Origin of the sequence: uncultured Coprobacter sp. (assembly GCF_947855755.1) — a bacterium.
Classification (GTDB): Bacteria; Bacteroidota; Bacteroidia; order Bacteroidales; family Coprobacteraceae; genus Coprobacter.
This window is the reverse complement of the sequence record NZ_CANUAR010000001.1, coordinates 288,358-346,028: the sequence shown is the minus strand read 5'-3', so window position 1 is coordinate 346,028 and position 57,671 is coordinate 288,358. Positions and strand designations below refer to the sequence as shown.

Sequence of the window (57,671 nt, the reverse complement as noted above, 5' to 3'; positions counted from 1 at the left end):
GGATGATAATTACAAATCTGTTGAGACGCTTATACACCTTTTAGTTAAGGCTGCCGGGAAAAATGCGAATTTGCTTTTGAATGTCGGTCCGCAACCGGATGGAAAACTTCCGGATGCTACGGTAGAGCGATTGAAAGGGATCGGAGATTGGATGCGAATATACGGAGAGACGTTATACGGTACACGAGGAGGAATTGTGAGGGATTGGGGTGTTACGACGAAAAAGAAAGATAAATTATACGTGCATATTCTGGATTGGAAGGATAAGGTGCTTTTTCTTCCGGTTACGGATGTGGTAATAAAGAAGGCGTTTGTGTTTAAAGACAAGTCTAAATTGTCATTTATTCAGAATAAACAGGGAGTGATTTTGCAGTTACCTGAGTTGCCTTCGGAAATTGATTATATTGTAGAGCTTCAGCTGAAGGATTGATGTATTATTTTTTAGGACTTGTCTGAATTTACTTATCAGGAAATTCAGACGAACTATATAAATATGCACTTAAAAAGAGGACAAAAAAGATGACAAGTGAGCTTTTCAGGTTCTTGCTTGCCGTCAGCTGTTTCTTCAGCTGTCCGATGATCGTCTTCTACTGTTTCAAGAGCATGACGGTTTCAGAAGTCATCTTGTAAACGGGAGGATTGTGGCTATCTTAAAGTTTCGGTTTTTTTTGATATGCATATACTTTTACCGGGATTTCGGTTTTTATTCCTGATTTTAGAACAATATCTTTAGATCCGTATACGTTTTGATCTTCGGATGATAAGTATATTGTTCCTTCGAAATCCAGTGAAGAATGTAGACTTACTGTTACATAAATATCCGTATCAGTAGCCGGTTCTATGGATACGTCGAGATTTTGGTATCCCGGGTTTTCGGGATGATATTCTCATTGCGAACCTCTCTGATATATTGTGTGTATGCATTTAAGTATTCTTGCAATGCTTCGGGTATTTTTTCTGTATCGAAAGATTGCTCAAAGGAATATCCTATGATGGATGAAATTTTATCGTCACCGGCAATAATTACAAATCCGTTTTGATATCGAGGGGTGAATATATAAAATTCCGGATCGTTTTCTACCGATCGTACACGGTTGTTGGTAATTGTTTGTTGAGGGGTATAGACCAAATCTATTAAAATAGCTTCATTTTTATTTGTTGTTCGGTTTTTCTTATAGAAAGAGTTATTTTGAAAAAAATCGGATGCAATGTTTTGTGCTTGTTTTAAAGTGACAGGAGCAGAATATGAGTAAAGTATTGTAAGTGAGAAAAAGAGAAAAAAAATGAAGTGTCTCATACAAAAAAATTATTAGTTTAAAAATTCTGTTTTTGCAAAAATAAAATAGTTTTTAAAATTTATTTTGTTATTATATATAGATGAGTCATATATTATTATATAAATCTTTTTATCGATTATTTTTCAACATAATAAACCATTTTATTCTTTTTTAGTCTGTATTTAATGTGAATGTAATTCGTTGATTAAGCTGTTCCATATTATTTTGGAACAATTATTTTTATTCTGTGAAAATGTAGGATAGTGTAACATCTCATTTCTATAAAATGCAATATTTCTTTGTCAGCGGCTATTATTTTGTCTAACAATTAAATAAGAATTTATGGGTTCATCAAATCTTTCTCCGGAAACGGAGCGAATTGTCTTTCTCGATTATTTACGAGTATTTGCTATGTTTTTAGTATTTGGCGTGCATGCATCGGAAAGTGTTTATTCTGACGGTACGTTAAATTTTTTATTTAAAAATGAAACTGACAGACTTAGTGTTTCATTTATGAGTAGTTTTTCTCGTTATGGAGTCGATTTGTATGTAATGGCGTCTGCATTTCTTTTGTTACCGCTTAGAACTGACAGTAAGACCTTTTTTAGACGGCGTTTCACTCGAGTTGTCATTCCTTTTGTTTTTTGGTTATTGATGTATGCATTTTTGCCCTGTTTATGGGGGGCATGCGATGTTGCCCAATTGAAAGATTATCTCGTACAATTATGTGTAAATACAATTCCGCCAGCTAACCATTTGTGGTTTATATATATGCTTATCGGACTTTATATGTTGATGCCAATCTTGTCTCCGTGGCTTAAGCAGGTGAGTCGTAGAGGAGAAGAATGTTTTTTGCTGGTATGGTTGTTGACAACGGTGATCTCTTTTGTTCATGACCGTTTTGGCTATATGTATGGAGAGATGCCCGGGTATCCTTACGGAATGTTTTATTATTTTTCCGGATTTATCGGATTTTTGGTATTGGCCCATTATATTCGCAATTATGTAAACTGGTCGATGAAAAAAACTCTGATTATTTCTATCCCGTTATTTTTAGTCGGTTATGCTATGTGTGTGTATTCATTTTATGATCGTTCGTTTTATGTCGATTGTGTCGAAGATTTGGAGCACGGCTGGGATAATACCGGTATGGCAACGGTTATGATGGCTATCGGAGCATTTATGCTGATCAAAAAGATTACATATTCTAAAGGGTTTCTTTATAAATTGGTAAAAGATATTTCTCTTAAAAGTTATGGTATGTATTTGGTACATATGATGTTTCTTCCATTTATATATGCTTATTTGAGTTCTGTTGTATCAACTCCGTGGACTATATTTCTGTCGGTTTTAATTACTTATGTTGTAAGTTATTTAGCTGTAAAATTAATTTCATTTATTCCGAATAGTAAATATATCATTGGATAAAGAAAAAAGAGAGGGGCTCGAAGTCCTTCTCTTTTTTTCTTGTGATAATCGGCTTTACTTTTTTTAGTATAAAAAGTAGTGTTTTTTGTAATCATGAGTATAATAAATAATTCGGGTATGGATAAAAGAAAGGAGAATAAAAGAATCACGTAGTTTGCTAAAACCTGAGCACGAGTAAATTAATTACGGAAAAAATTCTTTATATTATATATGTTTTATAACAGAATTATTATCTTTGCACACAAATTAAAAAATCTATTTATTACAACATGGCGAATGTGATAAAGTTAAAAAAAGGCTTGGATATACCTTTAGAAGGAAAACCGGTCAAGGAGGTTGTTGATGCTCCGAAAAGTGAGTATTATGCTCTTATACCGGATGACTTTCACGGGGTAATTCCTAAGGTAATTGTAAAAGCCGGAGATCATGTAGATGCGGGAACACCGTTGATGTATGATAAAAATCGCCCGGAAGTGAAGTTCGTTTCTCCGGTTAGCGGAGAAGTCGTAGCAGTAAACCGGGGAGAACGACGTAAAGTGTTGGATATAACGATAAAGTCTGATAGTAAGCAGACTTATGTCGATTTTGGAAAAGTCGATTTGACGAAACTCTCAGGAGAGCAAGTGAAAGAGATTGTTCTCGATGCCGGATTATTTCCATTCATTAAACAGCGTCCTTATGATATAATCGCCAATCCGCAAGTATCTCCTCGTGATATTTTTATTTCAGCTTGGGACTCAGCTCCTTTAGCTCCTGATTTCGCTTTTGTATTGAAGGGAGAAGAGAAAAATTTTCAGGCAGGATTGGATGCGTTAAAGAAGATGACGACAGGAAAGGTTTATGTCGGTATGTCAGCTCAAAATACGGTTGATATATCTGGGGCGGAAACTGTTCTCTTTGAAGGACCGCATCCTGCCGGAAATGTCGGAGTTCAGATACAGCATATTGCGCCGATTTGTAAAGGTGAAGTTGTTTGGACACTAAGTGCTTTTGACGTACTGTTGATAGGTCGGTTTTTTAATACCGGGAAAGTCGATTTTTCTCGAATCGTTGCAGTAACAGGATCGGAGATCGTTAAGCCGATGTATGTGCGTACTGTTGCGGGGGCTCGATTAGACAGTATATTGGAAAACAACGTCAAGAAGAGTAGTTATAACCAACGTTTTATAAGTGGAAATGTTCTTACAGGAACGAAAGTCGATCCGATGGGATATTTACGGATGCCTCACAGCCAGTTGACTGTTATACCTGAAGGTGATGATTGTAATGAGTTTTTCGGATGGGCAACTCCCGGATTTGATAAGTATAGTGTAAGTCACAGTTATTTTACGTGGTTGTTGGGTCGGAAAAGAGAGTATGTTTTTGATGCTCGTTTGCATGGAGGTGAACGGGCTATTATTATGTCAGGGGAGTATGATAAAGTATTCCCTATGGATATTTTACCAGAGTTTCTGATTAAGGCAGTTATTGCTTTTGATATTGATAAAATGGAAAATCTCGGCATCTATGAAGTTGCTCCGGAAGATTTTGCATTATGTGAATTTGTTGACACATCGAAACTTGAAATTCAGAAGATTATCCGTAATGGACTCGATCAGTTGATGAAAGAGATGAATTAAGCAGACATAAACCTATTTAAATAAAACTTACATTGAAAGCTTTAAGAAATTATATCAATAGAATTAAGCCTAATTTTGAACCGGGCGGGAAGTTCTCGATGTTTCAATCTGTATTTGAAGGATTTGAAACATTCCTTTTTGTCCCGAATACTACATCAAAATCAGGTGTGCATATTCATGACAGCATTGATACGAAACGTACTATGACTGTAGTGATTATTGCTTTGCTTCCGGCTTTGTTGTTCGGAATGTATAATGTCGGTTATCAGCATTATTTGGCGATAGGAGAGTTGACCCGGACCGGATTCTGGATGACTTTCCTTTTCGGATTTTTAGCCGTACTTCCTAAGATTATCGTTTCTTATGTCGTCGGATTAGGAATCGAATTTGCTGTGGCACAAATGCGGGGACATGAAATTCAGGAAGGTTTTTTGGTTTCGGGGATTCTTATTCCTATGATTGTTCCTATCGATACTCCGTTATGGATGATTGCGGTAGCTACGGCTTTTGCAGTTATTTTTGCTAAGGAAGTGTTCGGCGGAACTGGAATGAACGTGTTTAATGTTGCCTTGATTACTCGGGCGTTCCTTTTCTTCGCTTATCCGTCTAAGATGTCCGGCGACTCTGTTTTTGTTCGTACTTCCGATACATTCGGTTTAGGAGCTGGTCAAGTTGTAGAAGGTTTTTCCGGAGCAACTCCGTTGGGGCAGGTTGCAACATATACGGCAGCCAATGGTGATCTTACTTTAGTGAATATTTTGGGAGAAAAAATTTCTACTTTAGATTCATTTTTAGGCCTTATTCCCGGTTCTATCGGGGAGACTTCTACGTTGGCTATTTTGATTGGTGCGGCAATTCTTCTTTTTACAGGAATAGCGAATTGGCGGATCATGCTTTCTGTTTTTGTAGGAGGCTTGTTTATGGGATATATTGCGAATCTTTTTGCTTCACCGACATATCCCGGTTCATTCCTTTCTCCATTGGATCAGATTTGTCTCGGCGGATTTGCTTTTGCTGCCGTGTTTATGGCTACTGATCCGGTAACGGGGGCGCGTACGACATTAGGGAAATATATATATGGGTTCTTGATCGGAGTTATTGCCATAATTATCCGTGTATATAATAATGGTTATCCTGAAGGAGCTATGTTAGCGGTATTGCTGATGAATGTTTTCGCTCCTCTGATCGATTATTTCGTTGTAGAAGCGAATATGAAAAAGAGATTGAAGAGAGCTAAAACTAACGCATAAAAAGAGAGAATCATGAACAAGCAGAGTAATGTATATACAGTAATATATGCTTCGGTGATGGTGATCGTTGTTGCCGCCGTATTAGCTTATACAGCTTTATTGCTGAAAGAACCGCAAACTAAAAATGTGGAAATCGATAAAATGAAACAGATCTTGAGTTCGGTGAATATTGCATCCGATGCGACAAATGCTCAGGAACTGTATAAAAAGTATATAGTAAACACTTATGTGATTAATGCTGCCGGAGAAAAAATCGATGGGGTAAATGCGTTTGACGTAAATACGGCTAATCAGGTGAAAAAAGCCTCATCGGATAGAGAGTTGCCGGTCTTTGTCTGTCGATTGGAAGATGGTTCTGAAAAGTATATTATTCCGATGAATGGCGCTGGATTGTGGGGACCTATCTGGGGATATGTTTCTGTCGATAAAGATGGAAATACCATTTATGGAGCTTATTTTGCACATCAGGGCGAAACTCCGGGATTGGGTGCTGAGATCGAGAAACCTATGTTTTCAGATCAGTATAAAGGTAAGCATTTATTTATTGACGGTGAATTTAAATCGATTGCTGTAGAGAAAAAAGGACAGAAACCTGTCGATGGAGCTGAATATGTAGATGCTATTTCAGGGGGAACAATTACGAGTAAAGGTGTACAAGATATGATGAAAAACAGTCTTGAACCATATCAGAATTTTTTTAAGTCATTAAAATAAGCGGAGAAATAGATATGTTATCCAAGAAAAATAAAGAAGTCCTTTTAGGTCCGCTCTCTAAAAATAATCCGGTCATAGTACAGATACTGGGTATCTGTTCGGCTTTGGCTGTGACGGCAAAATTAGAGCCGGCTTTTGTTATGGCAATTTCTGTAACGGCTGTTGTCGCTTTTGCCAATGTGATAATCTCGTTGTTACGCAATACGATTCCTAACAGTATTCGTATTATTGTTCAATTGGTTGTTGTCGCTGCGTTGGTGATCATTGTCGATCAGGTGTTAAAAGCTTATGCTTATGATGTAAGCAAGCAGCTTTCGGTGTTTGTAGGATTAATTATAACCAACTGTATATTAATGGGACGTCTTGAGGCATTTGCGTTGGGGCATGGCCCGTGGGAATCTTTTCTTGACGGAATAGGTAATGGTATCGGTTACGGACTGATTCTTGTTATTGTGGCTTTTTTCCGTGAGTTGTTAGGTTCTGGTACTCTTTGGGGCTATCAAGTCGTTCCTGACATATTCTATAAATGGGGTTATGAAAATAACGGGTTGATGATATTGCCTCCGATGGCATTGATTACGGTAGCGTGTATTATTTGGATACATCGTTCCCGGAATAAAGATTTGCAGGAGAAATAACACATAATTAAATACGGTAGAAAATGGAAAATTTGAATCTGTTTATTCGGTCTATATTTATAGACAATATGATATTCGCCTACTTTTTAGGTATGTGTTCTTATCTGGCGGTTTCTAAAAATGTGAAAACGGCGATAGGTTTGGGTATTGCGGTGACATTTGTTTTGACAATTACCCTTCCTGTGAATTATTTGCTTGAGAACTATATATTGAAATCGGGAGCTCTTTCTTGGTTAGGAGAGGAGTATAAAGATGTCGATCTGAGTTTCTTAAGCCTTATTTTGTTTATTGCCGTTATTGCCTCTATGGTACAGTTGGTAGAAATGGTAGTTGAGAAATACTCACCTTCCCTATATGCTTCGTTAGGAATATTTTTGCCACTAATTGCAGTGAATTGTGCTATTTTGGGAGGATCGTTATTTATGCAACAGCGTGAATTTCCGAATGTAGGTACGGCTACCGTGTATGGCATCGGTTCCGGTATCGGTTGGATGCTTGCAATTGTAGGTATTGCTGCAATTCGTGAAAAACTGGCATATTCGAATGTTCCGGCTCCTCTTCGGGGTATTGGTATTACTTTTATTATAACCGGACTGATGGGGATTGCTTTCATGAGTTTTCTGGGGATTAAACTTTAATTGTATTCTAAAATTATAAACGATGATCGAATTAATGATGAGTAATCTCACTATATTGGCGGCAGTCGTAATCTTTTTGATATTGACTCTTTTGCTAGTCGCAATATTATTGCTTGCCAAAGCTAAGTTGACTCCTTCCGGAGAATTGAAGATACGTATCAATGGAGAGCGGGAGGTGACTACTCCTGCCGGTTCTACGTTGTTATCTTCTTTGGCAGCGAATAAGATATTTTTACCTTCTGCTTGCGGTGGCGGCGGAAGTTGTGGTATGTGTCGCTGTCAGGTAGAAGAAGGCGGTGGCGAAATTCTCCCTACAGAAGTAGGCTTTTTTACCCGAAAACAGATTAAAGATCATTATCGTCTGGCTTGTCAGGTAAAAGTAAAGAATGATTTGGAAATAAAAATACCGCAATCTGTATTGGGTATTAAGAAATGGGAATGTGAAGTCGTTTCGAATAACAATGTGGCATCCTTTATTAAGGAGTTTGTCGTTCGTTTGCCTGAAGGAGAAACGTTAAATTTTCAACCCGGTAGTTATATTCAGATTGATGTCCCTAAATATGATATTAAGTTTACAGATATGGATATCGATGAAAAATATCGTGATGAATGGGATAAATATAAAATGTGGGGATTAGTTTGTAAAAACGATGAAGAAACTTATCGGGCTTATTCCATGGCGAATCATCCGGCAGAAGGAAATATCGTTATGCTGAATATTCGTATTGCGACACCGCCGTTTGATCGAAATACCGGAACATGGGCGGCTGGTATTAAACCGGGTATTTGTTCTTCCTATATTTTTTCACGTAAACCCGGAGATAAAGTTACCGTTTCAGGGCCTTATGGTGAATTCCATATTTTGAATACAAAAAGAGAAATGTTATATATTGGTGGAGGGGCAGGTATGGCACCGTTGCGCTCGCATTTGCTGCATCTGTTTAAAACATTGAAAACCACGGATCGTAAGATTTCATACTGGTATGGAGCTCGTTCTCGCCGAGAGATTTTCTATGAAGAAGATTTTAGAGCTATCGAACGTGATTTCCCGAATTTCTCTTTCCATATCGCTTTGTCCGATCCTCAACCTGAGGACGATTGGACGGGTTATACAGGATTCATCCATCAGGTTATTTATGATCATTATTTGAAAGATCATGATGCTCCGGAAGATATTGAATATTATATGTGTGGTCCTGGTCCTATGGCTAATGCCGTAAAGAAAATGTTATGGGATTTGGGAGTTCCCCGTGAAATGCTGATGTATGATGATTTTGGTGCATAATTGACTGTATGAAATATATTGAATACCCGAAGTTTTGCTTCGGGTATTTTTTATCACCGATTTTACAAGTTATTTTCGGGTATATGTTTCTATCGAAAAATTTAGACAGACTGTTATCTTTTCTTACATTTGTGTGCTTATTTAAAGAATTGGTAAATAAAAAAATTCATGAACCGGAAAATCTTTTTTTCTTTATTAGTCGGTGTTTCGGTAATGGCCGAGACTACATTTGCTCAGACTTTTGGCGGCATAGATGATGCAATGATGCAGGAAATAAAAACTGCTTATAAAAATACGTCTGCAGATAAGGCTATACGTAATGCTTTAAATGCTAATAGTGTACAAAAACTGGCTGTAAGTGCAAATCAATCGGATGTTGTAGATGGATATTTTTCTGATCGAGTATATTCCCGAGGTGTTACAGACCAAAAAGCTTCAGGTCGGTGTTGGTTATTTACTGGCTTGAATGTATTTCGGGCAAAAATAATAGATAAATATAAATTACCCGAATTTGAATTTTCCCAGAATTATAATTTCTTTTACGATCAGTTGGAGAAAGCAAATTTATTTCTTCAAGGAGTTATCGATACACGTCAGAAGCCGATGTCTGATCAAATGGTTGAGTGGTTATTTAAGAATCCGTTGAGCGATGGAGGACAGTTTACCGGAATATCTGATATTATCGGAAAATATGGAGTCGTTCCGAAAGAGGCTATGAATGAGACATTTGCCAGCAATAACACTTCGCAGATGGCTTTTCTATTAAAACTTAAATTACGGGAGTATGGTCTACAACTTCGAGAGTTACCTGCCCAGACAGATATGGAGGATATAAAAAGAAAAAAAATAGAGATGTTGGGTACTGTGTATCGAATGTTAGTGTTAAATCTCGGAGAACCGCCGCTTGAATTTACTTGGACAAGAAAAGACATGAATGGGAAACCTGTGGAGACTAAACAATATACACCGAAATCGTTTTATAATGAATATATAGGAAAAGATTTGACAAACGGATATGTTATGTTGATGAATGATCCGACGAGGGAGTATTATAAGTTGTATGAAATAGACTATGATCGTCATATGTATGATGGTTATAATTGGAAGTATGTAAATCTTCCCGTAGAAGATATAAAAAAAATGGCGATCGCATCTATAAAGGATAGCACGGCAATGTATTTTTCTTGTGATGTAACAAAATACCTAAATCGGGATAAAGGAACTTTAGATTTGAATAATTATGATTATGAATCATTGATGGGTACTACTTTCGGAATGAATAAAAAACAGCGTGTGCAATCTTTTGCGAGCGGCTCTTCACATGCGATGACTTTAGTTGCCGTAGATCTGGATGATTCGGGAAACCCGGTAAAATGGTTATTGGAAAATAGTTGGGGGGCAACTAATGGATATAAAGGACATTTGATAATGACTGATCGTTGGTTTGATGAGTATATGTTCCGTCTTGTTGTAGAGAAAAAATATGTTCCTAAAAAAATATTGAATATTCTGAGTCAGACTCCGGTACGTTTACCGGCTTGGGATCCGATGTTTGCTCCGGAAGAATAATAAATTGTGGATATGGATACGATTCGTTGGGGGATTATAGGTTGTGGAGATGTCTGTGAAAAGAAAAGCGGACCGGCATTTTATAAAATAGAGCATTCTGAGCTGAACGCTGTAATGAGGCGGGATGCTGTAAAGGTCAAGGATTTTGCTCGCAGGCATCATGTTCAGAAATATTATACCGATGTTCAGGATATAATTTCTGATCCGGATATAGATGCGATATATGTCGCTACGCCGCCGAATACGCATAAAGAGTATTCTATAAAAGCAATGCGTGCAGGCAAGCCTGTATATGTGGAGAAGCCGATGGCGATGAATTATGAGGAATGTTGTGAAATGATCATGGTTGCTCGTAAGACCGGACAAAAACTTTTTCCTGCGTTTTATCGTCGTGCATTACCGTATTTTGTGCAAATTAAGTCTTTATTGGAGGAACAGGTTATTGGGAAAATTCTTTTGGTTACAGCTTCTCTTGATAAGACTCCGTTAGATTCAGATCTTATCCCGGATAAGCAATCTTGGCGGTTGGATCGGCAGATTGCAGGTGAGGGTTATTTTTATGATCTTGCTCCGCATACATTCGATATTCTTGATTTCCTTTTGGGAGAAATTGTAGATGCGAAAGGTTTTTCTGCTAATCTTGCAGGTCTTTATGATGCGAAGGATACATTTTCTGCCTCTTTTTATTTTAAATCGGGAATAATAGGTTCGGGACATTGGAGCTTTGCTGTTGCCCCGAATATAGAACGAGATATAGTAGAAATCATCGGTACGAAAGGAAAAATTGTTTTTAGTATGTTTTCTTTTGCTCCTATACGGTTGGAGACAGATTTTGGTGTCAAATCTTTTGAATTTATTCTTCCGGAACATATCGAACAGCCTTTGATTCAGAAAGTCGTAGACGAATTAAGAGGAGTTGGAAACTCTCCTTCGACAGATGAAAGCGGAGCACGTACTGCCAGAGTGATGGATTGGATTTTAAAGGGAAAATGAAGTTCTGATTAAAAGAGTGGGTACTACTGTTTTTTATGGATTATTTTTGTTTGGCAATAATTATAAATACGGTTAAGAAGTTGCTGGAAGATATACGCAATTAAAATACTTGTCAACAAATATAAGATTCCGACTGGTACTTCGAGATTTTGTTCTACGATTTTTTCTTCACCGATGAGACCGAAAAAAGCTCCTCGTATAAATGAATGAATAGCAAACAGGTAAAAAGATATTTTACCCATAAATTCCCAAAATGATTTGATCGGAAAGTTTCGGAAAAGAGGAATGAATGCTAAAGGGAACAAAAGAGATGAAAATAACCAAAAATAAGCATTGACATTACTGCATAAAAATAGGATCATTAATATGACAGGAATTAATGGTTTACATGTAATAGATAGAGGATTTTTGGCGTAATAAATGCCTAAACAGAATATCGGTAACCACCCTATGCAATTGTATCGTAAACGGAATAAAATATTTTCCCAGCCGCAAAATATGGTTGTAGCTTGTATAAGCAATACAGATAAACTCACTATAAATAGAAATCGGTTACTTTTTTTATGTAATAAAAAAATGTAGATAATATATAATTGCAATATAGCGCCGAAAAACCACCATGGACCGCTAACAACAAATTCTTTACCGGGAATTAACGTTTGTGTAAATGTTATGATCGATAAATATTCTCCGATATGATCGGTCAATGTTTCCCATAAACCATTTCCGTATTTTATCATCTTGACGAACAAAGAGAGAGGAATTAATGGTATTATAACTTTCCAGAAACGTAATATTCTTTTCCAAATGAAATGTATTTTCTCTGTATTGGAAAATTCTTTAGACGAATATTTTATCGTTAATCCATATCCACTGAGAAATATAAATAAAGCGACTCCGTAATGTCCGAAAAAAGAAAAAAAGTCGGTAAAAAGGGAAGTGATGCTTATCGGGGAAAAGGAATCTATAGCGGATTTAAGGTAATAATTGGTGTTTTCGATGTTGAAAGAAAATTCATTTTCGATAGAAGCTCCGGGTAATACATGGTAAAAATTGTGCAGAACAATCAAAAGAATAGCCATTCCTTTGAATCGATTTGTATCGTTGTATGATATGGGAGAAATAAGCATTATAATGTGTTTATCGGTTAAGAATAGAAAAGCATGAAAAATTTTTTTCATGCTTTGAATTAGGAGTGACCCCGACAGGACTCAAACCTGTGACCTTCAGAACCGGAATCTGACGTTCTATTCACTAAACTACGGGGCCAAATGCGTGGCAAAAGTAAGAAATATTTGTAGCTTTGCAAAAAGTTTTCACGAAAAGTTTTTAATGCCTATGGATGTTCGTATAGAGAAAAGTTGGAAAGATCGGTTACAGAATGAGTTTGATAAACCGTACTTTGAGCAGCTTACTGATTTTGTTCGTCACGAGTATAGAACGTCAACTGTATATCCTCCTGGAAATCAAATGTTCAGAGCTTTTGACATCTGTCCTTTTGATAAGGTAAAAGTTGTTATTTTAGGGCAAGATCCTTATCATGAACCGCGTCAGGCACACGGTTTATGTTTTTCAGTGAATGATGGGATTCCGTTTCCGCCTTCTCTTCTCAATATTTTTAAAGAGATTGAGTCTGATCTTGGCATTCCTATGCCAAAAAGCGGAGATTTGACTCGTTGGGCTGATCAAGGTGTTTTGCTTTTAAATGCTACGTTAACAGTGAGAGCTCATCAAGCTGGGTCTCATCAGAATAAGGGATGGGAACAGTTTACGGATGCCGTTATTCATCGATTGGCAGAAGAGCGAGAACACCTTGTCTTTATTCTGTGGGGATCATATGCACAACGTAAAGGAGATTTTATTGATCGTTCAAAGCATTTGGTTTTAAAATCTCCTCACCCGTCTCCTTTGTCTGCACATAGAGGCTTTTTCGGTAATGGGCATTTTAGTAAAGCAAATGCATATTTAAAGGAACATGGAATAGAGCCTATTCAATGGTAATAGAAATAGAGGAGAGATGGATATAAATGTAGAAGAAAGGGTGCAGAAAGCCGTAGATCTTTTTAAAAGTGGATATAATTGTTCTCAATCGGTTTTTCTCGCTTATAATGACCTTTTTGCTATTGAAGATACTTTAGCGGCTACGTTGTTAGCTCCGTTGGGCGGAGGTATGGGACGGCTGAGGGAGGTTTGTGGAGCTGTTTCGGCGTCTTTTATGATAATGGGTCTTAAATATCCGGCAAATAATCCGAATGATAAGCCGGCAAAAATTCGTAATTATACCGCAGTTCAGGAGCTTGCTGCTGAATTTAGGAAAAAAAACGGATCTATTGTCTGTCGGGAATTGTTAGGATTAGTTCAAAAACAGGATGATCCTATACCCTCAGATCGCACGGAAGCATATTATAAGCGTCGTCCTTGTGCCGATTATGTGGCAGTTGCAGCGCGTATTGTCGGGGAAAAATTGAAGAGTGAATAGCGGATATAATAATCAAAAAAATAAATAGGTTCTAAGAGAGCTTGTCGAAATTTTCCGGTAACTTCGACTTTTTTTGAATCTCTTTTTTGTTTCCGGGTGTCGTGAAGCTCATTGTGCTCCTTATCGGAGCTGAGGGACATTCTCGAAAAAAGTTTTCAAAAAATATCTGGGCAAAATTTCGACAGGCTCTTAGTTTATTTTTATTATTATAAATGATTGCGATGCCTATGATCTTGTATCGTTTTTTGGTGCTCTTTCCATGCGTTGTATTGCTCTTCAGTTAGAATCTTTTTAAGTTTTTTTTCTCTTTTCTGAGCCTCTTTTTTCAATTTTGCGGGGTCTAATGGTTCAGGATGATGTCTCATCGGATCTTTTCCGTTAAAAGAATCTCTCATAGGAGGACGATCGGGAAATTTTTCCTGATTTCTGTCATGCATAGGGGGAGGCATTATCCTTTGTCTGCCCTTTCGTTGGGCATCGATCGATTTAGCCTCTTTCAAATTTAGTTTGAATATTTTTTTGAATTGTTTTTCCGACAGTTGTAGAAGTTTGTCCATCTGTTCTGTCTTTTTCCTGGCTGTTAATTCCGGTGATAGTTGTTCCTGTGGAAAGTCTCTTTTTTCAAATGTTTGGGCTGTGGTATCGGTTATGATATTACAGCAAAGCAATCCGAATAGTGTAAATATAATTTTGTGATTCATCTTATTTATATGTTTTGAGTTCGTCCGTGAAAATATTTCTCTTTAAGTGTTTCGACAATATAAATAGATGTAGACAGCTTTTTTATAGATAAAATGCTTGTTTTTTATATGATAAAGAAAAGCGGAGAATAAATTTTATTCTCCGCTTTTCTTTATCACTTGTTTTTAATAGAATCAAATTGTGATACCGATAATTCCTTTATCGGAACTTTCAATGAAATTGATCAAATATTTGATTTCCGGACTTTCAGGAATCAATTCCTTGATTCTGAGAAGAGCATTTTCGAGACTTGTACCGCATTGGTATATTTGACGATATGCCTTCGCAATATCGTCTACTATATTGTCCTTAAATCCTCCGGCTTTAGACATCAATACCGCGTTGATTCCATAATAAGTAATCGGATTGTGAGCAGCGACAATAAAAGGAGGTACGTCTTTGTTGGCACGGCAACCGTCCCGTAAAAGAGACCAACTACCCACATGGCATCCGTGTTTCAGAATAACACCGCTTCCCAATATTGCTTTATCATCAAGTTTACAATTTCCTGCGGTTTTAGTGCCATTTCCTAAGATACAATCATTCCCGATATAAGTATCATGGGCGATATGTACACCTTCTAATAGAAAGTTTCCATTACCGATAACAGTACTATCTCCTTTATTTGTTGCACGGTTGATAATGACTTTTTCCCGAATTGTATTGTTGTCTCCGATGATTAAAAGAGTTTCATCGCCTTTAAATTTGAAATCTTGTGGCGCGGCTCCGACGATTGCAGCTTGGTAAACGATATTGTTATTTCCCATACGAGTCCCATCCAGAATACTGGCATAAGGCATAATCGTACAATTGTCACCGATCTCTACATTTTTATCGATGTACGCAAACGGGTGAATAGTGACATTTTTCCCGATTTTTGCGCTTGAATCGATATAAGCTAATGGACTAATCATATTACATGGAATTTAGGGTTAATTTATTCTGTTCGTCCTCCACCTAATGCGTGGTATAAATTTACGACAGCTTGTATGCGTTGGAACTCATCCGATATTCCGGATAATTGGGCGCTTAACAATGATTGCTGTGCCGTAAGAACTTCTAAATAAGTAGAAGTTCCTAAAGTTAGCAATTGTTGTGTATATTCGACCGATTTTTCTAAGGAATTTATTTGTTTTTCCCGTTGGATGGTCTTCTCGTTAGCTGCTTGATATTGATAAAGGGCATTGCTGACTTCACTTCCTGCATTTAGTATAGATTGCTGGAAATTGAGAGCTGCAATCTCTTGTTGCGCTTTGGCTGTTTTCAGTTTTGCTAAGTTAGCACCTCGATAAAATAAAGGTTGAGTCAAAGTTCCAAGAGCAGACATGATCATTTTGGGGACATCGAAAATCGGCATCCCTGTGACACTATTTGTCCATCCTAACGTTCCTGTTATAGATATTTGTGGATAGAAAGCCGATCGTGCTTGATTTGTACTGTAATAAGCTCCGGCCAAAGACATTTCAGCAGCTTTTACATCTGGACGATTAGCTAATAATTGTATAGGAACTCCGGAATTAAGTACTTCGGGAAGTTTTTGTTCTTCTAATGTTCCTCTTTTGATTTTTTGCGGAGCTTCTTTAAGAACGAGAGAAAGAGAATTTTCTGTTTCTCTGATTTGTTGTTTCAAATCAGGTATTGAAGCTTTGATCATATAACTGTTGGCTTCGCTCTGTACGATTGCCGCCTCATTAACCATTCCGGCTTCTTTCATCGACCGCATGGTCTCGATACTTTTATCCCAGATGATAGAAGTTTCTTCGGTTATAGCCAATTGTTTGTCCAACATCAGTAATGTGTAGTAGCAATTTGCAATTGTTGCTATTACCTGTGTTTGTACAGCCTGTTTATAAGCTTTACTTTGTAATAAAGCCACTTTGGCACCTCGCTTTGAATTAAGAAGTTTCCCGAACAAGTCGATCTCCCAACTTGCAGATATAGGGAGCGTATAAGTCCAGCTTCTTTTAGATCCTTCTAAATGGCTGACTCCTCCTTGTGGTGCAATTGCAAGAGAAGGAGCATAAGCCAGCCGTGCCGACATAAGTCCGGCTTCGGCTGCTTTTACATTTTGTATTGCACTTTGTAGATCCGTATTTTGCTCTAAACCTAATCGGATGAGAGCTTGTAATTGGGGATCAGTGAAGACTTGTTCCCAAGGTAAATTACCCATATTCGTCGTATCCGAAGCGAGAGTATCGTTATCTGATACCGGATCTCGATACAACCCTTGCATGTCCACTTCAGGACGATCATAGGATTTATATATGTGACAGCTACTCATCATGGCTGTCAGACATACAGTATATAAAATTATTTGTTTCTTCATCTTTTTTTCTTTAATGTGAAAACCTTTATTTGGTATATTGTTCAATCTCTGCCTCGATCTCACTATTGTCCGTATCGTGCCATTCGATAGGTTTGAATTTTTCTTGTATTATTTCAAATATAACGAAAAGGGCAGGTACGATAAAGATCTGACAAATCATACCGATGAACATACCTCCTACAGCTCCTGTTCCTAACGTGCTGTTTCCGTTTGCTCCTACACCGTGAGCGAACATCATGGGAAGAAGTCCTATAACCATAGCCAAGGATGTCATAAGAATAGGACGTAAACGAGCTGCTGCTCCTTGTATGGCTGAATCGACGATGCTCATACCCGTTTTTCTACGGTCAAGGGCAAATTCGACGATAAGAATTGCGTTCTTTGCCAACAATCCGACCAACATGATTAGAGCGATTTGCAGGTAAATATTGTTTTCTACACTCATCATCCGGGCGAAAATGAAACTTCCTGCTAATCCAAATGGTATGGAAAGTATTACTGCCAACGGAAGAATATAACTTTCATACTGGGCACTTAATAACAGATATACGAAAACAAGACATAAAGCAAAGATTATCACTGTGGTATTTGCTCCGGTACTTTGTTCTTCCCTTGTTATACCTGAAAATTCGTATCCATATCCGACAGGTAATGTTTCGGCAGCTACTTCTTCTATGACCTTGATCGCATCTCCTGAGCTGACTCCGGGAACGGGTGAACCGTTTACTTTCATAGAAGTGTACATGTTGAAACGAGTGATATTGTCCGGACCATATACTTTCTTTAATGTCACAAATTGAGTAATCGGAGCCATTTCATTACCGTTGCGCACTTTGATACTGTTTAGTGTTTCCGGACTGATACGGCTTTGCGGATCAGCTTGGATCATAACACGGTATAGTTTACCGAAACGGTTGAAGTTTGAAGAATACAAACCTCCGTAATATCCTTGTAATGTAGTGAGGATATCTTTCGGACTGATACCGGCTTGCTTACATTTTGCCGCATCGATGTCGATCATGTATTGGGGGAATACCGGGCTAAATGCTGTTTGCGCTGCGGCAATTTCCGGACGTGCATTCAGCTTTGCAAGGAAATTTTGAGCAACTTCGAAGAAATCGTTCAAGTCTCCTCCGGTTTTGTCTTGTAAATTGAGCTCGAAACCGCTACTTACTCCATAACCCGGAATCATAGGAGGTGCAAAGAAAAGAATCTGGCCTTCATTAAATGTTTGGGCAGCTTTCCCATATAACATTTTAATGATATTATCCGAACTTTCTTCCGAGCTACGCTCTTTCCAATCTTTTAGTTTGACGATGATAGATCCATAAGAATTACCCTGTCCTGCAACAAAGTTATATCCCGTAATTTGAGTTCGCCCTTTTACGGCCGGGATAGCAGCGATCATGCTGTCAACTTTTTGCATCATGGCATCGGTACGTTCCATAGATGTTCCGGGAGGCATAGATACCATAGCAAAGATTGTTCCTGTATCTTCGTTGGGTACTAACCCTGTCGGGGTTGATCTCATCAAGAAAACTAATACTATAACGCTAAGAGCTACCGTTCCCATAGAAAGCCATTTATGATTTATGAAGAACGATGTCTGGCGTTTATATTTTTTGAGTACAATATCGTATGCCGTGTTGAAAGAAGTGTGAAAACGGTCTATTAAACTCATTTTCTTTTCTCCTTCTTTCTGATGAGGTTTCAGGAACAAAGCACATAATGCCGGACTAAGGGTCAACGCATTGATAGCTGAGAACCCGATGGCTATGGCCATAGTCAATCCGAATTGGCGGTAGAATGTACCGGATGTACCTCCCATAAAACTTACAGGGATAAATACGGACATCATTACCAATGTAATAGAAACGATAGCGCCTCCTAATTCACTCATGGCATCGATGGAAGCTTTACGGGATGATTTATATCCCTGATCAAGTTTCGCATGGACGCCCTCGACGACGACTATCGCATCATCGACGACTATCGCAATGGCAAGCACCATAGCACATAGTGTCAACAAGTTCAAACTAAATCCGATCAGGTACAAAGCAAAGAATGTACCGATGAGGGCTACCGGGATAGCGATAGCCGGGATCAATGTAGAACGGAAGTCTTGTAAGAATATATATACTACGAAGAATACGAGAATAAATGCTTCGATTAATGTTTTGATAACCTCTTCGATAGAGGCGAAAAGGAAGTCATTGGCATTTAATAAGACTTCGGTTTTTATTCCTGACGGGAATTGTTTTTCCGCTTGAGCAAGATATGCTTCTATATCTTTGATGATTTGGGTTGCATTCGATCCGGCTGTCTGGAATATGATCGTGGTTACACCGGTATGCCCGTTGACTTTGTTGTCGAACCCGTATGTCAATCGTCCGAGTTCAATGGTAGCAATGTCCTTTAATCGTAGAATTTCTCCGTTTTCAGTAGCTTTGATAACAATGTCTCCAAACTCTTCTTCGGTTTGTAAACGTCCCTTATATCGCATGACATATTGAAACGACTGATTTCCGTTTTCACCGAATTGACCTGGTGCAGCTTCGATGTTTTGTTCTGCTAAAGCGGCGGATACGTCGGTAGGCATCAATTTATATTGTGCCATGACATCCGGTTTCAACCAGATACGCATGGAATAGTCTGCACCCATCACCATTGCATCTCCGACACCGGGAATACGTTTTACTTCAGGTATGATATTAATATTTGCATAGTTTTCGAGAAATTTTATATCGTATCGATCATCTGCACTATAAATAGCAAATCCTAACAACATACTGGTTTGACGTTTCTGTGTCGTCACACCGATTTGGGTAACTTCTGACGGCAAGAACCCTTGAGCTTTGGTAACACGGTTTTGTACGTTTACGGCAGCCATATCCGGATCTGTTCCCTGTTTGAAATAGACCTCGATACTTGCCTCACCGTTATTAGAAGCCGTTGAGGTCATATACATCATGTTTTCTACCCCGTTTATCTGTTCTTCCAGAGGTGCGATTACACTATTCAATACAGTTTGGGCATTAGCTCCGGTATAAGTTGCTGATACACGTACGGTAGGGGGGGCGATATCCGGATACTGTGTAATAGGTAAGGATACCAACCCTAATATTCCCAAAATGACTATCAAAATGGAAATAACCGTCGAAAGCACAGGGCGGTTTATAAATCTATCTAGCTTCATATCTTTATTATACTGTTTATGAATTTATTATTTATTTTTCCCGGCAGCTTGTGTTTGTGTCATCGCTTTCAGTTTAGCTGCAGCTTCTTCGGGTGAGATCGGTTTTATTTGAGCACCGTCTTTCAGGGTACCTGCACCTTCAAGAACAATTCTGTCTCCCGCTTTCAGTCCTGACGTTACTACAAAGTTTTTCCCGTCATCTACATTTAGGATTTTTATTTCCGTATTTTTTACGGTAGAGTCATCTTGTACGATATATACAAATCGTTTATCTTGCATTTCGTATGTTGCAGCTTGTGGAACTAAAATGGCTGAATCAAGCTTTATCGGAACAAGTATATCTCCTGTATTTCCGCTACGAAGCAACTGGTCGGGATTTTGGAATGCAGCGCGCAAGTTGGAAGTTCCTGTTGATTGATCTATGATTCCGCTGATTGTAGCGATTTTTCCTTTTTTACTATACAAAGTTCCGTCGGATAATTTTAGTTGTACTTCCGGAAGATTTTGTACCAAATTGTTTGCTCCATGTTCACGTGCCAATTCGAGAATTTGTTTTTCGTTTAATGAGAAATAGGCAAACATCTCGGAGTTATCGGAAACGGTCGTTAATGGAGTTGCCGAGCTAGGACTTACCAAACTTCCTACACGTAGGGGAATTGTACCGACAACACCGTTAGACGGACTGACCACCTTAGTATATGATAAATTTTGTTTGGCATTGATTAATTGAGCTTTTGCTTGTGCCAATGCTGCTTTTTGAGTAGCCAGAGTATTGAATGCCATTTGTTTATCATAATCGCTGATAATGTTCTTTTTTGCCAGTTCCGCTTTGTTGTCTGCTGTTAGTTGGGCTGTAGCCACATTAGCTTCAGCAACTTTAACTGCTGCTTCGGCAACTTTAACTGCTTCTTCATATTGGACAGGATCTATAACGAATAGAAGTTGTCCTTTGTGAACAGTTGCACCTTCATCTACACAAAGTTGTGTAATGAATCCGCTGACATTAGGTCTGATTTCTATATCCTGACGACCCTTGATTGTTGCCGGATAGGAAGTATTCAGTTCTACTGATTCCGGTTGTAAAGTGGTGACAGGGTATTCTTTTACCATGTTAAACCCACTTTGTTGTTGTTTACCGCATGAAAAAAGTGACAAGCATATTGCTGTCGATAAAATTACTCGTTGTGATTGAATAATCATAGCTTTCCGAATTTTCATATTTGTCTTAATATTGATATATCTAATACCTATTTTTTAAAGAAGGAATAGAATGTATTGTGCCGTTACGGAATCGACTTCCCTACGTGAATTTACCAATCTTCTATACCTTAAAAATTCAAACAATCTAAATTTGGGTACAAATGTACCGTGATAAAAGGAATTGTATTTTGATATATGTCAAAAATATTTCTTTTCAGATTGTAAATCTCGTTAAATGCTGTGTTAAATTAACGATTTTGACTCTTATAAATTAACATATCGGTTAATTTATTTAAAGCGGATATTTTTCAGAACGTATTCGGCTGATCGTTTCTTGGGTGATTCCTAAGAATGAGGCGATTTGTCCTAATGTAGCTCGTTGTAATAAACGAGGGTAACGTGTCACGACCCATTCATACCTTTCACGGGCGCTTCTGCATTGTAAATTGATGATTCTTTCTTCCAGAAAATAGCTGTAATCGAGCAGAATGCGGTTTATGCGTTGTGCTGTTGTAATATCTTTTATTTTTAAAGGCTGTGAAAATAAATTGATATTTATGGTTATTACATAAGAATCTTCGAGGAACTCGATGATTTTAGGCAGTTCGGGCTTATTGATTTGCGAATTGAGGCAGAGGATCAAGTCTTGATCAAAAGCAAATGAAAAAGTAATCTCTTTTCCATCTTTAAGATAAAAAACCCTGGCGCCGCCTTGGGAGATAATATATATATGCTCTTCGATCTCTTTTACACTACTGATAATTTCTCCTTTTTTGTAGAAATTTTCCGATAATATGGATTTTAATTTCTCTCTGTCTTCTTGGGGCAAAACTGAAATCGATTCATTTAGATAATCGATATTGTTATATTTTAACTCCATGTGCCGCATTTATTGATTGTTCGCAAATATAGAGAATATAAACGGTAAAGAATGCAAGTTCTTCTTAAAAACGTCTATAATATAAAAATCTGTAAAACTTTAATTTTCGGCGATAAAGACCGGTACATGAATTTGTGTTTCAGGTTCGAACCCAAACCAATAGTTTCCCGATTTGTAAGGCAGGCGGCAAAGTTTTAGGGAATCTTTATATTTCCCTTGTAAAATATTCCATGCAGACGGGGGATTTTGATGTTTTGTCATGACTCTTTCCGCAGGAGCTTTTTTTAAGGAAAGTCCGGCAGTAATCCATGCAACAGACACGTGGATAGTATGTTCGGGATATACCTGTTTACAAAAGTCATAAAGGAGCAAACCTCTTTTCTCTATACTTAAAGGCTTATCTATTACATCGGAAGCGATAAGAAAGTTCAAAAAACTTTTTAAAAATCCGGGTTCTGATAATATCATTTGGCGTGTGATCTTTTGCCAGACAGGAGTGTTGTAGTAACCATCAAGTAGCCGGGATAATTGTCTTGCGTATTGTAATTCTTCGGTGGTTATTTCGTTTGTTTCCAATACTTCGTATGGAGGATAAGGAGAATAACGGATACCCCATTCTTTCGCTCTTTTGCGCATTTCTGTTCCGGGTAGAACTTTTAATGATTCAAGTTGAATTTCTCCAGCTCCGAAATGGGCGAGGACATGGACGTCTTCGAATATTTGTTCTAACTTGTATAGAGGAAGTCCGGCTATCAGGTCGGCATGTGTTTCCATGTTGGTTAAAGAACATAAATATCTCAGCCCTTCGAGAGAGCGTTGTAAATCTCCTGATCGTTGGCTTTGCATAAGTACGTTTTTATGCAAACTCTGTATTCCTGCTTCAAGGTGCAGACTGCCGTGAGGCATATCTGCTAATGCTGTTTTAAGTTCGTCGGTCAGTAATGCCGGATGAATTTCAAGGTGAAATCGAATTTCCGGAAATTCTCGAAAAAGATTCAGTAATTCCAGAGCACGTTTGTTGTTGTAATTGAAAGTCCTGTCCAGTACCCTGACGTTTTGTATTTTATGTTGCTGTATTATTTGCAATCTTTTTCGGATTTGTTCTACATTGATAATGCGTACAGGTTTTTCTCCTCCGCTTACGCAAAAAGCACAAGTATTGAAACAACCGCGTGTAGTTTCTAATTGAACGAACGGTTTCTCCCAATTGAAAAATTTGCTTTTTTCGGGAGGAATCAGTTTTTCAAAATTCCGTACACGAGCTATCCCCGTATCTATATATTGTTTTTGGGAATCGAGAAAACAAATCCCCTCTATCGTATTCCACTTTTCAGGGTTATCCCATATTTGTAGCCAAAGAGGAATGTTTTCTTCACCTTCACCTCGAAATACGCAGTTTACAAATGGGGTTGAAAGTAAAAAATCTTTGTTATTTCCTAAAAATTCAGGTCCTCCCAGTATGACTTTACTATCGGGTAGTAAGGCTTTTAGCCTACAAATGATATGTAATAATGGTTCTTTATTAAACAACCATGCAGTTGCTGCGATAATATCAGGCTTGCATTTGGCGGCCGTTTTTACGATCATACCTATATTCTCATTGATAGTACAAGATACGATTTCCCATTCGATGTCCGGATTTTCCTTTATCTGTGCATGAATTGCCGGTAATGCCAGAGAAGCGTGGGCATAAGAACTGTTTAAATCTATCCAGAGAATTTTCATATTACATGATAACTTTTAATAAATTGCAAAGATACAAATAGCTAAACTATTTCATTGAATAATATGTTATAGCGTTAAAGATTTTACAGACAAAAACATGGATCTGTATTCTTAAATTAATTGGTAGGTCGATGAAGTGGTTGAAAATTCCTTTGTTTGCGATTTTTATGTCCGTAATCAGCAGTTGTAATCACCAACAATCTGCTTATAAGAGTTATGAAGATTATCCGGTTTATTCGGGAGATGATTTGGGAGTAACTGTTGCAGATGGTAAAACTTGTTTTGTATTGTGGACTCCTGTAGCAGAAGCTGTCCAGATCAGGATATATGATAACGGAGAAAATGGAGATCCTGAGAGAATAATCACTATGGATAAAGATGCTGATACAGGAGTGTTTAGAGCGGTTGTCTCTGAGGAACTTTATGGCAAATATTATACTTATCAGATATTAAAAGATAAGAAATGGCTTTCTGAAACACCCGGAATTTGGGCAAAGGCTGTCGGAGTAAATGGCAACAGAGGAGCAATTATACGCATGCAAGATACAGATCCTGAAGGTTGGGATAAGGATATACGGCCACCGTTAAAAAACTTCACGGATATTATTTTATATGAGATGCATTATCGGGATTTCTCGATCGATTCGACATCCGGCATTAAAAATAAGGGTAAATTTCTTGCTCTCACCGAGCGGGGAACTGTGAATCCTGAAGGTCTGAAAACGGGAATAGATCATTTAAAAGAACTGGGTATTACACATGTCCATCTTTTACCCTCTTTCGATTTCGGTTCTATCGATGAAGCAAAGTTATATGAAAATAAATATAATTGGGGGTATGATCCTAAGAATTATAATGTACCGGAAGGATCTTATTCGACAGATCCTTATAAACCTGAAACCCGTATCCGTGAGATGAAGCAGATGATACAAGCTTTGCATAAAAATGGCATTCGGGTAATTATGGACGTAGTATATAATCATACTTACGTAACTGACGGTTCGAATTTTAACTTGACGGTACCCGGTTATTATTACCGGCATAATCCTGACGGCACTTATTCGGATGCTTCGTATTGTGGAAACGAAACGGCTTCAGAAAGAGAAATGGTGCGCCGATATATTATTCAATCTGCTCTGTATTGGGTAAAAGAGTATCATATCGATGGTTTCCGTTTTGATCTGATGGGAATTCACGATCTGGAAACGATGAACATGCTCAGGGATTCTTTAAACCGAATTGATCCTTCCATATTTGTTTACGGTGAAGGCTGGACTGCCGGACCATCTCCTTATCCTCAAGAGTTACGGGCAATGAAAACAAATGCACCTCAAATGCCGGGCATTGCCGTGTTTAATGATGATGTGCGTGATGCAGTAAAAGGTAGTTTTAAGAAAGACGAGAATCGAGGGTTTGCTACGGGAAAATCAGGGTTGGAGGAAAGTGTAAAATTCGGTATTGTTGCTGCTACTCAGCATCCCCAAATCGATTATAGCCAGATAAATTATTCTACATCGCCGTATGCTTTGCATCCGTCGCAATCTATAAATTATGTATCAAGTCATGATGATCTGTGTCTGGTCGATAAACTTATTGTTTCTGCACCGAAAAATACTTCCGAATCCGATTTGCTTCGATATGATAAATTAGCGCAGACTATTATATTTACGTCTCAAGGGATTCCGTTTATGTTTAACGGAGAAGAGGTTTTCAGAAGTAAAAAACTGGTGCATAATTCTTTTGAATCTCCTGATTCTATCAACCAAATTAATTGGGCAAATAAATCGGTATATTATGATTTGTTCGATTATTATAAAAAATTGATCGCTCTTCGAAAAAAACATTCTGCATTTCGTATGGTTACAACAACCGATATACAGTCAAATTTACATTTTGAAGAACATTTGCCGGAAAATGTTATAGCTTATCGGTTGGATGGAAAAGCTGCAGGGGATGTTTGGGACGAAATATTCGTCGCTTTTAATGGCAATAATTCTCCTCAAGAAATTTCTATTCCGGACGGAAATTGGACAATTGTTTGTTTAGATGGAAAAATCGATGAGGCCGGAATATCCTCAATCTCCGGAAATAAAATGAATTTGCCTCGTTCTTCGGCAGTTATATTAAAAAGATAAATTTTTGAATTATAGTGCATTAATTGTTTTATCTCGCCCCAAGAGATAAAATCGGATCGGAATAAAATCATATATATCATTAAAAATAATTACGGATATATTTCAATATTCGATCAGAATCTCTATATTTGTGTAGAATTTGATATAAAATGGCGGACAATCCGAAGCGAGTACTAGATACTTTGCGGGCTCATGTGCAAGAGTTGATGAGACGTTGTAATGTTCTGAAGCGCGAAAAAGAGGAATTGGAAAAACGCATTGAAGAACAGGAAAGTACAATTGCAACCTTGCAGAGGGATTTGGATGAGATGAGTATCAAATATCAGGATTTACTGACTGCAAGAGGGCTGGCTCTCGGTGAGAGTGATATTAAAGCAGCGCGGAACAGATTCGGTAAATTGGTGCGGGAAATCGATAAATGCATCTCTTTATTAAATGAATAGATGCTATGAACGATAAATTTAAAATTCACTTAGAAATAGCCGGGCGCAAATACCCTCTGAATATTAAAAGAGAAGATGAGGAGATCGTGAGGCAAGCGGCTGCATTGGTAAATAAAAAGCTGGCTACTTATAGAGAGCAGTTTGGCAAAGATAAATCGAAATCGATATATGATTTTTTAGCGATGACAGCAATCGATTTATCTCATGCATATCTAAGGCTGAGGGAGACACGGGATGTTGAGATTTTTACCGGAATTGTTCGGGAAATAGATGAGGAGTTGGATAGCTATTTGAACCAGAAGTAGATTTTATTTTTAAAGAGACATATATTCCTGCACTACAACAGGGCATTCCAGCCCTTGATGTAGTGCATTTTTTTAATAATTAAATAAGAACAAATGGAAATTATATCATTGGTAATTACGGGACTCGTTTGTTTGCTGGTGGGTGCGACAGTGGTTTTTGTAATAGGAAAGACCTTGTTGAAGACACGGGCACAATCGATTATAGAAGAAGCTGCAAAGGAAGCTGAAGTAATTAAAAAGAATAAATTGCTTGAAGTAAAAGAAAAGTTTCTACATCTGAAAGCAGATATGGAAAAACAGGCGAACGCACGTAATGCGAAATTGCAGTCTGCAGAAGCTAAAGCAAAGCAACGGGAATTGCAGCTTAATCAACAACAGCAGGAATTGCAACGAAAGAAAGCCGAGTCTGATGCAATACGTGCCAATTTGGACACACAGATAGAAATTGTAGAAAAGAAGAAAGCCGAATTAGAACGTTTACATAAAACAGAAGTAGAACGCTTAGAACATCTTTCGGGGCTTTCGGCAGAGGAAGCGAAGGAGAAGCTTATCGAATCGTTAAAAGAGGAGGCAAAGACTCAGGCGGCGTCTTATATCAATGATATTATGGATGAAGCCAAATTGACAGCAAATAAAGAGGCGAAACGGATTGTAATACAAAGTATTCAGAGGGTAGCGACTGAAACAGCGATAGAGAATTCGGTAACTGTATTCCATATAGATTCAGATGAAATAAAAGGCCGCATTATCGGTCGGGAAGGTCGTAATATTCGGGCTCTGGAGGCTGCGACAGGTGTAGAGATAATTGTAGATGATACTCCCGAAGCGATTGTGTTGTCTGCATTTGACCCTGTTCGTCGAGAGATTGCTCGTTTAGCATTGCATCAATTGGTAACGGACGGACGTATTCATCCTGCCCGTATCGAAGAAGTCGTTGCGAAAGTAAGAAAGCAAATCGAGGAAGAAATTATCGAGACAGGAAAACGCACGGCGATAGATTTAGGTATTCATGGGTTACATCCCGAATTGATCAGATTGGTGGGAAAAATGAAATATCGTTCTTCTTACGGACAAAATTTGTTGCAACACTCTCGGGAAACAGCAAATCTTTGTGCTATAATGGCTTCGGAATTGGGATTGAATCCTAAGAAGGCTAAACGTGCCGGTCTTTTGCACGACATCGGAAAAGTGCCCGATGAAGAACCGGAATTACCGCATGCTTTATTGGGTATGAAATTAGCGGAGAAATATAAAGAGAAACCCGATATTTGCAATGCCATAGGAGCTCATCATGATGAAACGGAAATGACAAGTCTGCTTGCTCCGATCGTGCAGGTTTGTGATGCTATATCGGGAGCACGTCCCGGAGCACGCCGTGAGATTGTAGAAGCATATATCAAACGTCTTAATGATTTGGAACAGTTAGCTCTTTCATATCCGGGAGTTCTGAAAACGTATGCGATACAGGCCGGGCGTGAGTTGCGTGTGATCGTCGGAGCAGATAAGATCGATGATACTGAAACGGAAAACCTGTCAACCGAAATTGCGAAGCGTATTCAAGATGAAATGACCTATCCGGGACAGGTGAAGATTACGGTTATCCGTGAAACTCGTGCGGTAAGCTTTGCCAAATAGGACGAGAGATCGGCTTATCTGCGACAAATAAATAGTTAGGGCTGCAGGCTTCACCAAAATCTATGATTCTGAGTGCAGACTGTGGCTTTTTTTGATAAAACAGATTATATGAATAACACGTCAGATAATAATAACGAAAATACCCCGATATCGAAAAAAAAATGTAGGGCGAATAAGCTTGAGTGCTATGATTGGCTGTCTGATCTGCCGGAATCTCACAGTGAGACGGAGATGGTAGAAGTGCAGTTTAAGAATACGCGTAAAGGGTATTATAAAAACTCCACACATATCCATCTTGAAAAAGGAGATATGGTGGCTGTCGAAGGGAATCCTGGGCATGATATAGGAGAAGTGACTTTAACGGGACGCCTTGTCTTGTTACAGATGAAAAAAAATGGGGTAAAATTGGATAGTCCCGATTTAAAAAGGGTTTATCGTAAAGCTAAACCGAATGATCTGGAAAAATACGAAGAGGCTAAATCCCGTGAACATGACACGATGTTGCGTGCTCGTAAGATTGCAGAAGATTTGAATTTGGATATGAAAATCGGTGATGTTGAGTATCAGGGAGATGGAAATAAGGCCATTTTTTATTACATCGCAGATGATCGTGTCGATTTCCGTCAATTGATAAAAGTGTTGGCTGAGGCTTTTCGGGTACGTATTGAGATGAAACAGATCGGTGCTCGGCAGGAAGCTGGACGCATCGGAGGAATAGGACCTTGTGGACGTCAGCTTTGTTGTTCCTCTTGGATGACTAATTTTGTATCGGTGGCGACAAGTGCAGCCCGTTATCAGGATATATCGTTAAATCCGCAAAAGTTGGCGGGACAGTGTGCCAAGCTGAAATGTTGCTTGAATTTTGAAGTCGATGCTTATGTCGAAGGGCAGAAAAAATTACCGTCTCGGGAAGTTGCTCTCGAAACAAAGGATAATACTTATTATCATTTTAAAACCGATATATTCAAACGGCAAATGACCTATTCTACAAGTAAAGAGATTGCTGCAAATTTGGTAACTGTGGATGCTTCTCGGGTTTTTGAGGTCATTGCATTGAATAAAAAAGGTATAAAACCCGATAAGTTAGAAGTTCTGGACGATCAAGAACCGGTAAAAAAAGATTTTGAGGATGTAGTGGGTCAAGATAGTTTGACTCGTTTTGACAAAAGTAAAAAACGAACGGGTAATAATGGCGGAAATGGTCAGAATCGCCGCCGAAAAAAATCGGGTTTTAAGAAGAATAACGGGAATGATTTTTCCGGAGCTGCTGCAGGGTCAGAGGCTGCTTCTTCCCAAAACGGAGTTCGTGGAAATAATAACCGAAATGGTAGCAACAATAATGGAAAAAACAATAATAATAACCGGACGGGGAGTGTGCCTGAGTAGGGTAGTACTGTTATTCTGTTTACTGATACTGTTTTTTTCGTGTAATACAAATACAAAAGAGGTGTATCATACGTTTAATCACATTCCCGTTCGGGGATGGGATAAACGTGTGATAGAGCGTTTCTCTCCGGTAATTGAAGATACGGTAAGTTTATATGATATAGATTTATCTCTGCGTTATACCAACGATTATAATTATAGAAATTTGTGGCTTTTTATTACCTGTGAGGCAGAAACAGGAGAGGAGTTCACCGATACGTTGAATTGTGTTTTGGCCGATGAATATGGAAAATGGTTCGGTGCGGGTTGGGGAGCTTCTTATCAGCAGACGATTTCTTATAAGACCGGTTTTAGCTTTCCCCGTAAGGGAAGATATTCTATTTCTGTTCAACAGGGAATGCGCGATGACGTAATTCCCGGAATTACAGAAGTTGGTATAAAAATAACTCCTAAAATATCCATTACCGGAGAATGAATTTAATAAGCCCGGACACACTCATTCTCGATGTCATAGGCGCAAGCATAACGGATTAGCAAATCTGTCGTTAGCTTTACGGCATTTTCTATGCCTTCTTCACCGGAATACCCGTTGATAATAATTAGTATTTGTGTCGTATCGAGAGAAAGTTTTGTCCTTTCTTCATCACTTGTCGGTGTACCGATAGGCCCTGTTGCATCTCTATATACAGGAAGGTTTTCTATATTCAATGTGCCCCGTCCTATTGCATGAAACAGATCGTTTTCCTTACCGACACCTAAAGTCAGAAAGTTCCCGTCTATTTTATCGACATCGAAACCTCCTATAGAGTATCCGCTACGGATAGATACCAAATTGATAAGATCTACTAATGTCGAGATGTTATATAATCCCATTCCCTTTGTCAGCCGACGGCATAAAGCTTCGGCCGAAGGACGATAACGATTCGGGTCTTTCCCTAAGTTTTTATATACTTTCCGTGTTGCCAGTATTGTCTCCCGTTTATTGATCGTTTCTAAAGGGTATTCTTGTCGAATTTGAATTATTTCCTCTTCAATTTCTTTCCAGAGAAATTCATTATGTAAACTGTTTTTTACTTGAGCATAGACAAGTCCGGCGGTAAAACGAGGGCATGTTTGTTTGATAGTATCTGAGATAGAAAGTTGTATTTTCATTTGTTTGTATTGAAAATTCGGAGACAAAAATACAAATTCGTATTCTTATATATAAGAATCGTTTTAAATTTTATGGAAATGTTTTTTGACTTATTGTTTTTTGTTAACTTTATCGTCATATAGATAAATCTTTATTCGATTTCAATTTTACAATACATACATAACTATGAAAGCATCTCGTACAATAAGTTTATTAATGTTCTTATGTTGTTGCGTTTTATTACGAGCCGAAGATGAGATTCCGTTGAGGCTGGGTATTGTCGGTCTTTCTCATTCCCATTTGCATGAAGTATTGGTCAGGCTCGATAGGGGAGATTTCCAAATTGTCGGAGTTGCAGAAAAAGATGCTGCTCTTAGAGAAAAAACTCCGTTACGTAAAAAGGTAAATCCTTCTCTTTTTTATGAAAATTTAGAGGAAATGCTCGATAAATCACAACCTGAAGCTGTTATTGTATATGAGCCTATTTATGATCATCTGCGGGTTGTTGAAGCATGTGCTCCGAGGGGGATACATGTTATGGTAGAAAAACCTCTTGCTGTAAATATGAGACATGCCAACCGTATGGCGGAACTTGCACGAGAAAATGACATATTATTGTTAACCAACTATGAAACGACATGGTATGATACGAATCATGAGGCCTATCGTTTGATAAAGGAAGATGGACTTATCGGAGATATAACTCGTATGGAAATTTACGATGGGCATCAAGGTCCGGTCGAGATTAAATGTAGTGAGGAATTTCTTCGATGGCTGACAGATCCAGTGTTGAACGGAGGCGGTGCGGTAACCGATTTCGGGTGTTATGGGGCAAATTTGGCTACATGGTTTTTTAACAACCAGAAACCGATCAGTGTGTATGCGGTCTTGAAGCAGCAAAAACCGCATATATATCCCAAAGTTGACGACGATGCGACGATTGTTCTTGAATATCCTTCGGCGACTGTTCAAATTATGGGCTCATGGAACTGGCCGATGAATAGGAAAGATATGCATATCTATGGTTCACAAGGATATGTTTATCAAGATACGCCTGTCAAGATGCGGGTTTATACAGATAGAAAGGAAAATTCTGTCGTTGCTCCTCGATTGAAGACTCCGTATAATGATCCGTTTTATTTTCTGAAAGCTGCGGTACGGAAAGAAATACAAATTTCTCCGCAAGACTTATCTTCATTAGAGAACAATCTGATCGTTGTAGAAATACTCGAGTCTGCCGTGAAAAGTGCGGAAAGAGGCAAGGTGATCCGTCTGAAAAAATAAGTTTTTTGAGAGGAATATTATTAAATTATAAAATAGAGCTTAGCCGAGATTAGACGACAGGCTCTGCAATTATTATTAATCATAAAAAATTTGAACTATGAAAGATGTTTCTTTTTCCCAAAGTATGATGTTTCGTAAATCTTGGGATTTTATGAAAAAACAAGGAGTTACTATGGTTGGCTTGTATTTAGCCTTTATGGTCGTGTCTGTGTTTTTGAGTCTTATCTCGGGAGAGAATGTTACTTCGGGGCGTTATATCTTGGGAAATTTGCTGGCTGCGATATTATCTTGGGGATTTGGAATGGGGTTTGGCAAATTAATCTTGAACATTCTCGACGGAATGGAACCGAAAATGAGCGTATTCCTCTCTATTTGGTCTCGGGCATGGACTTATTTGAAGTTAGAGATCTTGATTTTATCGGTTATTGTCGTTTTTGGACTGATTGCTTTTATTGTTGCTGATTTTGCGGTAAAAGTTCCATTTGCGATTTCAGGTTTCATACCTTTACTCGGTTATCTTATTTTAGCGGTTTTGATTATTCTGTTATGTTGGATTATGATTCGCATCTCTTTTGCGGGGATGATTATACTCGATACGGAGTTAGGGTGTAGGGCGGCCGTAAAAAGAAGCTGGCAGATAACGAAAGGTTATGTATGGCAACTTGTATTGTTGTATTTGTTGATATTATTATTGAATATATTGGGATTGCTTGCATTGATCGTAGGAGTATTTTTTACTATAGTCATGAGTTTGTTTATAAGTACGATTGCTTACAGAGTGCTTTGGGCGCTTTACCGGGAAAACGAAAATATTATGGACGAGGTCTCTACAGTGAGCCATAATAATGAAGAATCTGATGAATAAGAGTCTGTTTAAATTTTACACGGGTCAGATTTGAGAGTTTCTTCCGAGGATGTTTTTCTGATTTTATGAGGAAGATAGCAGGCTATCTGACGAGGGAAAACGGGAAGAAAGACCGGAAGAAAGCGCAAAAATGACCTGATAGTATTTTTCTATTGGAAAATTTAAACAGGCTCTAAATAAGAATTCATTTCTTCGGGCCTAAAAATAAAAGCATTACCCGATAGATTTCCTTTTAGGGTCTATCGGGTAATGCTTTTTCATTTTTTATGATTACTCTTTTGAAGAGTACTGGTTGCTTCGATATAAATTTTGTATGTCCCGATTTTTCTCAAAAAATAAGGAAATAAATAGTAAGGAGTCGTTTCTCTTCAAAAAAGGTTAGAGTATTACTAAATGGAGAAAAGTTATCACCGGGTCACAGGGGTTTTCTTTTAGAGGCATTTCTCTGTTTTTATGAAAAATCGATGATAAAAACTTTTTAAATATATATTATTATACAGTATTGATTATTAGCTAATTATTTACTTTACAAGTAATATTTCCGGTTTTTTTCAATAAAGTTGACGTAAAAAAAATTGAAAGTAGCTGACGTTTTTTAAGTCACCTATTTGTCTATTAAGTGTTTTGAGAAATATAATAATAGTTTTAAATCTAAATACCGGAAATATTTATGAAAAAATAATTACTAAAAAAACTTTTCGTATTGATCGTAGTGTGTAATAAATTTCTGATGCCAGTCTTTTAGTCTTAATGAAAAAACTAAAATCAATCAAACTATATTTATGAGAAATAACTATTTTGCTAAACTAAGAGCTGCTTTGCTGATCTCTGTTGCTTTGTTGCAGGGAATGTCCTTGTATGCAGGTACGGGAGATGCAAGAACTGAAACAAAAAGTTCTGCCGAGAGCGGAGTTGCTCAGAAAAGGATCACTGTAAAAGGGGTCGTAACAGATGAAAAAGGAGAACCGCTGATCGGTGTTAGTATTGCTTTGAAGAATTCTACTCAGGGAACGATGTCTGATATGGATGGGAAATACAGCATTTCTACAGACATTGAAAATCCGACCTTGATTTTCTCTTATGTAGGTTATACTCCGCAAACTATTGTTGTCGGTGGAAAGAAAGAGATAAATGTCGTTCTTAAAGAAGAAAGTCATGCTCTCAATGAAGTCGTAGTAACAGCTATGGGTATCTTGCGTAAAGAGAAATCTTTGACTTACGCTACGCAACAGATTAAAAGTGACGACCTGAACAGAGTGCAAGATCCGAATGTCGCTAACTCTATCGAAGGAAAAGTTTCGGGTGTCGTTATTACTCCAAGTGCCGGTGGTGCCGGTGGTGCTTCGAAAATTATTCTTCGTGGTAACAAGTCGGTTTTTGGTTCCAGTACTCCCTTGATTGTTGTCGATGGTGTTCCCATGACCAATAATATTCGTGGGCAGATGACCGATCTCACGACCATGACGAGTTCGGGCGTAGGGGAAGGTTCTGATCCGCTTTCTATGATCAATCCCGATGATATAGAGTCTATTAATGTGTTGAAGGGGGCTAATGCTGCCGCTCTTTACGGATCGGCTGCCGCTAATGGAGTCGTGATGATAACGACAAAGAGAGGTAAGGAAGGTAAACTTGCTATTAATTTTTCTTCAAATCTTACTTTCGATACACCTCTATTGACACCGAAAATTCAAAATATTTATGGTGCGGAGGTAACGTCCTCGAGTATCGGAGATCAGCTTGCTGTAGATAGCTGGGGAGATAAAGTTTCGGCACGCAGTGCAGATAATTTGGTGATCAATGTCCCATTGGATGGAGACCAGTTCGGAGCAGACCGTACACATGAAGTATATCTGCGTAATAGTGCAGGTAACGACCTTGACGATTTTTACCGTACCGGTCTTACTGCCAACAACTCGATTGCATTGTCAGGTGGTACGGATAAGATTCAAACCTATTTTTCTTTTGGTAATTCTCACTCTAAAGGAATGCTTGAAAGCAACTCTTACAATCGTAACTCTTTTGCATTCCGTCAAAGTTATGAATTTTTTAAACGCCTCCATTTCGACATGTCTATGAATTATGTACAAACTGTGACCCGTAATCGTCCCGGTGGCGGTACGACCGGTAATCCGATTTATCACATGTACATGATGCCGCGTAATATCGATATCGGTTATTATCGTAATAATTATGCCATAGACGGAACATGGAATAGTAATGTAAGATCTATTTATGTACTTGACCAAGGTCAGTATGTGTTGACCCCAACTCGTGTAGCGCTTTCCGGCCCTATGCAAAACTGGGCGTATATGGAAGCCAGACAAAATAATCCTTATTGGTTGTTGAATCAGAATCGTAACAAAGTGAACGAAGACCGTTTCTATGGTACGATAACCGGTCGCGCCGATATTTATGACGGATTGAGTTTTCAGGCACGTGTCAGCATCGATCACACTAAATATAAGAAAGACAGTCGTCGTTATGCAACGACATTCCTTCCTTCAAACATGGATGATTACGGAAATTATTGGAAAGACATTGAAACGGCAAATGAGATCTATACCGACTATTTGTTGAGTTACAATAAGACTTTCGGAGATTTTTCCGTGTCGGCTACTGCCGGTTGGGTCGGACACTTGCGTGAAACGGAGACTCAAAAGACCGATGTGGTGGCTACCTATATAGATCCGAATAATCAAATGCTTTCGACACGTGTTAATTTGTTTCAGACAAATGCCGGAGGAACATCTGCCACCAAGACTACTAAGTTGACAGATTGGGATAAAGCCGCACTTATTACAGCTCAATTGGGTTGGCAGGAAAAAGTATATATCGACGGATCTTATCGTCGCGATTGGTATCGTGCTTATAAACAATTTTCTGATCGTGGGACACCTGATAACTACGGTTATTTCGGCGTAGGGGCTAATGCTATTGTCAGCTCGCTTGTCGAATTGCCTGATTGGTTCAGTTATTTGAAGTATCGCCTTTCTTATTCAGAAGTAGGAAACTCTATTCCTAATCAGGTTTATGCAAAAGGAACAGAAGATCTTAAAACCGGAGTTATCTCACCGAGTGCATACGCTCGTTTTGCTAATCCGTTACCCGAAAAGACAAAATCTGTTGAGACCGGTGTCGAAATGATGTTTTTAGATAACCGTCTCAATTTAGACCTTACCTATTATAACTCTAAGATGCAAGATCTTTATATGATAGCGACGAATGCGTCCGGTTTGTCTGAACCTGTAAACTCCGGTAAAGTTCGCAATCAGGGAATCGAAGCTACGGTCGGGTATAATTTCCGTTTCGGGAAAAACTGGTCTTGGAAAACTTCTTATAACGTATCATTCAATGATAATAAGATTCTCGAAACCTCATACGAAGAGGATGGTAGTGAAAAACTCATTTATAACGATTTGATGGGAGTTCGTGTACGTTACCGTAAGGGTGGTTCTATCGGAGATATGTATGTGACGGATTTTAAACGCGATGAAAATGGACATTATGTTCTCGATTCTGAAGGTAAACCACAATTGGAAACTGAGGCGAACAAGCAGTATGGAGTTTATGCCGGTAATATGAATTCGAAATGGCAAATGGGTTGGAGCAATACCATTCGCTATAAAGATTTCTCTCTGTTCTTCCTGATCAACGGCCGTATTGGAGGTAAAGTAATTTCGTTTACTGAAGCTTATCTCGATGGAGCAGGTTTGTCTGAACGTACGGCAGAAGCTCGTCAATATGCAGAACAACATAATCTTATAGCTTCTGATTATGGCTCGCAGTTGGGTATGTATCTGCCCGATGGCAGTAATCGTGTCGTACCGATCTCGTCTTATTATAAAGGTACAGGAGGTGCATCGCCTGCTTCTTCACAATATATTTATAATGGTACCAATTTCCGCTTGCGTGAGCTTTCTTTGGGTTACACGTTCCGTAATCTGATCGGTGAAAATAAGAATTTGACTCTTTCGTTCATTGCTCGTAACCTGTTCTTTATTTACAAAGATAGTCCGGTAGATCCCGATGTATCGCTTTCTACAGCTAACGGGGCTGGAGCATTTGAGATGTTCAATATGCCGTCGTCACGATCATTCGGATTCTCTTTGAATGTTAATTTCTAATCATAAAGCAGTATATCTTATGAAAAAAATCAAAATATTTTTCACGCTTTTAGGATCGGTTGCTCTACTTGGCTTTCAATCATGTCTGGATTATGATATCCCGACAGATGATTTCGACCAGACAGAAATAAAGGTGGATGATACGATCTACCATGGAGCAGCAGACAGTATCGATTATATGAAGTCTATTTCGGAAGAGGGATTAGATGCTGCGATTCAGGCATTGAACACCTCTTTCAGGCAGGCTCGCGGTGGAATATACGCTATGCGAGGTGGAAAAGAAGGCCAGATGCCTGGAGCACACTCTTATCAACGGCAATTTTCTTTAGGTCCGGATAATTATGCACAATTCTCGGTTGTTCCACATTCCGATTTTATGTACGGAGAGTTGAGACATATTTATGCTGTAAGTCCCGATTTCAACCCGGGTCCGTTCTCCTGTTATGAGATTTCCAAGAATGTATTTGTACCTCTGTTAAACCGTCCGGAAATCGACTCTATTCCCGAAATGAAAGCGATTTTTCTGCTTTTATTCAATTATGCTTCTCAGGAAATCGCCGATTTGTACGGACCGTTTCCGTATGTCGATTTCAAGGCGAACAAACAGAGCTCTCCGTTTACATATAATGATTTGCGAACTATTTATGTGAATATCAAGGCAAATGTAGATACTGTTCTCAAATGTCTTCACTATTTCGATCAGAAACCGGAATGGTATAAATCGAAAGTCAAAGGCCAGATGAGCCAGCATTTGTCTGATTTATCTATGATGAAAGCGACCAATGTCGAGACATGGATTCGTTTTGCCAATTCGTTTAAGTTGCGTATGGCGATGCACATTGTCAAAGTCGATAAAACTATGGCAAAAGAATGGGCAGAAGAGGCAGTGCGTGATGGTGTGATCGAGAGTACGGATGATGAGATCGGTTTGCGTCCTATGTATTTAGGAATGACTCATCCGCTTTTGGAGATTACCAATACTTGGGGAGATTCCCGCTTGAGCGCATCGTTCGAAAGTTTGCTTAAAAGTCTGAATCACCCTTATGCCGACTATGTGTTCGAAAAGAATGGAAATGCTTTTGTAAATAAGACGACAGGAGAAGCGACTCCGGCTAATACACGTATTATCGGTATGCGGGAAGGGGTTACTCCGGGAACAGGTCAGGCGGCAGGCTCTAATCCTTATAGCGGATGCAGTAAATTGAGCGCGCAAGTATTTGCAGGATATGCTCCACCTCTTTATTTGATGAAAATGTCGGAAGTGGACTTCTTGCGTGCAGAAGGACATCTTTACGGTTGGGATATGGGTGGATCGGAATCGTTTTTCTATAATCGAGGCCTTGACAACGCCTATCTCGAAGACCGGGATATGAAAATGGCATCGACTTATGTTACTCGTCTCGATGAATACAAAAATCTCGAAACTCCTGTTGCCTATACTTATATCGACCCGCAAGGTATTGTAAATAATGAACCGAGTGTTACCCAAATCGGGGTAAAGTGGAATGATGGAGATACTCCTGAGGTTAAACTCGAAAAAATCATTACTCAGAAATACATCGCTGCATATCCGTACAGTTATGAACCGTGGGTGGATATGCGCCGTACCGGCTATCCTAAAGTGTTCCCGGTTATAAATCCGGGTAACGGAGATGGTTCTTTATCTGATGGTGATTTGATTCGCCGTATGCCTTTCCCGAATACCGATGATGCTTCTATTCGGGATATTCAGACTACCGGTCTTAAAGCGCTGGGTGGTGCTGATCTTCAGGCTACGCGCTTATGGTGGGATATAGACCAGCCTAACTTTTAATAATATGAGAAAACAGGAATAGTATTTCGGCATTGTGCCGAAATACTATTCATTAACCAGAAACCTAATTTTAAATTATTTGCTTATGAAAAAGAGACACTTGATTATCGGTGCTATGGTATGTTGCGCTGTTATGGGCACACCGGGCACAGCTATGTCGCAGATGTCGGAAACTACAACGAGTGAGGTGTATGATTTTTCCGGATTTGTGGATGTAGATTTAATGGAACTGTTCTATAATGCTTTGCAGGAGGGACGTAATTATCCGACAGAAGAAGAATTTGCTGCCAAGGGTATCCTTCCTTCCGATATTGCATTTATTCGTTCGCACGTACGTAAAGCTCAGATTATAGACCGTGCTAATCGCCTTCTTCCCGATACCTATGAAAAACGGGATCTTTGGATGAATATTCCGATGAGTACGGGTAAAGATGGAGCTGTAGGTCAGCCTACAACTAATTTTGCGGATGATGTATTCTCTATGTGGAACTATACTAATCTGTTCGGATCTTGGAATCATAGTTTCTTTACTGCTCCCGGTGCGTGGGTTGATGCTGCACACAAGAACGGAACCAATATCATGAGCGGTATTAAATTTTTCGAAAGCTGGGGAACTACTTCTGGAGAATGGAATAGAATAATCAGCGAAAAAAATACTGACGGCACGTTTAAGTATGTGAAACCGATGATCAATTGTTTGATGTATTTCGGTGCAGACGGTATCAACTATAACTGGGAAGATACCGGATATACGAGTGAAACTACGATTGCTTTCAATAAGGCATTGTATAAAGAAGCCGCTGCTTGTGGTTTTGATAATTTCCATTTGGGATTATATACGGCAATGTCCTCTATTTTAGGTAATCCGAATGCTCTGTTTGGTGATGAAACCGGACGTACTGCTCATACGATGTTGAATTATGCAGCTTCGGATTTTTCTTATAATATGGGAGCTTCTGTACGTAAAGCGGAAGAAGTTATGGGTACGTCTGAGGGACTTTATGCAGGCGTATGGATCGTAAGTATGGATCGTGGCTGGTCTCGATTGAATGCTACTCCGGATGATAAGAAGTGTAGTATTTGTCTTTGGGGCGAACATAATGCAAGCCGTTTTTGGACTTATAATTCGGGAGCAGATGCTTATGAAGCACAAAGCAATTATCAATCCTTGCTCGAACGGGCTTTTTCAGGAGGTAACCGCAATCCGTTAAATCGTCCTGAAATAAGTGATACAGGAAACAATTGGGAAAAACAAGGAGATAAATTACCTCTTTCTACATTTGCCGGTTTGGCAACGTGGATTCCTGAACGTTCGGCTATTCAAGGAAACCTGCCTTTTGCTACTTATTTTAATTTAGGTAACGGTGATCGTTATAATTATAAAGGGAAGAAAACTGCCGGTGCATGGTATAATATGGCTAACCAGGATCGTGTGCCGACCTACCGTTGGTTGGTAACTGAGCCGGGAACTCTGACGGCAAGTGATAAAATTCAACCTGAATTTTCTCATGACGATTCTTATACCGGAGGTTCTTGTTTGAAGTTGACAGGAGAAGCTACTTCTACAGGTACGGATATCGTTCTCTTCCAGACAGCCCTTACGTCAAGTGCATCGGGAGCTTATGCCAATATTGCTGTAAAAAGCGGTAAAGACGGCAATAATGCAACCAACTTATATGTTATTTTGAAAAAGCAAGACGGAACATGGTTAGAATTCCCGGTAGGTGAGACGACCGGTAAAACTTGGCAGGAAAAGAAAATCTCGCTTTCCGGAATCAATCAAGGTGATGTTATCGAACGCATCGGTTTGCGAGTAAAAGGTTCGGACGATAATTATAAACTTTATGTAGGAAAATTAGAAATTAACGATAATGTTAAGGCTGTACCGGCCAACGTACAGGATGTGGTTGTAGAAGTAAAAGAAGAAACAAAGACATCTCTTTCTATTAAAGCAAACTGGAAGTTGGATAGAGCTGCAGAAGATCGTGCTGCTTGGGATTTGTTATTTAATGATGAGGCTAATGTCGATCATTTCGAAATTCTTTATAAGAACGGTGAAGAGGGTCGTATTTCAGAAATAGCTCGCACTACGCAATGGGCTGTTTATGTTGGCGATATTATTTTCGAAGATGCCGATGATCAACCGTTTATCGGAGTACGTGCGGTTTCTACCGATTTGAAAACCTATTCTCCGATAGAATGGGTAGAAGTGGCTCGTGCAGATCAAGATGCTTTGCCTGTCAGAAATGATGATTCTTATGGTATCAGTCAAATGGACCCGAATTGTGAGGGAGCTGATATTGCACGTCAACAACGTTATGTAACCGATTTCACTACAGTCGGAGCTACTCAGAATATTGAGTATCATGCCAATGGTCCTCAGACTGACGGAACACAGTATGTGAATGCTACTGATAAAGTTTTGAAGGTAGAACAAGGTCAGGAAGTTACTCTTACAATCAAATGTGCAGATTTTTCTGACGGTTTGAAATATTGCTTTGCCGGTGGTTGGATGGATTTGGATGGAAGCGGAACTTTCAATCCTGATCCGATCGATGAAAACCCTGCTCAAGGTGAACGTCTGTTCCGTTTGGGTAAGTTGCGTGATCAAACTCCTGAATTCCAGACAACGGGTATTACTCATAAGTTTACTGTACCTGTTGATGCTCGTCCGGGTAAGAGTCGTTTGCGTATCGTATTCTCAGATGCATGGTTCGAAGGTTCGTTCTTGCCGACAGGGCTGCATGCTAAAGGGTTCTCAATCGATTTTGGAGTAGAAATTTCAGGTGATAATGAACCTCGTCCTGCTCCGGCAGATAATCATGACCAAGGTACTCCTGAAGAACCGGAAGGTCTCGATCAGACTCCGGAAGGTATCAATAACGTTAATAGCGAGGTATCGAGCTTCTATGTTGCCGATAATGTTATTAATTTTGTAAATGTTGATAAGGCTTGGATTTACAGTGTTGACGGTGGTTTAGTTAAGTATCTGACCAATCCCGATAAATATAGTGTGGCTGATTTTGCAAACGGAGCTTATATCGTTCGTATGCAATACGGTAAAGTTATCCGTTCCGGTAAATTCGTGAAATAAGTAAGATTTGTAAAAAGTTGGAGTGCCCTTCCGAAACTAAATCGGAAGGGCATTTTTTTTGTCAAAGTGGAGTTGTTTGAATTGGGTGTTTAGCTCGAATGATCTGGTTACTTTGAGTAGGAGTCGAAAGAATATACGACAGGTTATAAAACTCTCCGATTTAGTACCGTATTCGTTGACCTCTTTTGACAAAATAATCTCTATGGCAATACTCCTGAATTCTTTTTCCTTCGTAATTCAGGAAGAGACGCTTTTTGAGAATGTTCCGGATGATAGGTAATAGATCTTTATTATCAGCGACTCATTTCCGTGAGAATTTGTATGATCATTACAATAATCATGATAGAGATGTAGTCTTGCAGATTTTCGCGAAGTTTTATCTCTGTACGCATTTTATAACGCTCTACCGATTTTACCGATATACCTAAGGCTTCAGCAATTTCACGGTAGTTTTTGTTTTCGAACCGGCTCATTATGAATACTTGTTGGTATTCAAAAGGCAAGGTTTTCAGAGTTTCGATCATCAGAGATTTGAGCTCGGAAAAAAGAACGACTTCCTCTAAATCGTTACAGCCGATCTCGAACGGGTTTGTCATCTTCCCTTGTATATAATTTTGTTCTATTCGGTTTCTTTGCAAATAATTCAGGCAGAAGTTCCGGGTCATGGTAATCAGGTAATTCTTTGCAGAAGTTTCGATATTTATTCTGTGGCGGTTTTCCCATAAAGATGTAAAAACATCTTGAACCACATCTTCAACAACCTCTTCCGATTCGATATAACGGCGGCCGAATATACATAAGGATGGGTAATAAGATTCGAACAGTAACTTGAACGCTTTTTGACTGTTTTTTTCCGATATTTCTATTAATAGTTCATCAGCCTGCATCTTTCCTCTGTAAACTTAATTTGAATTATGCCGTTATTTTGTAAAAGCATTTCTAAAAATTGAAGTATCTGTCTATTTTCGGTGTAGAATTTGTACACAAAATCAGCTATCTTTATGTTTTTTTGAGCCGGATCAAATTGAAGATTTACAATTATGAGAGCCAATAGTTGTCTGGATTAAACTACCCATCTATAAAATTTTAAATAGAATAACTTTAAATCACCGGTTTCATCTTTGATTAATTATCGTTAATATCCGACTGAAATATAAAAGATAAACTTTACAAAGAACTTTTGGGAGTAACTCCGTTTTTGTGTTGCATGTCGAAAATATGATGCCAATCAATTTTATATTATATCCAAAAGTAATAAATCATTGTAACCCGATTTATAAACACCAAAATAATTTTGTCATATTGAAAAATCAAAGGCTAAATAAGTATAAAAAAATGGAATATACAAGGATTAATCTGTTTTTATTTTTTTGAAAAACGCTTTTTTATTTAATTGTTTTTGATGTTTTTCCTTTCACTCTTTTTATCCAAAAATCGTTCAGGTAGATATATAATATTATAAAAGCCTACAAAATCAGCTTTTTATAAAAAACTGTAGGTGTAGCTGTCTGTTTTTGCTGGAGCAGTTTGTCTATTAAACGAATTATGCAAAAACAGACATGGAAAAGATTTCAGAAAATATAAAACCCCAACCTCAAAAAGTCTTCGATTATTATAGCGGGAAGCTCGACCCTGAGGAAGGGAAAAAAATAGAAAAACAGCTTTCGGAGGAAAATGCTGCACTATTAGCTTCAGTAAAGAAGCTGTTAGCTTTAGATAAACAAATGAATGAGTTGTCAGAAATTGATACTCGTAAGGCATATAAAAAAGTATCGTCTCGTATAAATGCTAATAGACGTTCTCGTATATTCGAGATATTCAGTCGTGTGGCGGCGGTTATTGTTCTTCCGCTCATCGGGCTGACCGGAATTTTGGGTTATATGCAAATTAAGGATACATTCGCAGATACTACTTATGTCGAAGTGAATGCAGCTCCGGGAACGATTTCTAAATATCAGTTGCCTGATAAATCGTATGTCTGGCTTAATTCGGGAAGTTGGTTGCGTTATCCGACCCGTTTTAATGAAAAATCCCGAAGCGTAGAAATACGAGGAGAGGCTTATTTTGAGGTAGAGTCGGACAAGAAACATCCGTTTTATGTAAACACTCCCGGTGGATTGAGCGTTCGAGTTACGGGAACGAAGTTTAATGTGAATGCTTATGACGATGAGCGTACGATCGAGGTCGTATTGGAAGAAGGACGGGTAAGTGTTGAAAATGCAGCCGGCAATGTTAATACGGCTCTTAGACCCGGAGAGTGTTTCTATTATGACCGCCAAGATAAGAATACGTATGTGAAGTCTATCGAAACTTATGAAAAAACAGCATGGAAAGATGGAAAAGTCGTTTTCAGAAATGCCTCGTTGGATAAAATATTCAAGTTCCTTTCTCGCCGTTATAATGTAGATATTCATTTCGTAAATAAAAAGAATACCGAGTATAATTACCGTGCAACATTTACCGGAGAAGATATTTTTCAAATCTTGGATTATTTGAGCATGACTGCTCCTATAAAATGGGAGGTTGCCACTCCTACCCAGAATTGCGATACGACACTTTCTCGAAAGCGAATCAATATATACCTTGAATAAAGTGATAAATAATAATAGAAGTTGAAAATTTAAAATTTGTATGCCTATGAAATCTTGAGAAACACAACAGCAAAGCTCTTGAAAATCAGAGCAGGCCATTATTATGTAAAAATTAGAGATTAATTTAAGTTATAAAGAATATCATGAAAAAAAAGAAAAAGTGTGAATATCATACAGTTACTTCCTGTATGTTTCGAAAAATGAAGATCGGGTTGTTTCTCTCCCTGTTTGCTTTCTCTCAAATTCAAGCTGAGAATCTTTATGCTCAAAGTGGGACAATTTCTATTTCGGTAAATAACGAACCGGTAGAACAAGTTATCGAAAAGATCGAGAAAAACTCGGATTATGTCTTTTTGTATAATGACAAGTCTATCGACTTGAGCCGTAGGGTATCTGTTAAAGTAAATGACGGTACTATCGATGCCGTTCTTGATGAAATGTTCAAGGGAACAGGAGTCAAATATACCATTTCGAACCGTCAAATTATACTTTCTCGAGAAACAGTTGCTCATGCGGGAAAAATGACCGGATCGGCCTCTCAGCCGGCTGCGCAGGATGGGAAAATCTCGGTATCGGGAACTATCGTAGACGAAAAAGGTGAGCCTATTATCGGTGCTAATATCGCACAAAAAGGGACGACCAACGGTACTATTTCTGATTTTGACGGAAATTTTACAATTAAAGTACCGAAAAATAGCGAGTTGCTTATTTCTTATGTAGGTTATGTTTCTCAAACGGTAAAAGCAACCGGAGGTACATTGAAGATCGTTTTAAAAGAGGATGCCAAAGTCTTGGGAGAAGTTGTCGTTACGGCTATGGGTATCGCCCGTAAAGAAGAAACATTGACTTATTCTACTCAGACGGTAGGTGGCGATGAGCTTACTCGGGCCAAAGAGTCGAATCTTATCAATTCTTTACAAGGGAAAAGTGCGGGACTCGTGATTACGCCTAATTCGGGAGGTGCTGGGGGAGCATCGAAGATATTGCTTCGCGGTAATGCCTCGATAATGGGAAATAACAGTCCGCTGATCGTTATCGATGGTGTGCCGATGAGGAATGAGGTATCCGGCGAGATGGATATGGATTCCGGTGGCGCTAATTTGATGGTTAGTGGTTCGGCAGAAGGAAGTGATGCGCTTTCCCAACTTAATCCGGACGATATCGAAAGCATTACGGTATTGAAAGGTGCCAATTCGGCTGCTTTATACGGTAGTGCTGCGTCTAACGGAGTGTTGATGATCACTACGAAAAAAGGCCGTGAGGGGACTTTACGCATCGATGTGTCGAGCAGTACGACATTTGAAACGCCTTTGGTATTGCCTAAAGTGCAGAATACTTATGGGGCGCTGATGGCCGGTTCTACCGAAAACGGTTTTACAATGGGGTCTAACAGTTGGGGGCAACGGATCTCCGATCTTTCCGATGATTATTTTAATTCGCAATATTCACCGTATCATTTGAGCCGGAATGCTTATAACCCGAGCGATTTTTTCAAAGTGGGAACTAATTTCAACAATACGGTAGCTTTAAGTGGCGGTAATAAAACGGTACATACCTATTTCTCCTATGGAAATACGACTGCAAACGGTATTATCGAAACGAATAAGTTCCATCGTCATAATCTGGCCTTGCGCGAAAATTTCTCTTTCTTCGATGATAAGCTAAAGATCGATGTTTCTGTCAACTATATCAATCAGAAAACTATAAATCGCCCTCACGGGGGAACATTCTTTAATCCGATTTATCAGTTATATACTGCTCCTCGCAATCTGGATATGAACTATTACCGTAAAAATTATTATGATTTGAACGGTACTTGGACATCTAATCCTTATAGTATAATCGAGCAACAGACCGGTAAAGACGGACTTCCTATCTCGGTAATTAAATCGGGATATACTTCTCAGCTTTCTGATGCTAATTATGGAAAACAAGTTTGGTTTACCGACGCTATTAATTTGAATAATCCTTGGTGGTTACTCAATCGCATGACCAGCGAGGATGTCGTAAACCGTACGTTCGGTAGCGTGTCTGCTAATTATCAAATTTTAGACGGGCTTAATTTGCAGGCTCGTGTGAAATACGATTATAACGAGAGAAACAGCGAAAATCGCCAATATGCCACTACTTGGGGGAATGCCGAGATGATAGACCGTGGACGTCTTATTCTCGAACACACTAAGTATTATGATTTCTACGGAGATTTTATGTTGAGTTATAATAAAAATATAGGAGATTTTTCATTAGGTATAAATGCGGGTGGTTCTATGTTTAATTCTGCTTCTGACCTGTGGAAGATTACTCCGGTTGCCAAGTCTGGAGCTCCTTATATTGTCGATCTTTCTTGTAATCAGTTTGTGTTGGAAGATATTTATTTGAATAGCAGCGAAAATTATGGAGGATTAGTCGATAAAGATTGGGAGCGTTCCATATTCGCTACTGCACAATTGACTTATAAAGATAAAGTTACGGTCGAGGGTAGTTACCGAGATGACTGGTATCGCGCTTTCACGCAGTTCCAAGATATGTCTCCGCACTTTGCCTATTACTCTGCCGGTGTTAATGCTCGGCTTTCCAATATATTCGAATTGCCGCGTCAGATCAATGAGTTAAAAGTTCGCGCTTCTTACTCTGAAGTAGGTAACTCCGTGCCTAACTCGTTGCTATTGGCTTCTGCAAAACGCAATCCGGTGACCGGAGCTTATATCAATAGCGGTGTAGTATCCTTTAAAGATCCGAAACCCGAGACGACTCAATCTTTTGAGGCGGGTTTTGATATCAGCTTGTTAGACCGCACGATCAATTTAGAAGCTACTTATTACAATGCGCTCATGAAAAATCAATATATGACATATCCGGGTGCCGGTAATAAGACGATTTTTATCAATGGTGGAAAAGTCCGCAACCAAGGTATTGAGTTGACTGCTTCCTATGTTTTGGCTCCTAACCGCAATTTCAGTTGGGTAACCAACGTGAACTATGCGTTTAATGATAATAAGATTATTACGGTGGCGCGTAAACAAAATGGGCAGCCATATAAATATGAAGTGGATATGGGAAACCTCAGCGGTTTGAAAGTAAAATTTGAGGAAGGTGGCTCTTATGGAGATTTGTATGCGGTAGGATTTATGACCGATGAAGTTACCGGAGAGGTGATTGTTGACGAAGAAGGTAAGCCTTTCAAGAAAAACGGGCAAGCCACTGAATATTTGGGAAATATGAATGCTAAACATACTCTCGGATGGGCGAATACCTTCACGTATAAGGATTTTCAGTTCTATTTCTTGATCGACGGTAAAATCGGCGGTAAGGTAATCTCGTTTACCGAAGCCTACCTCGATTATTTCGGAACTTCGGAAAGAACCGGTCAGGCTCGGGATAATGCTGTGGCGAATAATCTTTACTGGACTTCTGAGGACGGAACTATTTCCAAACCGGGAATGTATATCCCCGGTACGACACAGGTTGTTCCTGTCGAGTCATACTATACTACTATCGGTGGTGGAACTCCGGTAGGCCGCAATTATGTATATAATGCTACCAATTTCCGGTTACGTGAAGTATCTATCGGATATACGTTCCGTAATCTTTTCGGAGCAGGTAAAAACTTGACCCTTTCGGCAAATGCCCGGAATCTGTTTTTCCTCTATAAGGATGCACCCATCGATCCCGAAACATCGCTCAGTACGCAGAATGCATTAGGTAATGTCGATATTTTCAGTATGCCGACAACGCGCTCTTATGGTTTAACAGTTAAAGCAACATTCTAAACGAATAAAGTTATGAAGAAAAAATATTTTTCCGTAATGATATTAGCGGCAACGATATCTTTGGTCGGTTGTGGAGATCCTCTATTGGATGATCTCAGCTTGAATACTCAAGTTTCTTCGAGTGATCTTTCTATTGCAGAGGATTATGATCAAGCAGTCGGTTTTTTTCTGACTGCCCAACAAAAGATGCATGACATAGGAACTTCTGGAGGTGCGCATGTCTATCAGGTACAATTTAATATCCATATCGACAATTATGCCGGTTATATGGCAAGTACCCAAAATTTTAGCGGTAATTTGCCTTCTACGTACCGTTATTTCCCGGAGTATGCCGACGGTCCTAAGGCCAGTTTCTTTAACGTAGCTCATGCAGCATTGCCTGTTATGCGGTCTGCCGATCAGCTCGATCTGAAAGAGATCGGTGCGATGTGTAATATCATGTACTGTTTCTCGGCGCTGGAGTTATCCGACATTTATGGTCCGTTTCCTTGGACTGATTACAAGAATGATGTTCAAGAGCCGCCTGTTACTTATGAGCCGATGGATGTGATTTACGATTCGTTGTTTTACAATTTGAAAAAATCTGCCGAAATATTAGAGAATTTTTCGAATACGTCACAAGAACATCAAGATAGGATCAATAATGTACTTGCTCAGTATGATCGTATTTGTGGGTCGGTAGATGTATGGCGGAGATTCGCAAACTCTATACGTATGCGTATGGCGTTGAGAATGAGCAATGTTAATCCTGCAAAAGCGGAAGAGGAGGCTCGTTCGGCATATAATGACGGACTGATTGAAAAATCGATAGCATATAATCAAAATGTACATGACGGATTGTCCCATCCTATCGTATTTATTTCGACCCTTTGGAATGATACCCGTTTAAACGCATCGATGGAGAATATCATGAAACGGTTGAACTATCCTTTTATGGAGACGATTTTCCTGAAAAATGGAGGTGCAATCAAGAATACTTCTACGGGAGAAAAAGTTTGGGATGAAAATAACGGTATTGTCGGTGTCCGAACAGGTATATCGCTAACTGCCCGTGATGATAATAATCCGTATATCAATTTCTCTATGGTAAATAGTGCCTATAATACTACACCGGTTGCCCTTTTTAAACTTTCAGAGCGTTATTTTCTTGAAGCCGAAGCGGCTCTTCGTTGGAATATCGGGTCTTTGACATCCAGTTACTTGAGAGGAATTGTGGCGAGTTTTGCGGACTTCGATGTAGCTCAGACCGATGAGAAATTCCGGACTTATTGGGCACAGAAAGATAGCGATATCGATACTTCCATAGATTATGAAGATCCGAGTAACCCGAGAAATAATATTGAAGGTCTGTTAACTGTCGGTGTAACTATAAATTCGTCAGATGCTCCTGCTATAAAACTGGAAAAGATCATTACTCAAAAATGGTTGGCTAATTTCCCGATGGGGCTTGAGGCTTGGAATGATTTGCGCCGCACCGGTTATCCTCGTATTTTCCCGACGAACGATATCGGTGACGGTACATTGGGTAAAGGACGTATGATACGTCGTATTCCGTGGAATGAAACCGATGCTTCGGCTGCACAAGATATTGCCAATAGTGGATTGGATGCACTTGGTGGCGGTAATTATGAGCGTACGACTCTCTGGTGGGATGTTGAAGATCCTGCCGGTTTAGGGGATAATCGTTGGTGGGAACGTGCGGCTGTCGGGCAATAAGAGTTATCCTTAAATTTTAGGGGGGTGATATCGGGTATCTCACCTCCCGGATACAAAATACATATTATTAATTTAAAATGGAAAAAACATGAAAACGAAGACTTGGTTATTTTCTCTGCTTTCGTGTATTGCGGTTTCTTCTGTTTCTGCGCAGAATATTCCCTCGCACGATGCATACGTGAAACTTTATGATGATAATGTTTCGCAGAATTTTTATGACTATTTCAGAACATGGGAACCCGGACAGGCATTGTCGGAGGATGAAAATTTCTTTATTTCCCGCGTACCGTTAAAAAAACGTTTTGAAAATGCAAATACGCAGGTCGATCCGAGTATGACGACCGAACGTAAATTTTCGATGTGGACTCCGATGGGAGTTGCAGATACTTATTGGCAATCATTGCCCCGTTATGTATTTGATGGCGATAATTTCAGTATGTGGTCTTATGTCGATTCGCAGGGAGGATGGTCTTTACCGTGGATACGTATTCCGGGAGCCTATTCTGATGTAACACATCGGAATGGTGTAGCGAATAGTGGCGGTTTGATCTTTTTCGATTCTTGGGGCGGAGACAATACTAATGCCAATGAATGTGTGAAAATGTTGACCGAAAAAGAGAACGGGAAATTTAAATACGCTGAAAAACTTGTGAAATTCATGCGTTATTACGGAGTAGATGGTTTAGGAATCAATCCCGAAGGTTCTGTACCGAATGCGTCGGATTTTCAAGATTTTATTATTGAGTGCCGCCGCATTGCAGAAGAACTGAATTGGCAGTTCCATGTTTATTGGTATGGTACCAGTTCGAATGACGGTAGGATGGACTTGGGCTCGGATTTTGTCGCTTCGAAACAAAACTGGTTATGGAAAAATAATAGTCAGGTAACCGACATGTATATGCTGAATTATAGCTGGTCTTCTGGTGCTTCAAGTTCTGTAAACCTCGCGAAATCTATCGGTGCTGATCCGTTTACTTTGTATGCCGGTTATGATATTCAGGGAAATTGGCTCGGTCGTGGATATTGGAGTACATTGAAAAATACGGATATGTCGATAGCATTCTGGGGAAATCATACGACGAATATGATTTATCAGAACTCTTCCGAGTTCGGTTCGGGAGATGAAGCTGTCCAATATTGTTATTTGGATAAGCAAGAACAGGTATTTTCGGGGGGATTGCGTAATCCGGCCAATCGCCCTGCGATAAAAGATGGGATTACAAGTGCAAGTGAAGCTGCCATGGAAGCCTTTCATGGTATTGCCGAATTTTTACCTGCCCGTAGCGTATTGCAGGAATTACCTTTTGTGACACGTTTTGGGTTAGGTAATGGTAAAGTATTCAGAAGCGAAGGCAAAGTGACTTTCAATAACAAGTGGTTTAATGTCGGTGTACAAGATTATTTACCCACATGGCGTTGGTGGATTACCGATGCAAACGGTAGCGTACCGTCAGATCCTATTGATTGCGGGTTTACATTTGAAGACTCTTGGTATGCCGGTTCTGCATTGAAATTGTCGGGAGCGACTAAAGTTTCCAATATCAGATTGTTTAAGACCAATTTCAACATTGCTAAAGGTGATAAGATCTCTATGCGGTATAAGGTAAATAACGGTACGGAATCTCATTTGAAACTGATTTGGTCTAAAGTAGGTTCTGAAACTGATTTCCAAAGCGCAGAGATTCCGGCTGCCGCAGCAAAGGGAGAATGGACGGAGTTCTCAAAAACTGCTAATGCGTTGGGTATGACCGGAAATGTCGCTTGCATTGGATTGGCTGTTGAGAATACTTCTGCCGATTATGAATTGTTAGTAGGAGAGTTTGCTATTGTCAACAATAATGTAACTCCCCATCCGGTAACACCGACAATTATTACAGATGAAAGTAAGATATTAAAGAAACGCACTTATAACGCGCTTGATTTTAAATTCAGTTGGAAATGTGCAGATCCTAATCCGAGTGATCCATCTTTGCCTATCTATAATGAAGATGTAGATACGTGGTATTTCGAAGTGTATAGTCAGGCAAAAGGTGAAGAACCGATCCTTTGCGGAACTACTTCATCTTGGGCTCATTATGTAGTCGGTGCTCCGGTATCTTCAGATAATTCTATATCAGAGTACCGTGTCGGTGTACGGGCTGTTGCACCTGATGGAAAAACAACCAGTGACATTGCTTGGACTGATTATCTGAGTATTCCGGTTACGATGGTTGACGGTATCGAATGTAATAAAGCTGTAATCAAGGCAGGGGAAGAATTTACCGTGTCATTGCTCGATCCTAATCAAGAAGAACCGATGTTCTGGGAACTTATCAATTCGACTACCGGTGAAAATAAAGGTACTTTTGATATGGGACGTTCATTTACGACATCTCTTTCGGAAGAAGGTTACTATGACGTGAAAATAACAAAACAAGACTTGACCGAGTTGACTTATCGGGGATATGTACAGGTATCGCCTGCCGCTACCGGTGCTTTACCATTGATCGATGATATTACGGCTTCGAAAACAGAGGTGGATCTGAGCCAATCGGATGAACCGGTTACGCTTACATTCACCGGGCGTAAGGGCGAAGGTACGGTATCTCGTGGTTTGAAGATCGATGACCCGTATATGTTCCGTATTCCGTCGGCATTCTTGCCTAAAAATCAGGGTACTTATTCTATCGGATTTTGGCTTAAACCGGATAAGTTCTCTCATGCGCAAATGGGAACAAACTTGGTAAATCAGAGAGATTTATCTCTTAGCTGGCCTAACAATAACTGGGGTGCTTTTTGGGTACATATCTGGCCGAAAACTATGTCTAAGACTGACCCTGATGAGGTTGTAATAGAGGATAATATCGTATCGTTCACGATGTATAACAATGAATCTACGATTTCGTTTAACGGGAATAGTAATAAGCATGAAATACCTAATCTGAATTGTTGTACTGACGGGACATATTTCAAACAGGAATCTTATAGCCTGACACCGGGTCAATGGACTCATATTATGATTATGTTCGACGGATCTCAACAACGTATCTATTTTAACGGTAAACAGGTAGGTGCTTGTTCTGCAAGTAAGATTGGTTATAACGACTCTCCTATTTACTTCGGCGGATCGAATGTTTATCATTCAGGTTTTACAGGTGTAATCGATGATGTGCAGATATGGCATAAGGCTCTTTCTGACAGTGAGGTAGTAGCGTCGATGGCCGGTTATGACGGTAAAGAGATACCTTCCGGCTTGCAAGGTTATTGGACATTTGAATCGGATACATATAATGAAGGTGAGAAAACTTTTGAAAATAAGGGATTACTTACTACTGACAGTAAAGCTTCTTATATAGAATTTAAAGGGTCGGCCGGAGAGAATTCTTCGCTTACCACTGAAGTTGTAATTCCTGCCTCGATTAATATTGAAGGTAATCCGGCGCTTTCCGGCTCGATGCCGATCACAACGACTGCAACTTATGAAGTAGAAAATGCCAAAGTTACAGGTAATGGTGACAATGCAACTGTTGCTTTTGATACTAACGGTACTTATGATGTTACTCTTACGTTGCAAAATGGTTGGGGTACAGCGACAATGACGAAATCTCAATATATTGTAGTTGTAGGCGGAACTACGGGTATTGATGAAAATAATGTCGTAGAATCCTTGTCGGTATATCCGAATCCGTTTATTGAAAATATAAACTTGCAGTTTGCCGTCGACGGTAATTATCAAGTAGATGTTTTCGATGCACAGGGTCGTCAGGTAGCGTCTAAAAAATATCAGGCGAGAGCCGGAGAAATCTGTACAATGTCGATGGATAATGCAGCTAAGGGCATTTATTCGGTTGTGATTTCTCAAGACGGGAAACGGGTGAAAGCCTTGAAGTTAGTGAAATAGTATAATATAGATTTATTACCTGCACACATTGTGCAGGTAATAAATCTATATTCATATAACGTTGAATAAAAAATTGGACTAAAATTGAAAATTATCCTGTCATCGGGTAATTTATCTAATGAACTCTCTGTAATTAAAAAATAGAACGGAGGCATTCGTGTTCCGATATGACAAAAATGGAATAATTAAAATCTATAAATAGTATGAAGAAACATTTGTTTGTATTAGGAGTATGTCTCCTTTCATTGACTATAATTTCGTGCAAACAGCAAAATGCACCGAATACTTATTCTGTTATTCCTTATCCGAACTCATTAGTTCCGGAAGAAGGTACATTCGCATTTAATAAGAAAACTAAAATTATATGTACTCCATCACTCGATTCGGCATCTCAGGAGGTCGTTCGTAATTTCAGTGCGCTGCTTAACAATACGGCGGGTTTGAAAACCGAGTATATAGTTGAAGATGAGAAAGGAGAGGAGAATATCGTCTTTTTCGATTTAGATACATCTATTGCTGATGAAGGTTACTCTTTAGATATAGACCCTTCGAAGATTATAATTAAGGCAAGTTCGGCTGCCGGATTTTATTATGCCGTTCAATCATTAAAACAAATGCTTCCCATAGCTGTATATGAAGATAAAAAGAGTGATTCGGCACAAAAGTGGGAAGTCCCGTGCGTTCATATCGATGACGCTCCGCGTTTTTCTTATCGGGGAATGCATCTTGACGTAGCACGCCATTTTTTCTCTGTGGATGAAGTAAAAAGATATATAGATTTGCTGGCCATGCATAAGTTGAATGTGTTCCATTGGCATCTTACCGATGATCAGGGCTGGCGCATAGAAATTAAGAAATATCCCAAATTGACCGAAATCGGCAGTATTCGTAAGCAGACTATGGTTGGGAAAAATTTCGATCGATATGATAATACTCCGTACGGAGGATATTATACGCAAGATCAGATTCGGGATATTGTCAATTATGCAAAAGAACGTTTTATTACCATAATTCCGGAAGTCGATCTTCCCGGTCACATGGTGGCTGCTTTGGCTTCTTATCCTTCTTTGGGTTGTACGGGAGGACCGTATGAGGTACAGGGAATGTGGGGAGTACATCCGGATGTTTTATGTGCCGGAAAAGAGGAAACGTATGAGTTTGTTACGGACGTATTGTCTGAAGTTATAGAATTATTTCCTTCCCGATATATTCACATCGGAGGAGACGAATGCCCTAAAGATCGTTGGGAAAAGTGTCCGCTTTGTCAGGCACGTATTCGGAAATTGGGTTTGAAAACCGATAAGGAACACACGGCTGAAGAACGGTTGCAAAGCTATTTTATGACTCGTGTCGAGGAATTTCTGAATGAAAACGATCGTCAGATCATCGGTTGGGATGAAATTCTTGAAGGGGGTGCTGCTCCTAATGCGACAGTCATGTCGTGGAGAGGTACCGATGGCGGTGTGCAGGCTGCAAAATTGCGTCATAATGTCGTTATGACTCCCAATACTTATCTCTATTTCGATTATTATCAAAGTGAAGATACTCAGACCGAACCGCTTGCGATAGGCAGTTATGTGCCTCTTGAAAGAGTATATGATTTTGAGCCTGTTCCGGATACGTTGGATAATGATTCTAAAAAATATATTCTGGGAGCTCAGGCTAATCTTTGGACTGAATACATTTCCGATTTTAAACAGGTCGAGTATATGTTGCTTCCGCGTTTGGATGCTTTGAGCGAGGTACAATGGACTTGGCCGGAGAATAAAAATTGGGTGAGTTTTCTCGATCGTCTTCAACATAATATACAAGTGTATGATCTGAAAGGATACAATTATGGCAAGCATATATTCGGCATTAACCCTGAATATAGAATTATTCCGGAAAAGCATTGCATAGAGGTGACTTTGAGAACTCAAGGTGATGCTCCTGTTTATTATACACTCGATGGAACGGTGCCGACAGAAAAAAGCACGAGATATGCACAGCCGATCGAATTGACGGATGATGCCGATCTGAAAGCGATTGTAGTACGTCCGGGAATGAAAACCAATATGTTTGAGAAAGAATATGTATTCAATAAGGCTACGGCACGTAAGATAACATTGAACAGTGCACCGAATGACCGTTACACGTTTAAGGGGGGGCAGACTCTTGTAGACGGAATGATCGGAGATATGGGTTTTGCTACCGGTCGCTGGATCGGGTTCAGTCCCGGAGATTTGGATGCCGTGATCGATTTAGGTGAGACAACATTTATTTCCAAAGTCGAATTGGGTATTCTGTTCGATAAAGATAATTGGATATTCCCTTCTGATCGTATTTCGGTATTAGTTTCTCAAGATGGTGTGAAATATAACAGTGTAGCAGATACGGTATTGGTGTTGCCGGATCAGAGTGTGAAGAATGACCGCATGATTCAAGGTGTAGCTTTTGATCCTGTAAATACCCGCTATGTAAAAATTAAGGCCAACAGTGTAAAATCGTTGCCTGCATGGCATGGTGCGAACGGTAAGCCCGGATTTTTATTTGTGGATGAAATAAATATATATTAAGTATTTTATTCAAACAGGCTCTTAGAGCTTATTTTAAATAATACTCATAGTTTATGAAATAAATTCTTAATCCGCAAAGTGAGATTTTTCTGAGCAAATAAATTTTCCTCCGGAGAATATTTAGATTTTTCGGTATCTGTCCGAGGTAAACAGGTATAAATGCAAATTGAGATATTCTCCGGAAAAACAGATTTTGGTATGGCGAAAAAGCTGGTATTATTATCTTTTTTATCTCTATTCTTGTCGTTGCCTTTGAAAGGTCAACGACAAGAACAGATAACGCTTCAACTTATTCCTTATCCGCAGAAGTTGATATTCGGTGCGGGAACATTCTTTTCTAAAAATCCGGATGTCGTATTTTCCGGAATATCTTCTGAGGAAGAGAAAATTTTAATGAATGAGTTGCGTTCTTCGTGGAGTACGATTGACCGGAAGAAAAAAGTATCCGGGAAAGATGTTATTTATATTCAGAAGATACGAGACGGAGAAGAATCTGTCTCCGGCAGTTATAATTTGGAAATCTATCCCGAAAAAGTCATTATTTCGGCAAATAATGATGAAGGCTTGTTTTATGGGGTTCAGACTTTGAATCAGATTATGATGTCTTGTGCCGGCAGTGCGCTCCCTTGTCTGAAAATCGAGGATTATCCCCGATTTCCTTATAGAGGCATGCATCTGGATGTTTCTCGTCATTTTTTCGATACCGAATTTATAAAAAAGCAGTTGGATGTTATTGCCTCATATAAACTCAATCGGTTTCATTGGCACTTGACCGACGGTGCTGGGTGGCGGATTCAGATAAAGGAATATCCGCTTTTGACCGAAGTGGCGGCATGGAGACCGGCTCCTACGTGGAAAGAGTGGTGGAACGGAGATCGGCATTATTGTCGGCAGGATGTTCCCGGAGCTTATGGAGGCTTTTACACTCGTGAGGATATAAAGGACGTGTTGGAATATGCCCGTTCTAAACATATTACGATAATAC

At 39.1% G+C, this 57,671-nt stretch carries 40 protein-coding genes and 1 tRNA gene (2 of these 41 only partly in view); 29 read left to right on the top strand and 12 right to left on the bottom strand.

The window, feature by feature from the left end:
* Positions 1-430, top strand: the 3' portion of a protein-coding gene (locus Q0093_RS01250; RefSeq protein ID WP_294175771.1) for an alpha-L-fucosidase. Its footprint begins 863 nt before the window's first position; 430 of the gene's 1,293 nt are visible here — the last part of the coding sequence; its start codon lies off the left edge, out of view; its stop codon occupies positions 428-430.
* A 408-nt stretch (positions 431-838) separates the two neighbouring features.
* Here Q0093_RS01250 and Q0093_RS01245 read toward each other — a convergent pair whose 3' ends face one another.
* Positions 839-1,297, bottom strand: a complete 459-nt coding sequence (locus Q0093_RS01245) for a Spi family protease inhibitor (protein WP_297928159.1) — start codon at positions 1,295-1,297, stop codon at positions 839-841.
* A gap of 322 nt (positions 1,298-1,619) precedes the next feature.
* Here Q0093_RS01245 and Q0093_RS01240 point away from each other — a divergent pair, with 322 nt between their 5' ends.
* From Q0093_RS01240 to Q0093_RS01200, 9 genes are all read left to right on the top strand, one after another.
* Positions 1,620-2,705 (top strand): acyltransferase, encoded by a 1,086-nt coding sequence (locus Q0093_RS01240; protein ID WP_294175773.1) that lies wholly within the window; start codon positions 1,620-1,622, stop codon positions 2,703-2,705.
* Between the two features lie 269 nt (positions 2,706-2,974).
* Positions 2,975-4,324, top strand: a complete 1,350-nt coding sequence (locus Q0093_RS01235) for a Na(+)-translocating NADH-quinone reductase subunit A (RefSeq protein ID WP_297928158.1) — start codon at positions 2,975-2,977, stop codon at positions 4,322-4,324.
* Between the two features lie 32 nt (positions 4,325-4,356).
* Positions 4,357-5,574 (top strand): NADH:ubiquinone reductase (Na(+)-transporting) subunit B, encoded by a 1,218-nt coding sequence (locus tag Q0093_RS01230; RefSeq protein WP_294175775.1) that lies wholly within the window; start codon positions 4,357-4,359, stop codon positions 5,572-5,574.
* 12 nt (positions 5,575-5,586) lie between these two features.
* Complete coding sequence (nqrC, locus tag Q0093_RS01225) at positions 5,587-6,288, top strand: NADH:ubiquinone reductase (Na(+)-transporting) subunit C (RefSeq protein ID WP_294175776.1); 702 nt, start codon at positions 5,587-5,589, stop codon at positions 6,286-6,288.
* Positions 6,289-6,296: 8 nt separating this feature from the next.
* Positions 6,297-6,926, top strand: coding sequence for an NADH:ubiquinone reductase (Na(+)-transporting) subunit D (locus Q0093_RS01220; RefSeq protein ID WP_195596314.1), 630 nt, complete (start codon positions 6,297-6,299; stop codon positions 6,924-6,926).
* Between the two features lie 23 nt (positions 6,927-6,949).
* On the top strand, positions 6,950-7,564 hold the full coding sequence (gene nqrE, locus Q0093_RS01215; protein ID WP_294175778.1) for an NADH:ubiquinone reductase (Na(+)-transporting) subunit E: 615 nt from the start codon (positions 6,950-6,952) through the stop codon (positions 7,562-7,564).
* A 22-nt stretch (positions 7,565-7,586) separates the two neighbouring features.
* Positions 7,587-8,849 (top strand): NADH:ubiquinone reductase (Na(+)-transporting) subunit F, encoded by a 1,263-nt coding sequence (gene nqrF, locus Q0093_RS01210; RefSeq protein ID WP_297928157.1) that lies wholly within the window; start codon positions 7,587-7,589, stop codon positions 8,847-8,849.
* A 213-nt stretch (positions 8,850-9,062) separates the two neighbouring features.
* Positions 9,063-10,418, top strand: a complete 1,356-nt coding sequence (locus Q0093_RS01205; protein ID WP_294175834.1) for a C1 family peptidase — start codon at positions 9,063-9,065, stop codon at positions 10,416-10,418.
* A 12-nt stretch (positions 10,419-10,430) separates the two neighbouring features.
* Positions 10,431-11,411, top strand: coding sequence for a Gfo/Idh/MocA family oxidoreductase (locus Q0093_RS01200; protein WP_297928156.1), 981 nt, complete (start codon positions 10,431-10,433; stop codon positions 11,409-11,411).
* 23 nt (positions 11,412-11,434) lie between these two features.
* Here the strand turns inward: Q0093_RS01200 and Q0093_RS01195 are convergent, their stop codons facing one another.
* Together Q0093_RS01195 and Q0093_RS01190 are read right to left on the bottom strand one after the other, a co-directional pair.
* Complete coding sequence (locus tag Q0093_RS01195) at positions 11,435-12,592, bottom strand: acyltransferase family protein (RefSeq protein WP_297928155.1); 1,158 nt, start codon at positions 12,590-12,592, stop codon at positions 11,435-11,437.
* Positions 12,593-12,607: 15 nt separating this feature from the next.
* Positions 12,608-12,680 (bottom strand) — tRNA-Arg (locus Q0093_RS01190).
* A 69-nt stretch (positions 12,681-12,749) separates the two neighbouring features.
* Here Q0093_RS01190 and ung point away from each other — a divergent pair.
* Positions 12,750-13,412 carry a uracil-DNA glycosylase gene (gene ung / locus Q0093_RS01185; RefSeq protein WP_294175787.1) on the top strand — a complete coding sequence of 221 codons (663 nt, stop codon included), beginning with the start codon at positions 12,750-12,752 and terminating at the stop codon, positions 13,410-13,412.
* A 16-nt stretch (positions 13,413-13,428) separates the two neighbouring features.
* Positions 13,429-13,890 (top strand): C-GCAxxG-C-C family protein, encoded by a 462-nt coding sequence (locus Q0093_RS01180; protein ID WP_297928154.1) that lies wholly within the window; start codon positions 13,429-13,431, stop codon positions 13,888-13,890.
* A 206-nt stretch (positions 13,891-14,096) separates the two neighbouring features.
* Here the strand turns inward: Q0093_RS01180 and Q0093_RS01175 are convergent, their stop codons facing one another.
* From Q0093_RS01175 to Q0093_RS01145, 7 genes are all read right to left on the bottom strand, one after another.
* On the bottom strand, positions 14,097-14,591 hold the full coding sequence (locus Q0093_RS01175; protein WP_297928153.1) for a DUF4890 domain-containing protein: 495 nt from the start codon (positions 14,589-14,591) through the stop codon (positions 14,097-14,099).
* A 174-nt stretch (positions 14,592-14,765) separates the two neighbouring features.
* Positions 14,766-15,545: an acyl-ACP--UDP-N-acetylglucosamine O-acyltransferase gene (lpxA, locus tag Q0093_RS01170; RefSeq protein WP_294175794.1), complete on the bottom strand. Its 780-nt coding sequence runs from the start codon at positions 15,543-15,545 to the stop codon at positions 14,766-14,768.
* Between the two features lie 23 nt (positions 15,546-15,568).
* On the bottom strand, positions 15,569-16,957 hold the full coding sequence (locus Q0093_RS01165; RefSeq protein WP_022390888.1) for a TolC family protein: 1,389 nt from the start codon (positions 16,955-16,957) through the stop codon (positions 15,569-15,571).
* A gap of 25 nt (positions 16,958-16,982) precedes the next feature.
* A complete protein-coding gene (locus Q0093_RS01160; protein WP_294175796.1) occupies positions 16,983-20,153 on the bottom strand; it encodes an efflux RND transporter permease subunit in 3,171 nt (1,056 codons plus the stop codon).
* A 27-nt stretch (positions 20,154-20,180) separates the two neighbouring features.
* On the bottom strand, positions 20,181-21,371 hold the full coding sequence (locus tag Q0093_RS01155) for an efflux RND transporter periplasmic adaptor subunit (protein WP_294175797.1): 1,191 nt from the start codon (positions 21,369-21,371) through the stop codon (positions 20,181-20,183).
* 274 nt (positions 21,372-21,645) lie between these two features.
* A complete protein-coding gene (locus Q0093_RS01150) occupies positions 21,646-22,233 on the bottom strand; it encodes a Crp/Fnr family transcriptional regulator (RefSeq protein ID WP_297928152.1) in 588 nt (195 codons plus the stop codon).
* Between the two features lie 99 nt (positions 22,234-22,332).
* Positions 22,333-23,958: a B12-binding domain-containing radical SAM protein gene (locus tag Q0093_RS01145; protein ID WP_297928151.1), complete on the bottom strand. Its 1,626-nt coding sequence runs from the start codon at positions 23,956-23,958 to the stop codon at positions 22,333-22,335.
* A gap of 131 nt (positions 23,959-24,089) precedes the next feature.
* Between Q0093_RS01145 and pulA the strand changes: the two genes are divergently transcribed.
* The 6 genes from pulA to Q0093_RS01115 all read left to right on the top strand — a co-directional run bounded on the left by pulA (position 24,090) and on the right by Q0093_RS01115 (position 30,337).
* On the top strand, positions 24,090-26,093 hold the full coding sequence (gene pulA / locus Q0093_RS01140; RefSeq protein WP_297928150.1) for a type I pullulanase: 2,004 nt from the start codon (positions 24,090-24,092) through the stop codon (positions 26,091-26,093).
* A gap of 149 nt (positions 26,094-26,242) precedes the next feature.
* Positions 26,243-26,536: a hypothetical protein gene (locus Q0093_RS01135; RefSeq protein WP_294175802.1), complete on the top strand. Its 294-nt coding sequence runs from the start codon at positions 26,243-26,245 to the stop codon at positions 26,534-26,536.
* Positions 26,537-26,541: 5 nt separating this feature from the next.
* Positions 26,542-26,841: a cell division protein ZapA gene (locus tag Q0093_RS01130; RefSeq protein WP_294175803.1), complete on the top strand. Its 300-nt coding sequence runs from the start codon at positions 26,542-26,544 to the stop codon at positions 26,839-26,841.
* 99 nt (positions 26,842-26,940) lie between these two features.
* Positions 26,941-28,476 carry a ribonuclease Y gene (gene rny / locus Q0093_RS01125; RefSeq protein WP_294175835.1) on the top strand — a complete coding sequence of 512 codons (1,536 nt, stop codon included), beginning with the start codon at positions 26,941-26,943 and terminating at the stop codon, positions 28,474-28,476.
* A 108-nt stretch (positions 28,477-28,584) separates the two neighbouring features.
* Complete coding sequence (locus tag Q0093_RS01120) at positions 28,585-29,862, top strand: regulatory iron-sulfur-containing complex subunit RicT (RefSeq protein ID WP_294175804.1); 1,278 nt, start codon at positions 28,585-28,587, stop codon at positions 29,860-29,862.
* On the top strand, positions 29,801-30,337 hold the full coding sequence (locus Q0093_RS01115) for a gliding motility lipoprotein GldH (RefSeq protein WP_297928149.1): 537 nt from the start codon (positions 29,801-29,803) through the stop codon (positions 30,335-30,337). Before Q0093_RS01120 ends, Q0093_RS01115 begins: the two co-directional genes overlap by 62 nt.
* A gap of 2 nt (positions 30,338-30,339) precedes the next feature.
* Here Q0093_RS01115 and Q0093_RS01110 read toward each other — a convergent pair whose 3' ends face one another.
* The gene (locus Q0093_RS01110) at positions 30,340-31,014 is read right to left on the bottom strand and encodes a phenylalanine--tRNA ligase beta subunit-related protein (protein ID WP_297928148.1); all 675 of its coding nucleotides are present in this window, start codon (positions 31,012-31,014) and stop codon (positions 30,340-30,342) included.
* Between the two features lie 166 nt (positions 31,015-31,180).
* Here Q0093_RS01110 and Q0093_RS01105 point away from each other — a divergent pair, with 166 nt between their 5' ends.
* The 5 genes from Q0093_RS01105 (at position 31,181) to Q0093_RS01085 (ending at position 42,174) form a co-directional block, all read left to right on the top strand.
* Positions 31,181-32,278: a Gfo/Idh/MocA family oxidoreductase gene (locus tag Q0093_RS01105; protein ID WP_297928147.1), complete on the top strand. Its 1,098-nt coding sequence runs from the start codon at positions 31,181-31,183 to the stop codon at positions 32,276-32,278.
* 97 nt (positions 32,279-32,375) lie between these two features.
* Positions 32,376-33,143, top strand: a complete 768-nt coding sequence (locus tag Q0093_RS01100; protein WP_297928146.1) for a hypothetical protein — start codon at positions 32,376-32,378, stop codon at positions 33,141-33,143.
* A gap of 782 nt (positions 33,144-33,925) precedes the next feature.
* The gene (locus Q0093_RS01095) at positions 33,926-37,267 is read left to right on the top strand and encodes a SusC/RagA family TonB-linked outer membrane protein (RefSeq protein WP_294175811.1); all 3,342 of its coding nucleotides are present in this window, start codon (positions 33,926-33,928) and stop codon (positions 37,265-37,267) included.
* 19 nt (positions 37,268-37,286) lie between these two features.
* Positions 37,287-39,080 carry a SusD/RagB family nutrient-binding outer membrane lipoprotein gene (locus tag Q0093_RS01090; RefSeq protein WP_297928145.1) on the top strand — a complete coding sequence of 598 codons (1,794 nt, stop codon included), beginning with the start codon at positions 37,287-37,289 and terminating at the stop codon, positions 39,078-39,080.
* Between the two features lie 85 nt (positions 39,081-39,165).
* Positions 39,166-42,174: an endo-beta-N-acetylglucosaminidase gene (locus Q0093_RS01085; protein WP_297928144.1), complete on the top strand. Its 3,009-nt coding sequence runs from the start codon at positions 39,166-39,168 to the stop codon at positions 42,172-42,174.
* Positions 42,175-42,467: 293 nt separating this feature from the next.
* On the opposite strand, the gene Q0093_RS01080 is transcribed toward Q0093_RS01085, so the two are convergent.
* A complete protein-coding gene (locus tag Q0093_RS01080) occupies positions 42,468-43,061 on the bottom strand; it encodes an RNA polymerase sigma-70 factor (protein ID WP_294175816.1) in 594 nt (197 codons plus the stop codon).
* A 672-nt stretch (positions 43,062-43,733) separates the two neighbouring features.
* Between Q0093_RS01080 and Q0093_RS01075 the strand changes: the two genes are divergently transcribed.
* The 6 genes from Q0093_RS01075 to Q0093_RS01050 all read left to right on the top strand — a co-directional run.
* The gene (locus Q0093_RS01075) at positions 43,734-44,765 is read left to right on the top strand and encodes a FecR family protein (protein WP_297928143.1); all 1,032 of its coding nucleotides are present in this window, start codon (positions 43,734-43,736) and stop codon (positions 44,763-44,765) included.
* A gap of 143 nt (positions 44,766-44,908) precedes the next feature.
* Complete coding sequence (locus Q0093_RS01070; RefSeq protein WP_297928142.1) at positions 44,909-48,535, top strand: SusC/RagA family TonB-linked outer membrane protein; 3,627 nt, start codon at positions 44,909-44,911, stop codon at positions 48,533-48,535.
* A gap of 12 nt (positions 48,536-48,547) precedes the next feature.
* Positions 48,548-50,251 carry a SusD/RagB family nutrient-binding outer membrane lipoprotein gene (locus tag Q0093_RS01065; RefSeq protein ID WP_297928141.1) on the top strand — a complete coding sequence of 568 codons (1,704 nt, stop codon included), beginning with the start codon at positions 48,548-48,550 and terminating at the stop codon, positions 50,249-50,251.
* Between the two features lie 88 nt (positions 50,252-50,339).
* The gene (locus Q0093_RS01060; RefSeq protein WP_297928140.1) at positions 50,340-54,131 is read left to right on the top strand and encodes a LamG-like jellyroll fold domain-containing protein; all 3,792 of its coding nucleotides are present in this window, start codon (positions 50,340-50,342) and stop codon (positions 54,129-54,131) included.
* A 203-nt stretch (positions 54,132-54,334) separates the two neighbouring features.
* Positions 54,335-56,686 carry a family 20 glycosylhydrolase gene (locus tag Q0093_RS01055; RefSeq protein WP_297928139.1) on the top strand — a complete coding sequence of 784 codons (2,352 nt, stop codon included), beginning with the start codon at positions 54,335-54,337 and terminating at the stop codon, positions 56,684-56,686.
* Between the two features lie 198 nt (positions 56,687-56,884).
* Positions 56,885-57,671: the 5' end (the start) of a family 20 glycosylhydrolase gene (locus Q0093_RS01050; RefSeq protein ID WP_297928138.1), read on the top strand. The gene runs 1,469 nt beyond the window's last position; 787 of the gene's 2,256 nt are visible here — the first part of the coding sequence; its start codon is at positions 56,885-56,887; the stop codon falls past the right edge of the window.

Excerpts from the sequence above, each read along its gene's own strand:
- Q0093_RS01080 (WP_294175816.1), bottom strand. The coding sequence starts at position 43,061 with ATGCAGGCTGATGAACTATTAATAGAAATATCGGAAAAAAACAGTCAA.
- Q0093_RS01160 (WP_294175796.1), bottom strand. The coding sequence starts at position 20,153 with ATGAAGCTAGATAGATTTATAAACCGCCCTGTGCTTTCGACGGTTATT.
- Q0093_RS01205 (WP_294175834.1), top strand. The coding sequence starts at position 9,063 with ATGGCCGAGACTACATTTGCTCAGACTTTTGGCGGCATAGATGATGCA.
- nqrF (WP_297928157.1), top strand. The coding sequence starts at position 7,587 with ATGATCGAATTAATGATGAGTAATCTCACTATATTGGCGGCAGTCGTA.
- Q0093_RS01145 (WP_297928151.1), bottom strand. The coding sequence starts at position 23,958 with ATGAAAATTCTCTGGATAGATTTAAACAGTTCTTATGCCCACGCTTCT.
- Q0093_RS01065 (WP_297928141.1), top strand. The coding sequence starts at position 48,548 with ATGAAGAAAAAATATTTTTCCGTAATGATATTAGCGGCAACGATATCT.
- Q0093_RS01105 (WP_297928147.1), top strand. The coding sequence starts at position 31,181 with ATGAAAGCATCTCGTACAATAAGTTTATTAATGTTCTTATGTTGTTGC.
- Q0093_RS01120 (WP_294175804.1), top strand. The coding sequence starts at position 28,585 with ATGAATAACACGTCAGATAATAATAACGAAAATACCCCGATATCGAAA.
- Q0093_RS01165 (WP_022390888.1), bottom strand. The coding sequence starts at position 16,957 with ATGAAGAAACAAATAATTTTATATACTGTATGTCTGACAGCCATGATG.
- lpxA (WP_294175794.1), bottom strand. The coding sequence starts at position 15,545 with ATGATTAGTCCATTAGCTTATATCGATTCAAGCGCAAAAATCGGGAAA.
- Q0093_RS01235 (WP_297928158.1), top strand. The coding sequence starts at position 2,975 with ATGGCGAATGTGATAAAGTTAAAAAAAGGCTTGGATATACCTTTAGAA.
- Q0093_RS01200 (WP_297928156.1), top strand. The coding sequence starts at position 10,431 with ATGGATACGATTCGTTGGGGGATTATAGGTTGTGGAGATGTCTGTGAA.
- Q0093_RS01100 (WP_297928146.1), top strand. The coding sequence starts at position 32,376 with ATGAAAGATGTTTCTTTTTCCCAAAGTATGATGTTTCGTAAATCTTGG.
- Q0093_RS01095 (WP_294175811.1), top strand. The coding sequence starts at position 33,926 with ATGAGAAATAACTATTTTGCTAAACTAAGAGCTGCTTTGCTGATCTCT.
- Q0093_RS01075 (WP_297928143.1), top strand. The coding sequence starts at position 43,734 with ATGGAAAAGATTTCAGAAAATATAAAACCCCAACCTCAAAAAGTCTTC.
- Q0093_RS01150 (WP_297928152.1), bottom strand. The coding sequence starts at position 22,233 with ATGGAGTTAAAATATAACAATATCGATTATCTAAATGAATCGATTTCA.
- Q0093_RS01240 (WP_294175773.1), top strand. The coding sequence starts at position 1,620 with ATGGGTTCATCAAATCTTTCTCCGGAAACGGAGCGAATTGTCTTTCTC.
- Q0093_RS01180 (WP_297928154.1), top strand. The coding sequence starts at position 13,429 with ATGGATATAAATGTAGAAGAAAGGGTGCAGAAAGCCGTAGATCTTTTT.
- Q0093_RS01090 (WP_297928145.1), top strand. The coding sequence starts at position 37,287 with ATGAAAAAAATCAAAATATTTTTCACGCTTTTAGGATCGGTTGCTCTA.
- ung (WP_294175787.1), top strand. The coding sequence starts at position 12,750 with ATGGATGTTCGTATAGAGAAAAGTTGGAAAGATCGGTTACAGAATGAG.
- nqrE (WP_294175778.1), top strand. The coding sequence starts at position 6,950 with ATGGAAAATTTGAATCTGTTTATTCGGTCTATATTTATAGACAATATG.
- Q0093_RS01175 (WP_297928153.1), bottom strand. The coding sequence starts at position 14,591 with ATGAATCACAAAATTATATTTACACTATTCGGATTGCTTTGCTGTAAT.
- pulA (WP_297928150.1), top strand. The coding sequence starts at position 24,090 with ATGAAGTGGTTGAAAATTCCTTTGTTTGCGATTTTTATGTCCGTAATC.
- Q0093_RS01155 (WP_294175797.1), bottom strand. The coding sequence starts at position 21,371 with ATGAAAATTCGGAAAGCTATGATTATTCAATCACAACGAGTAATTTTA.
- Q0093_RS01130 (WP_294175803.1), top strand. The coding sequence starts at position 26,542 with ATGAACGATAAATTTAAAATTCACTTAGAAATAGCCGGGCGCAAATAC.
- Q0093_RS01135 (WP_294175802.1), top strand. The coding sequence starts at position 26,243 with ATGGCGGACAATCCGAAGCGAGTACTAGATACTTTGCGGGCTCATGTG.
- Q0093_RS01060 (WP_297928140.1), top strand. The coding sequence starts at position 50,340 with ATGAAAACGAAGACTTGGTTATTTTCTCTGCTTTCGTGTATTGCGGTT.
- Q0093_RS01055 (WP_297928139.1), top strand. The coding sequence starts at position 54,335 with ATGAAGAAACATTTGTTTGTATTAGGAGTATGTCTCCTTTCATTGACT.
- Q0093_RS01115 (WP_297928149.1), top strand. The coding sequence starts at position 29,801 with ATGGTAGCAACAATAATGGAAAAAACAATAATAATAACCGGACGGGGA.
- Q0093_RS01085 (WP_297928144.1), top strand. The coding sequence starts at position 39,166 with ATGAAAAAGAGACACTTGATTATCGGTGCTATGGTATGTTGCGCTGTT.
- Q0093_RS01195 (WP_297928155.1), bottom strand. The coding sequence starts at position 12,592 with ATGAAAAAAATTTTTCATGCTTTTCTATTCTTAACCGATAAACACATT.
- Q0093_RS01110 (WP_297928148.1), bottom strand. The coding sequence starts at position 31,014 with ATGAAAATACAACTTTCTATCTCAGATACTATCAAACAAACATGCCCT.
- Q0093_RS01245 (WP_297928159.1), bottom strand. The coding sequence starts at position 1,297 with ATGAGACACTTCATTTTTTTTCTCTTTTTCTCACTTACAATACTTTAC.
- Q0093_RS01070 (WP_297928142.1), top strand. The coding sequence starts at position 44,909 with ATGAAAAAAAAGAAAAAGTGTGAATATCATACAGTTACTTCCTGTATG.
- nqrC (WP_294175776.1), top strand. The coding sequence starts at position 5,587 with ATGAACAAGCAGAGTAATGTATATACAGTAATATATGCTTCGGTGATG.